We start from the raw sequence: 57,671 nt of genomic DNA, 5'->3' as shown, positions 1-57,671 counted from the left end.
TTGCTTCTTTTAACACCTGATCTCCACCCGCAGCCATAAATTCCTTTACAAAGGTATCAAAATAATCTACCGGCTTGTCCCCGGTTATGATGGAAATATAGGCCTTGTTTTTGAGCTTTATCAGCTCTGCGCTGTTCCTTATTAATGAAGGTGTAGAAACCTCCAGCCTGTTGTATATCCCGTTTTTATCGAGTCCCAGGGTCGATGCCCATTGCTCCCTGCGGCCTAGTGGCTTGCGTGGAACGGTCATTCCGATTCTGGCGCCGATTTGGTTTTCATAATTCGTTATTTTATCAAATGGGGGCAGGATCACTATATCGTCAGTCGCCTTATCAGCCCATTCCCAATGCTTGCCTTCAACTCCGTACAACATTGACGTATACTCATCCTGGTTCGGACTTGCGCTGACATAGTCAAGAATCTGCAGGATTTTCTCCAGCTTCCCCGGCTCTTTTACGGCATTCGCACCAATTGCTGTAAAACTCATCAGCATATCATAAGCTTTAGACCCGCTTTTCCCCTGAGGTCCGGTTACAGGCTGTCCGAAAACAATCCTTGCCTGTTTGTTCTTGTTTACAAGCTCCATCGCATTGAATGTGGCTTCCACAGGGACTTCTTCACCTTTTAGATTCGGAACCTCGTAATCTCCGGCCTGAATCCAGTGATAGTAGTTGCCCATCGAGGTCATCCCTATTCTCCCGTTGATAAAAGCATGCGACAGATGCTTATAGCCCCCTTTATTCTCCCCTGTGATGAACTCGGGATCAATAATCCCATCCCTATACCACTTCTGCAGCAGCTTGAGGGCCCCCTTCATCTCAGGCTCCAAAGCACCAATAACCAGACGGTGATCCTTCTCTCCGAAGTATAGCTGGTCGGCAAAAACAATCTGTCCAAACGCTCCGAAAACAACATTCAGCCCTTCGCTGGAAAGCCCGTAGGTATCTTTCTTGCCGTTCCCATCCGGATCATTATTCGCAAAAGCGTACATTACCTTCTCGAACTCAGCTAAAGTCTTCGGAACCTCAAGGCCAAGCTTATTAAGCCAGTCCTGCCGGTATACCACAGGTACTCTATAAATGTTCGTCGGATTGACCACAGGAATCCCATAGAACTTCCCATCAATTTTCCCATAGTCCAAATATCCGGGCGCGTTCGCATTGATGGTCTTGATAATGTTCGGGGCGTACTTAAGCAGAACATCCTCCGGGATTTCGGCAAGCACACCCTGTGTCTGGTATTTCAGAAGATCCTGCGGCTGCCTGACCCGAAAGAGGTCGGGAATTTCACCCTGTGCAAGCCTCAGATCCAGAAGCGCTTCATATTTATTATTTTCGAGATTCCATACATCCAGGTTCACACCAAACTTATCTTCAACAGCTTTAAGCATTTCGGCATTCTCAGGAACAGGCTCATTCTGATGCATGGTCCAGGAAATGTTATAGCTTTTCTCTTCCGATGGAGCTGTAGCTGCTGAATTGTGCTTTGGAGCTTCACATGCGCTTAATAGCATCATCGCTGCTGTAAGCATGGAGAGTGACCGTAAACTATTTCTTCTCATTACATCGACCGCCCACTAGATATTGTTCAGCAAAGTTTATTCCGGGTTGCCATCCTTTTTACTGGGCCTGCTTCAGTACGTCCCGCATATAGGACTTAGGCGTACAGCCATTCATCTCTTTGAATTTCTTGATAAAATATGCCGCTGTGCCATATCCGACGGAACCAGCAATCTGTTCGATGGTCATGTTGCCTTTTGCCATTAGCTCCAGCGCTCTTTCCATTCTTTTCTGGGTTACATATTCGATGTAGTTCATTCCGGTTTCCTCTTTGAATATCTTGCTCAGATATTTCGGGCTGATAAAGACCTTGCCGGCAACCGTATCGAGCGAAAGCTCCTCTGAAAGATGCTTGCTGATGTACACCTTAACTGCTTCAATGCTATCAACATTTCTCTGATCACTCCGTTTCTCCATATCACCGATGAATTCCGTAACAGAATGAACCAGCCACTGCCTGTAGCTGCCCAGGTTATAAATGGAGGTGTACTGCTTATATAAATCCATTTTGACGTTATCCGCCGGGTTGTACCGCACACTTATCAGATAATCCGAGTACACGGATACTGTATTCAACAATATAAAATGGCAGTAATCTGCTGAATACCCACCATCCTGCATATTTTCAATCAGATGGTCTACGGCTGCGGCAACCCCCTCGGCATTTCTGGCCTGAAGCTTCTCTTTAAACTTCAAAAGAAGGGATTGTGGTATTTCATGTTTGCTATTCTCCCTGTTCAGCAGGTTGTGGTCCTTAATAATAGAAATTCCGGGCAGGAAATAACCGTATTTAATGAGCGTCTGCGCCGCTGCAAAGCTTGTGTGCACATTCATGAATTGCTGCACCCAATGGCCCCAGGCTATTTTGAATTCCAGATCAAAGCTAATCTTCACTTCTGAAAGGATAAAGCCGGAGAGCTTGTCTAGCAGCCCTTCCTCCGCATGGTTCGTACATACGATCACCGCTATTTTCTGATCTGGAAGCTCTTCAGCAATAACCTGGCTATCATGAAAATCTACGCTTTCCAATTGATTGATCAGGCGGTAGATCACATAGTGCATCGTTTTGGAATTCAGCGCTTTAAACTCACTGCTTACCGGATCAACCACCATACAGCAGAAATTCGCATATTCCATAGATATATTGACGGATTGCAATTGTTCGGCCAATTCTTCACGGCTGTAGCTGTTTCTCAGGATGTTAAGCACAACATTGTGCTTGATCACCGGGCTGTTGGCCTGCAAAGTTTCTTCAAGACTGCTTACCTTGCTGGTCAGCTTATGGATCGCTGAATCAATTAAAATATACTCATTCTGCCCGGGTGTAGAAGCATTGTCGAACAGCCCTTTGATTTTGCCCATTAAGCGCTTCAGAGGGTTATAACTTCTTATAGTGAAAATACCGGACAAAATAATGCCCACCACAATAGCCAGCAGACAAATTACCAATACCGCTTTCTGCAGCAGGATGGAATTCTTATAGTAGCTATTTGTAGGAGTTACATTATAGATCTTCCACTTATTTGAAGTGAACTGGTGATAGGATACGACGCTGGGAACTTTATCAACGGTGTCCGTGAAGCTATCAGCAACCGCGGCGGAGGATAGAATTTTGCTCATGTATGCGAGAAGTGAAGCGTTCCCGCCAAGCTTGCCTTTATCCGCGGCAGAAATAATATCCCCGTTTTCTCCAACAATAAAAGTGTTTGTATAGTCGGATGGCATAACGTTCTGGATGATTTGACTGACAGAAGTTTCCTTGATATCAATAGCAATCATCAGCTCAGAGTCTTTACCGGCAGAGTTCACAGGATAACTGTGGGCATATGAAATCAGAGGATTCATGCTGTTTTTGCCGGACACACCGGCATATATATCCCCGGGCACCATACGTGTTTCGGTCCATAAAAAGGTTTTGTCATTTCCCCGCATCCCGTCGATCCAGCCCATCTTCCTGAATGCGTCTTTCGTTGAATCATCATAAAATCTCAATCCATAGTCAGATGAAATCATGATTTGCTGCTTGGGATAATACAAATGGACCGCATAAATAAGATCCGAGTTGCTCGTCACCTTATCCTTCAGCAATTCCTGAATATCAATAACACTGCTGTAATTCCCCTTCAGGCTGTCTTTGGCTAATAACAAGGTGCTCCCCGACTCTCCCAGGGAAAGATCCAGATATATTTTCTTCACCCGCTGAAACACAGACGATTCCAGATAATTCGCTGCATTCTCAAGGATGATTTGGTTCTTGTTTCTAATTTCTTCATTGTAATTTCTCGGGAAATACATATAAAAAATCGAGCAGAGCAGAAGCACAATTACAAGCACTATCGTCAAATAGGAGACAGCCAGGTTGGTGAACACAGAATTCGAATTTTTTCTCATCAGCTTTCCTTCTCCGAACTCAAAATATATGAAGTATGCGGACTGCACAGTCCTTTATTAATTTTAAGTGAACTATGTTTACACAAAATTATGAATACGCGTTATTTGTGTAAAGGAGAACAAAATACGAATTTTATATTATACGGAAATTGTTATATTGAAGCCCAAACTGCCCGGATGCTACATTGATTTCGAATCAAAACAGAACCTACAGGAGTGGATACGAGTTGAAATTGAAATTGAGAAAAAGGCATCTTACCAGAGCTTTGAGTCTGTCATTGCTTCTAAGCTCGATGAGTGGAACGTATGCGGGTGCGTCGGGTGCGGCAGCAGCAGCAATCCCCTCAAATGTAGATCTGCCAGCGCCGCCAGCCTGGGGGTACTATGTAGACAACTACAAGAATAATACTTCCTCCAACAAAACGATTGCTTCAAATCCTGCCCTCGGCGTTCTTTCCGGATTCGAGCAGCTTTGGACTCCTGGCGCGACTTGGGACACAGGCGTGAAAGTGAACAGCAGTGTGCTGGATGCCAACATTCAAAAGGTGGTTGATAGGGCCGCCAGCCGGACCGCCAGCGAGGCAGATGCAGCCTATCTCGACGACCGGAGAAAACAGAGCTACAGTGTTATGGATGGCCTGGGTTCGCTTACCGATGTCTATCGGAATAGCGTGGGCGCAACAACAACAATCACCGATATTCCGGCCGATGCCACATCTGTTAAATATGAAGATAAGGGAGACGGTGGTGAATACGGTTCAGGCGATCCGAATTCCAGTCTCGGCAGCATGGTAAATTTGGTCAATACCTTCCGCAACAGCAGTGCTTCAACAAACCCGGCAAAAACCTACTTTAGTTATCCTCGCCCGTTCCGCTGGGAAAGTGACTCAGTTATTGTTCCGTCTCTTGTTCCTGCAAAAAGTAGTGATCCCAGCAAGGATGGCGGCTTTCCAAGCGGTCATACCAATGCTGCTTATCTCAGTGCTATTGCTATGGCATACGCTGTACCGGAGCGTTTTCAGGAGCTGCTTACGCGGGCTTCCGAGCTTGGTAACAACCGGATTGTTGCCGGCATGCACTCCCCGCTGGATGTAATGGGAGCGCGGGTTATGGCAACTGCCATATCGGCTGCCGCTTTGAATGAACCGAACAATACTGCCTTGAAGCAGGCTGCGTATAACGATGCCCATACTAAATTGTTGACGCAAACGGGTACAGCGGCAGACCGGTTCAGCAATTATTCCAAGAACAAGCAGGATTATACGGAGCGTTTGACGTATGGCTTCAGCCAGATTAATCCTACAACTAAACCTATGGTAGTTCCGAAGGGTGCAGAAGTCCTGCTGGAGACACGCCTGCCTTACCTTGACAGTACGCAGCGCCGCTGGGTATTAGCCACTACAGGTCTTCCATCGGGCTATCCGGTGCTCGACGATCCTGAGGGCTGGGGACGATTGAACCTCTTTGCCGCAGCGGATGGGTATGGCGCTTTTGCAAACGACGTTACAGTGACAATGGATACCTACAAAGGCGGCTTCAATGCTCTGGATCGCTGGCGGAACGACATTTCCGGCGCCGGTAAACTGACCAAGAAGGGAACGGGTACTCTAAAGCTGCAGGGCAGCAATACTTACTCCGGGGGCACACAACTGGACGCAGGCACACTTGAGGGGAATTCAGCAACAGCCTTCGGAAGCGGCGATGTAGTGGTCAACGGAGGGACCCTGATTCAAAATGTTCCCGGACAGATGAATATCGGCGGGAATTACAGCCAATCTGCAAACGGCACACTTGAGCTGGATCTTAGCAGCAAAAATGATCTGCTTCATGTCAGCGATGCAGTAAATCCTAACGGGAAATTACGTCTGAACTTCTTGAATAACTATGTGCCTGACGGCACCATCACGCTCATCACCCACGGCAAGGATCAACGGACCGGACAATTCACTTCTGTTGAAACGGTCGGGTTACCGAGCCAGTATAAGATGAAGGTTATCTACAATGTAGACAGCATCCAGCTGGCAGTAGACCCGGCAGCACCAAGCTGGCCGGCAAATGCCAAACTGACAGGCTCGAACATTAGCCAAACAGGACTTACCTTAAACTGGCCTGCTGCGGTAGATAACGAAGGGGTTGTCAGCTACAGCGTATACCAGAACAGCAAGCTGCTTAACACCGTAACAGGCACTACTTATTCCTACAATGTAACCGGATTGACCCAAGGCACTTCCTACTCTTTCTCTGTAGTAGCTTATGACCTTGCGGACAACTCAAGCAATCCATTAACGGTCACCCTGAGCACTGTTTCCGTTACTCCTGGAAATGGTTCAGGTTCGGGTGCAACTGCTGCACCTTCTCCGTCACCTTCGCCTACACCAAGTCCAACTTCCAGTCCAGGTGCAGACAATGGGCAGAAGCCAAGCCTAACGGTAACGGCAACTGCTGACGCCAGCGGAAAAGCCGAGGTTGTCATCAAGGATGCCCAGATCAACGATCTGCTGAGTAAGGTGAATTCGTCTGCAGCAGGGAAAATCGTAGCAGAGCTTAAAGTACAGACCGCAGATAAAACAACTACAGTGGGAGTAACGCTCACCAAAGATGCCATTAGCAAGCTGTACGAGAGCAAAGCTGCTGAGGTGCAGCTTGTGACCCCACTCGGAAGCATGACTATTAACAAAACCGTGTTGGATTCGCTTAAAAAGGCTGCGGGCGACAATGTCAGACTAGTGATCGCTCTAGCCGACACAAACGCGGTATCTTCCGAAGCAAAAACCCTGGTAGGCACAAGACCAGTGCTGGAATTTGCTATCGAGTCGGGAGCTTCAAGTCTGACTAGCTTTGGAGGCGGCAGTATCAAGCTCGCTATTCCATATGCACCGGCCCAAGGCGAGGACACAAACGCAATTGCTGCCTACTACATTGATAAGAACGGTAAGCCAAATGTAATCGCACAATCGGGTTATAGCCAGAATCAAGGAATGGTCACCCTGGTTACCAATCACCTTAGCAAATACGCTGTAGGCTATAACAAAATCAGCTTTAGCGACACCTCCAGCCACTGGGGCAGCAGCTATATCACATACCTGGCTGGACACAACATTATTTCCGGTAAAGGCGGCAACAAGTTCTCACCGGATGCGGGGGTAACCCGGGCAGAATTCGCAAAAATGCTGGCGGGATTGGCAAATGCGGATGTAACAGGGTATAAGACCTCAACGTTTGCGGACATCAAAGCCGGTGACTGGTACTTGCCTTATGTATCATGGGCAGCCGATAACAACATCGTTACCGGGGCAGGGAACAACAAGTTCAACCCGAATGCTCCTGTAAGCCGCGAGGAAATCAGCGTAATGATTGAGCGTTATGCCAAGCTTGCAGGTTACACGCTGCCAACAAATAGCAGTGCTGCAAACTTCACAGACAGCTCCAGCATTAGCCCTTGGGCTGCGGAAGCGGTAACCGCACTTCAAAAAGCAGGGATCATTTCCGGTAAAGGCGCTAACAAATTCGACCCTCAAGGCGGCGCAACAAGAGCAGAAGCCGCTAAAATTCTGACAGTGCTTTTGCAGGGATTAGCTCAGTAATTCAAGCAACAAAATTATTGCCAGAGAATCAGGTGGATGCATTTAACCTGATTCTCTGGCAAGTTTTATTTTCCCGTTTCATTGAGTTCATTGTTCTGAAGAACCTTACGCAAATACTCCAGCCGCTTTTACATTCACTGATCGAAAGTCTCGTCCATATGCCTACCTCTTAAGTTGGAGGTACCTACGAGTTTAAATCCGCCATCTGCCTTTTCATACGTATAATTTACATTCGGTTCATCCATATATATTACATTGGCTTGGTAGTGCTCAGATTTAAAGCTGTAGAGCCCTTCGATTTCTTTAATGTCTTCTTTTTTGTATGACCTTTCGGATGTCAGATATGTCAGTACCTCATTTGCAATTTCGTTCTTTTTTTGAGGTAATCCTGTGAGAAAGAAATAAATACCACCTACTATCACCATAAGCACTAATGAACCGATTATTAACCCTACACGCTTCTTCAAATGTTCCTCCCTCTTTTATATTAAAATAATTTCCATTTAATATTAATATTCCCACTATATCATGTCATTTTTACGGAGTGTGACCCAGAGGGCTGGCAACCGGATCAACTGCCGCAATTTCAATCCACGTACTCTATACGGAGTGCGACTACGTAAAGGAGCCACGGCATGAGCAAACTCGACGGATTTCAATCCACGCACTCACACGAAGTGCGACAATAGTAACAATGCTAATGGATGGTTACACATATCATTTCAATCCACGCACTCATACGGAGTGCGACAAAACAAGCAGGTTGAGGAAGGAGATAACCAATGACAATTTCAATCCACGCACTTCACACGGAGTGCGACATTGAGGAGTGGATCGCATGAAAGCAGCATGGGTATTTCAATCCACACACTCCACACGGAGTGCGACAGCGAAAATACATACCATTGATGCAGCACTTAGATGTATCCGATATATTTGTGAGAAACTAGTTGCATAATAAGTATAAATGGGAGGTTGATTTTTTTGGAATATGCTGAATTCCTCTTAAATCGACAAAATCCGAGGTGCGAAGGACCCGGGGATTTCCTGGGCGCTTGGCATCCGCACCATATCTTCCTTATTCTGGATTGTATCATATCACTCCTTTACGTACACTTCATTCTGATTATCATTTGAAATTAGCAACTAAAGAACCGATACTAATTTTACTACTCCAATTAATCATATACCTAGTAAGCGGGTGATAATTATGTTCTCAGATAACAATAAGATTGCCATCACGCTCAGCCCGTAGAAGTATTTCCCCTTGGAACTCCTGCGGGCCGGGCCTTTTCCCAAGGGAGCATGATGGTTATGAAGCCTTATCGAAAGAATCGAAATCAAGCCCAAATCAGAGCAAGCCAGAATTGATAATTGTGTGCAGCAAATTGAGGATTGGATGAATGACCTTCAACCTCCGTATAAAAGGCAGCTTCCGAAAAAAATGTCTCTTTCTTCGTCTTAATGGTATATAGTAGTTACATCCTATAATTACGAAGGAAGTTATTCGATATGCTTCACTCATTGAACCGGCGGCTGAACCGCATGATGCCCCTGATTACACCGCTCAGCATTCTCATCGGCGTAATCTGCGGCAGCCGCTTGTCTTCTTTTACCTACTTGTCGCCGTGGCTGTTTGCCTTTATGACCTTTGCCGGCAGCATCAGTCTGGGCTTCAGGGACCTATTGAACGTAATCAAAAAACCCGCTCCGCTATTTGTATGTCTATTCATTCTGCATGTGGCTATGCCCATAATTGCATTGGCATTCGGACATTTAACCTTTCCGGGGGACACGTATACGATTACCGGACTTGTTCTGGCTGCGGTTATCCCAACCGGGGTAAGCAGCTTTATCTGGGTCCATATCTATAAAGGCAATATCGCCTTGACTCTGTCGATTATCCTCATTGACACCATCGTGGCCCCTTTCGCCGTGCCCGGCATCCTCTCGCTGTTAATCGGAGCGAATGTGCAGTTGGACGTGACAGCCATGATGAGCAGCCTGTTCTGGATGATTGTCGTCCCTTCGCTGCTGGGCATGGTATTGAATGAATGGAGTAAAGGAGCCATTGTACCAGTCTGGAGTCCGAGAATGAACCCATTCTCCAAGCTGGCTATGGCAGCAGTGATCGCGATTAACGGTTCGGTTGTCGCCCCTTATCTGACAGATTTTAGCTGGCGGCTGGTCGGCCTGGCGGCTTTGATCGTTACGCTCGCCTCCACAGGTTATCTGCTGAGTTTCAGCCTCTCCAAGCTGATGGGCTGGAGCGAAGCGGATCAGACAGCGCTTATTTTCAACGGAGGCATGCGCAATATCAGTGCGGGAGCCGTTTTGGCGGTTACCTATTTTCCCGCTCCGGTCGCTGTTCCTGTTGTACTCGGCATGATATTTCAGCAAATGCTGGCTTCCCTGGTCGGCTTCCTGCTCGGTCGCCGTACCAGGCTAGAGCATTCCGACACTGTCTCCGCCGCCTGACTTGAATTTCCCTTCACAATAGTAGCGCTAATAGAGCAGGCCCATGTCAGTGACATGGGCCTTAAAATGCACAATTGGGAGGGGCTAAAGAAGGCTTAAATGCGTCACTCCGAAGCACAGCAGCTACACTATCAGGGTTCAGCACACATCCAGACCTTAATAAAAGTGATTTTAGCACTATTTGATCTGCATCTGGTATATTTACTACATGAATACAATCTTGTAAGGGAGAGAACGTCAATGAGTGCAGAATTTATTATTAACGGTATTGGGCAAGTATCCATTCGTGTGCATGACATGGAGATTGCCACACGATTCTACCAAGAAACTCTAGGTCTTAACATGCTGTTTCAGATTCCAAACATGACGTTTTTCGAATGCAACGGTATTCAAATTATGCTGAGCATTCCCGAAAATCCTAAGTTCGATCATCCCAGTTCTGTATTCTATTTCAAGGTTGACAACATTAACTCTGCGTACGAAGCATTAGTCAATCGTAATGTAGATTTCTTAGGCAAGCCACATAAAATTTCTGAGATGGGTCAAACCGAAACTTGGATGGCGTTCTTCCATGACCCAGACCAAAACGTACATGCCCTGATGAGCGAAGTAACTGTCAGCAAATAACTGGTTCCACTTTTCGAGCATTACTCCCAGCCACCCACCGTATTTGATACGGATGCATTAGCTGAAATTGACATTCACATTGACTTTATTAATGGAAGAGCCAAACGAATGTATGGAGTAGGAGGAACAAGTGAAATTTGCTACGAACAGCGGATTCCTGGCCTTCAAATTGAACACATTACTTTGAACGATTTTCCGATTCAGCTCGCCTCTATACAAGAGCCTTATGGCTTTGATGGGATGCTCGGCATTGATTTTATGCTGAGAACCGGATGCAAAGCGGATTTCGAAACATTGGAAATTAAAGTTACTAAATAAGCCAAGTGACAAGCCTTGGACGGCTATCGCTTGGCTTATATTTGCTTTAGTCGATCTGTCGTTGATTTCTAGTCACTGCGTTCAAGCTCCTGTAGCGATAATCTAAAGGTTGTCACAACCTGTATTTCGCCGAGTAGTCTCCCCCCCTTACAAACGGCCTTTTACGTTTAATTTTTGTATGACGTTAGAGATGTGGTTGCGGACAGTGTTTTCACTGATAATTAACAATCCGGTAATATCCTGTGTTGTTAAGTCATTTGTTATCTGAGTTACTTCCATCATTATATTTCTTCATCTGAATTATTCTTTTTAAAAGTAAACCATCACTAGGATATGCCTTTCCATCCTGAGTAAAGATCCTTGGGTACAGGTTAGTTACTATTGTTTTTAGATTCAAAATCATAAATACTAGGGGAAGAAAATAATTTTCCTCATTACCAATACCAAGCAATATGTAGACAATACTAATGACAAAAACTTGAAACATTACTCCTCCTAAAGCAAAAGCGGCAAAACGCAGCCTGCTGTTCTCAACACTGCTTCCTATAACAGTTAACCCGCCAAATCCATAGCAGAATATAAATGATGTTCCAAATATTTTTACACTTAAAAGTTGTTTCCGCCCTCCTATTTCTACGCTTTCTATGTCATACCCAACTAACTTTCCTGCCAAAAAATGTCCAAGCTCATGCAAGAACGTATCCAGATATTTGAACAAGGTGATCATAATTGAAATGAACAATCCCACCTTGATTGACGGTTCAATAATAGATAACAATATAAGTATTACAATAAAAAAGATTATATAAAAGGTGGTTCGGTTCAACATCAATGTCCTACCTTCATATAATTTTCTACCCAGCAGTTCCGAATGTCTCATTTATAACTATTTCGTATTCTTCCCACTTAAAATAAAAAGGCCCAATATTAATAGCTTTATTACCAGGTTCTAGCTTGAAATCTCTCCATATAATAAGATCCGCTTCTCTCTCAATAAATACTGATATAAAGCCACATTCTTCATCTCCACACCAAGGACAGACTAGGATTGGGTATCTGTAGTATAAATATTCGTGAGGCTGCTTCAATAAGAAATAATTAATTATCTGTCTTTGATGCTCTTCACTGCCCCAACCGAAGGACGGAACCATATCATGCTTTTTTAGCATTTGGTATAGTGACTTGCCATCAATGATCATATCAGCAAATTTAGTGTTTTTATTTCCTTCTTGTTCCGGATCACAGCTATCGTATCGGCTTGAAGGTTTAGTTTGTAATTGATTTATGGTTCTCATATTCCCTCCTCTAGTGGTTGACGTCTTCTTGATATTACTTAGAAATCGAATTCAATGTTTGACAGTACTAATATTTTTTTGAAGCAATTCAACATCTATATCTTTGGTCAATGGTCCATCTTTTGATGATCTAATAGAGGTGCGTGTATCCTCATCTTCTCGATATTTGTAAGAAAAGGTGATTTCATAGACAGGATAATCAAATAAAAAATGCTTACCCACAGCCTCACTTTTAGCTACAAATTCAGCCTGTGATAACTCCCTTTTTTCTACCCAATCAATAAAGACAGAATAAGTATAACTATCTCTTGAACGATCATTATGAACGTAGCGGATATTTTGGGTCCCAAACTTTTTAAAGTAGCTTTTTTCATCGAGTGGGAATAAATTAATAGAAGACACTGTAGCGCTAGGAATGATTTCCTGCACATTTTTAGTAAATTGCCTTTCAGCATCTGCTTTTATAGCCCAACTCAACAAGTCATCATCTCTTATGCCATCAAACATATTTAAATTCACATAGAATTTAATGTTCATTCCATTGTTGACGGTATAAACAGGAACACTATACCAACCGTCAAAGATAGTATTAAAAATACTTTGGCTTGGCCAACCGACTTTCATATTCATTTTATAATATTTATTATCTATATAATGTACGGCTTGTTGACGGGCTATCAAATAGAAAACTAAGTGAACAATTATTATTATTAATATAATTATCGAGAATAAGCTTATAGTTTTTGTTGTTCTTTTTTTCATATAGCTCCCTGCCATTTCATAATATTTGAACAAAAGCCGTTAGGTATCAGGTTGCTTCCTGATATATTTGCGTATTTTTACTCCTTCAGTATATCAACCATTCTAAATACTGGAAATCAAAAAATGGAACCTTTTTTTACAACAAAAAACCTCCCCTCACCCCTAGGGATGAAAGAAGGCTTAAACGCGTCCCGTTAATTCACTAACAAGGTCTGTATACTAACAACAAAAATGAACAATGAGACAACAATACTCATATACCAAAATCTCTTTTTACCTTTTTGAAGCTCTTCTAGACCCATCAACAACATAAGAACTCCTAAGAAGAACATCATATACGGCATAAACTCAAAGTTCTTAGTAATTAGAGCATAACTTGATGAAATAATTATAATTATTACTACAACAAATTTACTGATTTTAAGCAAATTAGCTCCCCCCCAGCAATATTGTTTTTACCCGGAAGCGCCTCCGCATCAAAAAATCGCACCACAACATCCTACTCGTATTTTTGAAGGGTACCACTCCAACAACACCATATTCCGTGACGATCTGGATTTGTACCCTAGTGTACTCCACTAATCATCCAGAATCCATTAACATAGGTTAATCCTGATCGGTATGGAGCAATCTGCTCATTGAAACGGATATGCTTCTTTGAAAGTGCTACCCCGCGGGCCCAAAGGCCTCATGGTTCGATGCTTGAATGCTGTGTTATTTGAAGTTACCGGTATACTTTGAATAATCTAACATTAAATATTTAGTGCCTTTAAATACCACCACATGACCTTATGATATCCGATCAACTTTGAACCGATTTCATTTACATCATCTATACTGTAATCATAAAAATATTCATTATCTTGCTGATAAAGCTGATATGTGCCATCATCGAGTATTTCATCTCTATATTTATACAAGGCTACTACATATCTTGGATTATTAACGTTTCCGTTAACATTTAGATCTTCTTTCGTAATGTTATCAATTTCTTGAATAGCATGAATTGCGTTCTTGCTCTGTACTAATACGGGTGGGTTAAACTCTTGCGGATAACAAGCAATTGTTATCCATATCGTTATTAAAATCGTTATTAAAATCTTTGAGATTTTAATCCATAGTACTTTCTTAGTAATAACTAAACAGAGTAAAATGACTAATGAATTCATAATTATTGTAATTGGAATTGATGCAATTCTTCCTAATCCTGTATAGGGAAAAAGGTAGATTAGTAACACTAACAACAATACAGTTGGTATCATCAACAAGATAAAATTGAGAATGTATGACCATATATTCTTCACAGACACCCTACTCTCGAGGTTTTTATTTTTCACCAGAATTTTCATGCAACATTGTTGTATTCACTAACCCGTAAGGTTGCAAGTCTGCCATTCCTCGTTCTAGTGTCTGATAGAACAAGGAGCGTTAGCGAAGTAGCATGAATCCGGTGTTTTGTGATTCCCTTGCCCTCTCGATTCAACTTTCAAGTAGAGGTATAGTTATGTCAATCAGTTCATTTTGGTTGTCCAAGTACTTTAGTGTTTGCTCAACCACTTCTCTATTCAGGGTCTTCATAATGATTAAATGCTTCATATGTATTCCATGCGGGTCCATAAATTCATTATTGAAGTGTTCAACTAGTTTTTCCGGAGTCGTTAAGTTACACCATCGCCTAGAACCATCACTAAAGCTTAGGGTCACTTCTACAAAACGATTGGATTCAATATCATCATCAAAATACCAATTCTGCATAATCAATACCGATTCATTACTCGTTGAAAAATAATCCTTTGAAATCCAGACTCTTCTTCCGTGATCTCCAACAATCCTGTATTTACACTCATCCGTATCCACTACTTCATAGTCTTTTCCGCGAGTTAATATATGCTCGTATACACCAATAGCAGTACACCTAATGATTTGATCAACCATGAGTTTACTTCCATCTCCTTGAATTACAGGCAAGATTTCTGTGGCCACTCGTTTATCTTTTGGATTTGACTGTTATTGTCTACATCCTTTGTTTCCAAACCGAATATTTGGGAGTTAATTCCTTGCATGAGTGGATTAAAAAATGAGATCACCTCTACTTCTTCACCACCTAGATTCAGTCCTTTTCCAATAATAAATCTCTCTTTCGTCTCACCTTCATACTTTTCCATTGTAATTTCTTCCTTGTCTGTTGTTTCATCAAAAATGAGATTTCCTTTTAAGTTTAAGTACAGCACATCTTTCTCGACTCTCCAATGAAATAAAGTTATATCCTCCATGAAGGGATTCATAAATAGATAGCAACCTTTTCCATCACTTTGAAAAATCAAACGAGTATCCTCAAAAGAGGTATAGTAAAATACTTCTGATGACCATACACCAACTAAATCTTCATTCTTTATAAATTCTTTTTGTATATTCATAGTTATTCGCTCTTTTCTATGTTTTTTGGGCTATTTCCTCTGAAGACCAAGGAGTGTCGATCCTTATATTCTCTTCAGTTTTATCTCTCCAATTTTCCTCCTCCAGTATATCAACCATTCTAAATATTGGGAATTAAAAAGAACCCTTAAGGTTGTTCAACCTCAAAGGTTCCAATGCTTTTGGAGTCATTTATTAAGCTGTCACTGTATTCAGAAATGCGAGCAGCTACTCTCGTTTCTTCCCAACTGCGCCAAGGTAGATAACAAATTCTTCATCACCGTCTAATTCTAAAATCTCATCAATCAACTTTTGATCATAGATTCCAATTGCGCAAGCACCCGCACCGATAGATTCACTGGCTAAATAAAGGTTTTGGCATACATGTCCAACGTCGATAAGGATTTTTTTGTGAGCTGAAATATCATACTTCCATTCGGAGCGATAGGGTGTTGTACTCCATGCAAACAGTACAGAAGCTTTTTTTGCAAAGTTAGGGACAAATGGCTGATCTAAAGTAATCGCATCAATCTTCTGTTCAAGTTCATCTAATTCAAACATAAATAATAGCTTATGTTCTAGAGGAAGGTATCTGTAGATTCCTTGCTCAATGCCTTCTACCCGCATAATAATTAAATAGGTTTCAAAAGTGTGTGTCGCCCCACTGCATGGTACAGTTCGCAGCGTAAGTCCGTTCTTATTAATACCAGTAATCCCTTGGGTAGCCCATAATAAATAGGATAACTCATCCAGACTTAAAGTTTCCGGAGAATAAAACCTTGTACTTCTTCTTTGATTTATACAATCAAAAATGTTGTCATTACACACAACGTCTTTACTGACCTTTGGCAAATCAATAATCGGTGATTTCGGTTCAAAAGGCTTAACAATTGGCGGTTGTGCAAGCCCTTTGATCTTATCTGTCTTTATATGTTTAAATTCATGAAAATTAGATTTTAGAAAACGCCTTTGCTGTTCGTATCTTGTCATAACAGATCCCCCTAGATTACCTTATTAGCTTTAATTTATCATTTCATAAAAATTAGATTGTGATCTAACTCACTAATTCAGTTGTTTGGGTGAGCAACAAAAAACCTCCCCTCGCCCCTAGGGGCAAAAGAAGGCTTAAACATTAAGAGAACTACTATCTTCGAAAAAAGAAAATCCAATTCAATAAACTATGTACTCAAGTCACTTGATCACCCTGAAAAAGCCTTTAATAATTCTCCACTTCAACTTCTTTAGTATTCGGGTTAACTAGATACCATGCATAAATAACAGTGTCTCTACAATATCTCACTCCTATTCTGTATCTTCCATCATTTGTTTTCCCTTCATAACCAAAATATAAAGATTCATCTTCATACTTGGGGATATAGAATCCTTTACTATTATCTACAAAACCATATTTAGTTATTAAAATCTTCATAGATTTCTGAACATTCAAGTAATCAGCCTCTTTTACAAACCTCCCAAAGCCAACCGTAAATATATTCTTTTTCCCCTTATAACCATCACTTGAGAGGTAAGTAAAAGAAACATCCCCATCATAAAGGGAGATTTTTGCTTTAATGGTATTGCCAAATGAATCTACCCCTGTTAACTTAGCTTCCTGGTTATAGTCAAAGTAAACATTGTTAACTATTTGTGATGTGCCTGTTTGATCCGTTGAACTTTCAAGTACTACATGGGCGTGGTTATTCCCCAAAAATTTAATATTCATTTTACTGTAATATCCTGTTTGATTAGCAAAAGAAACATCAAGCCAAACCCCGTTATATTCAGAAAAAATTATATCAGCAATATCCATCGTTTTTTCGTTAGATTCTGCTTTAGTTATTATTTTTTTTGTTTTGTCACAGTAAACATTAATAAATCTTGTTCCATCCATGATTCTGAAATCCCAATATCCATTTTTCTCAGAGAGACTGTATAGAAAATCCGAGCTTTCTGCTGAGATTCCCTCAAGGGATTTCACAATGAATGTTGGGTAAGTTCTATTATTTGTTAATTCCACTCTTACTAGCGTTAATTTATTTTTCTTGAAAACCTCTTTTACCGGATGTTGCCATTTCCCTAAATCTGTAATGATGACTTTCGGATCTGTATTATTTATTTTCTTTATGGAAGCCACAGTTTCAGTGTCGATCTTTCCTACACTATGCACAACTGCCGTGTTTGTTTTATTCTTTGCATAATTCGACTCACTCTTGTCAAAAGTACATCCCGTAATATCGTTAATAACCAGTGCTAACATTCCCACAGCTATAATCTTCTTCATCTGCTCCCCCAAAATATCATCTTCTACATTACCCTTTTTTCCCTAAATTATAAATTCGACGTTTTTCAAACTTTCACCTCCAATTTTCCCTTTCAGGGAAAAGAATACAGTTTAATTGAAGAAATCCCTATATAACAAAAAACCTCCCCTCGCCCCTAGGGGCAAAAGAAGGCTTAAACGCGTCACTCCGAAGCACGGCAGCTAAATTTTTAGCTCCCCAAGCTTAATCAGCTCGACAACCGCTTGCGAACGGCCTTTTACGTTTAATTTTTGCATGACGTTAGAGATGTGGTTGCGGACGGTTTTTTCACTGATGAATAACAATCCGGCAATATCCCGTGTTGTTTTGTCCTGTACAAGAAGCTCGAATACTTCGCGCTCGCGATGCGTCAACAGGAATTTGCTGTGATGTTCGTTCCCCTTCAATGGTGTCACCCCTCCTTGCCCTGGGTTTGTTTGGTATAACAAGGTAAAGGGATACAGTCAAATCATACTATGTAGAGGGAATGTCAATGGTGCGGTCACAGCATGAAAATGGGCGGAGTCCTGGAGGCGGATCACAGACAGTACGGGGATTAATCATTTTATCAGCATATACAGTTAAAAAACCGCCTTCCGGCGGTATTCAAGCGCAGCTTACCGGTCCGTCACGCCCTTTTCGGTTACGCCGGTTTAGTCCGGTAATGCTGCTGCACATTCAGTGTATTTTATGAAATGGATTCCATAGCAAGCTTTTTATTGTGAGAGTTTCCCAAAGGGCATTATGATAAAATAGAGCCATATCATTAGTGCACCAGGAGGCGCCGCCGCCGATGGCCAATATTAAAGAAATCGCCCGCATTGCCGGGGTTTCCGTAACCACCGTATCACGCGTGCTGAATAACCATCCTTATGTCAGCAAGGACAAAAGAGCCGTTGTCCTCGAAACAATAGAACAATTGAAGTATACACGCAACATGAACGCCGTTCATCTGATCACTGGCCGCACCGGAGCGGTTGCGGTGATTCTTCCATATATCAATTCTTTTTACTTCTCGATTGTGATGGACGGGCTTGCCCATGAGGCGCTGATTGCCCAATACCGGCTGATTGTGTGCCAGACCAACTATTCCCGCGAAGAGGAGCTTAAGGTGCTGGACATGCTGCGCAATAAGGAGATTGACGGTGTGGTCATCGTCTCAACAGCGCTAACGCCTGAGATCATCGCAGAATATACCGCTTACGGGCCGATTGTGACCTGCCAAAATAGCGGGAAGCACTGCTACTCTTCTGTATATATTGAGCATTATGCCGCTTTCCGTCATGGCCTGCAGTATTTGTACGACAAGGGACACCGCAAAATTGGCTACTGTGAAGGCAGACAGAACGGCAGCAGCTCCTCTTTCCGCCAGTCCGCGTATCATGAGTTCCTTGCTGAAAAACGTCTGCCCTTCCATGACGAGTGGATGATCTTTGACTGTATGAATGAGGAGAGTGGAGCGGCAATAGCACAGCAGTTACTAACAATGCCTGAACGGCCGGAGGCGATGATAATTGCCGGCGATCATATCGCCGCAGGTCTTATCATTGAAGCCCGTAAGCACGGCATGAGCATCCCGGGGGATCTGGCGGTGATGGGTATCGACAACCAGCCCATCGGGCGGCTGCTGGAAATCACTACGATTGACAATCAGCTCTACGAGATGGGAGCGGCCGCCTTCCGCATCTTCCATGAGCAGATTAACGGCGGCAGCCATTGCCCGGTATACCGGAAGCTCGAGTACCGGATCATTGAGCGTTCTACAGTCTAAGCAGATGAATTACATCGTTGCATAAACGCCGAAAACACCTGCGAGTAATGGCCGCTCAAGCCAATAGGCGCCAGCGTAAGATCAATTTCAGCTATTTTTCAGCTAAGCAGCGGTTTCAGGTGTGATGCAGCCTCCCGATTATGGGAGGTTTTTTTGCGTTGACATGGCTATGATGTAAATCACATTTTTGTGTTGACAGCCTATGTACGGGCATTTATGATAAATCCTATAATTGATAACGATTATCATTTGCATACACAAAAAGGGGTGTTTTTATTGAAGTTTAGTTATGCTGTTCCCGCCAGTCTGCTTGCGGCTTCTATTTTGTTCACCGGATGTGCGAGCAATGCCAACAATAACGTTGGCAGCTCAGAAAGTGGCAGTGCTGTGACCAGTGCTCCAGTTGCTACCGCTGACAGTGCCAATACCGCGCCCGCCGCTGATTTCACAGCCGCAATCGAACAATACCGCACCTATGCCACTCAGCAAAGCGATGAGTTCGTCAAACAAACCGAAGCCTTCACCAATGCTGTAAAAGCAGGCAAGCTTGATGAAGCCAAGGCACTATATGCCCCGGCCCGCATGCACTATGAACGGATTGAGCCTATTGCCGAAGCGCTTGGAGATCTGGACCCTAATATTGATGCCCGCGAAAATGATGTAGATCCGGCCGAATGGCGCGGCTTCCATAAGATTGAACAGTCACTGTGGCAAAAAAATACTACTGAGGGTATGTCGGATGTGGCGGATGGGCTGCTGAAGGATGCACAGCTGCTGCGGGCCAAGGTGGAAACTGTGGAGATTGACGCCAGCCTGCTTGTTACCGGTGCAGTAGAGCTGCTGAACGAGGTCTCCTCCTCTAAAGTAACCGGTGAGGAAGAACGTTACTCTCATACGGACCTTTATGATTTTGTGGCCAATGTGGAAGGGGCGCAAAAAATTTATGAGCTGCTGAAACCGGAGCTGGCTAAAAAAGATCCCGAACTGGAGAAGACAATTGGCGAACGGTTCGATGCGCTGCTGACTGAACTGGCCCCATTTAAATCCGGGGATGGTTATGTGTCCTATGAAACGCTGAAGGAAGACCAGGTGCGTACATTAAGCCAGAATTTGGATGCTTTGGCTGAGCCGTTATCCAATATGGGAACTATTCTAGGAGTGTAAACGGGATGAAAAAGAAGAATCTTCTTAAGGACGACAACAAGAGCACTGGAATCTTTGATCAGAAGCTAAGCCGCCGCGAAATGCTGCGGCTTACCGGCGCCTCGGGCCTTGGCCTGCTGCTGGGCGGCGGAAGCGTGGGCGGCATTATGGCCGCCGGACAGGCAGCAGCACCTCCGCAAGCTTCCGGTGCTGACAGTATCCCTTTCTACGGTACTCATCAGGCGGGTATTCTGACACCTGCCCAAAATTTTCTCTGCTTCGCGGCGTTTGATCTCACCACAACGAAGCTGGCTGACGTGAAAAAGCTGCTGCAAGCATGGACTACAGCCGCCGCAGCCTTAACCTCCGGCAGCCTGATCGGCAGCGTCAACGATAACCCTAATCTTCCTCCTTCGGACACAGGGGAAGCAGATGGACTTACACCATCCAAGTGTACGCTGACCTTTGGGGTGGGACCTGCTTTTTTTGACGGACGGTTCGGGCTGTCCTCGCAGCGTCCGTCCACGCTCGCCGATCTCCCGGCATTCGCGGGAGACAGCCTGGAGCCGCAGTGGTCCGGCGGCGATCTCTGTGTGCAGGCCTGCGCCGATGATCTGCAGGTGGCATTCCATGCCATCCGCAATCTCGCCCGCATCGCCCGCGGCACAGCCGTGCTGCGCTGGACGCAGGAAGGCTTCCAGCGCACAGGCGCCGCTGACCCTAAAGGAGCTACACCGCGCAATCTGCTTGGCTTCAAGGACGGAACGGGTAACCCGGATGTCAAAGACGATGCCGAGATGCGCAAGGTCGTCTGGAGCGGGAGCGAAGGCCCCGCCTGGATGAACGGCGGCACCTACATGGCCGTGCGCCGCGTGCGGCTGCGGATTGAGGTGTGGGACCGGTCCACATTGAGCGATCAGGAGGCCACCTTCGGGCGGCACCGGCAGAGCGGCGCTCCCATTGGAGCTACCGACGAATTCGCCAAGCTGAATCTGGAAGCGGCAGACGCTACAGGCAAACCGGTCATTCCTCCCGACTCCCATTCCGCTCTCGCGCATGGTGACGGTACGGTAAAAATACTCCGCCGCTCCTACTCCTATTCCAGCGGAATAGATCTGACCACAGGGCAACTGGATGCAGGGCTCTTGTTCATCAGCTTTCAGAAGGATCTGGTGAAGCAGTTCGTAAGCATCCAGCAGCGGCTCGCTAAGAACGACCGCCTGAACGAATATATGGTCCACACCGGCAGCGCGGTATTTGCCTGCCTCCCCGGCGTCCGTGAAGGCGGCTATATCGGGGAGGCGCTGCTGGGCTAGGAGCTGACGGATGAACGGTAAAGAATAAACAGAGCACCGGGCTTCAACAACGGCATTTCTGCCTCGGGCAATCGCTTACGAAATGAACCACGAGATTGGATGAAGTGGAAAAAGGAAACCTAATTTGCGAATTTCACCGATTTTTTGGAGATTAGATGGAAAAAGTAGACTTAATTCTCTCCATTTCCATCCATTCAGTGATTTTATAAGGAAATAAGTGGACTTTTTCCCACTAACCATCCGGGGGTGAGGTCACTTAGCGGAATGAAGTGGAGAAATTCCACGCCAGTTATTTATTCCTGAAAATTACCTCAAAAATGAAAAAGCGGGCAGGTTAAGTAACTATAGGATTACAAGGAACAAGCCTTAATCTGACTGCCTGGTTATAGTTGAAAGGGAGGGCCCGATGTTATTACTTTTGCAGGTTAAGGAGCATAGGTCGCAAGCTCGCGGCGAACAGCTAATGCTTATGGGGCCGGAAGAGCGGTCTGGGATAAGAGCGGCGGATTGCGGCGAGCATCCAGCATCTACAAGGCTGGAGGAGCGGCCAGGGATGAGCGCAGCGGCTCGCGGCGAGCAACTAGCACGTATGGGGCCGGAAGAGCGCTCAGAGATGAGAGCGGCGGATTGCAGTGAGCAACCAGCATCTACAAGGCTGGAGGAGCGGCCAGGGATGAGCGCAGCGGCTCGCGGCGAGCAGCTAGCACGTACGGGGCCGGAAGAGTGCTCAGAGATCAGAGCGGCGGATTGCAGTGAGCAACCAGCATCTCCAAGGCTGGAGGAGCGGCCAGGGATGAGCGCAGCGGCTCGCGGCGAGCAACTAGCACGTACGGGGCCGGAAGAGTGCTCAGAGATAAGAGCGGCGGATTGCAGTGAGCATCCAGCATCTACAAGGCTGGAGGAGCGGTCAGGGATGAGCGCAGCGGCTCGCGGCGAGCAACTAGCACGTACGGGGCCGGAAGAGCGCTCAGAGATGAGAGCGGCGGATTGCAGTGAGCATCCAGCATCTACAAGGCTGGAGGAGCGGCCAGGGATGAGCGCAGCGGCTCGCGGCGAGCAAGCTAAGCGCTCGCAGTCGGCCGCAGCGCTGTTGCTCCGGCTGGCGAAGCGCCGGGGACTGCAGGCAGCCGTACTCTTCGGCTGCCTGTTCCTGCTGCTGCTCTACAAGCCAGCAGCGGTCTCGGCGGCGGAAGGGCCGCATGACGAGCTGCTGCCGCCGGTCGGCAGCGCGCTCGTCGAAGCCGGCCAGGGCCGCTGGGACGCGGCCGCCGCCGATGTGGAATCGTTCGCGGCGCTGTGGCGCACCGCGAACGAAGGCACGCCGGACCCGGCACTCGCCGGTCCGGCTGCCAAAGTTGACGCCGCGCTCGCAGACGCGGCGAAGACCCTTGCGGCGGGCGGCGGCACGCCCGCCAAAGCCGCACTGTCCACGCTCGCTAGAAGCGTGGACGCGTATGTGAACGCCGCCTCCGGCACAGGCGGCGTGGACACAGCCGCCGCCGGGCGGAACGCGGCGGCGAAGCTGCTGCCCGCTGCGCAGCGCGTGCGGGATGCGGCGCGCAGCGCCGATTGGACTGCGGCGGCGGAAGCGTACCGCGCCGTAGTCAGCGGATGGACGCCGGTGGAGCGTGGCATCCGCAAGGACAATCCGGCAGTGTACGGACTGCTGGAGACGAAGATGAGCCTGCTGCGGATTGCGCTGCAGGCCGAGCCGAGGCGCGAGGATGCGGCGAAGACGGAGGCGGAAGCGCTGTATACACTGCTGGCTGATTACAGCGCAGGCAAAGCGGTCGATACCGCGAATGTATCAACCGAACCTGCAACTATTGAGGGACTCATCAGCTACCTGAACAAAGCCTTGGCAGCCGCAAAGGCCGGTGACAGCGCCGGGGCGGCCGGAATCATGGAGCAGTTCATCTCCGTCTGGCCTTCGGCCGAAGGGCAGGTGCAGATTGCTTCCCCCAAGGTCTATGCCAATATCGAGAATGAAAGCGCGGCTGTAACCGGAGACCTTCTCTCCAATCCGCCTAAGCTTGAACAGGCGCTCTCGGCAATGGACAATATGCTGGCTGAGCTGACGCCGCTGGCCGGTGATACAAGCTATACAGCCTGGGATGCTGCATTGATTCTGCTCCGCGAGGGCCTGGAGGCTATCCTTGTGCTCGCTGCCCTCCTCGCCTATCTCAAAAGAGACGGCACACCCAAAACACAGCGCTGGGTCTGGTCCGGTGCAGCAGCCGGTCTTGCCGGCAGCATTGGGCTAGCTATCCTGCTGAGCCTTACGCTCTCCAAAGCGGCTTCCGGTGGAGCACGCGAGCTGATTGAGGGCATTGCCGGACTTGTTGCCGTGGTGATGATGCTGACCATCGGCCGCTGGCTTCATGGCAAGTCGAGTACTGCCGCATGGAATAACTATGTGGGCAGGCAGGTCGATGGCGCTCTGGCTAAAGGCAATCTGTGGTCGCTGTTTTTCATAGCCCTGCTTGCGATTCTGCGTGAAGGGGCGGAAACGACGATTTTCTATGTAGGAATGGCTCCTTCGATTGCCGTCTCGCAGCTCCTGCTAGGAATCGGAGGCGCGCTTGTGGTGCTCATTATCCTGGGTTACGCCATTATCGCCCTAAGTGCAAAATTGCCGATTGCCGCCTTCTTCCGTACAGCAACCGTGCTGATTTATTACTTAGTGTTCCGCTTCCTAGGCGAGAGTATCCACGCGCTCCAGGTGGCGGACAAGCTGCCTGCACATTCCGAGAGAGGTCTGCCTTCCATCGGCTGGCTCGGCTTGTACCCGACCTGGGAAACGCTGGTGCCTCAGCTTCTTATCCTGGTCTTCATTTTCTGGGAGCTGCTGCGCGGCAGAGCATCCGGCAAATCGCGTACAACCGGATAAGCCTGCATTTCAGGCGGAGTTCCCGAAAGGGATACATTTAGCCGAGCTAACGGACCGGAAAGCGCTTATCGCCTCTTCGGCAGGTATATTTGGTGTGAATGTCCGCCCCTAAAGGCTCTGGAGTCCGTTCACATGCGGAAAAATGACTTCCAGTAGAAATAAGAGCGGCTCGTTCCGTTACAAACGGGCAGACGTTTCCGATCAGGAGACGGTTCTATTCGTGGCTCTAAGTCTGACGACCTACCAGTAAAGCTTACCAGCCTCCTTCAGGCTTGCGGACCGCAGTTCCGCTGCCGCCTGAAGGAGGCTTTTTCTTGCTGTACGGGAAAAGTCCCTCTTGCAAGCTCCAGTGTTTTGTTTTATTCTGATTATGAAAATAATTTTCTTGTATATTGCATTATTTGTAAAAATAATTTTACATTATATTTGGAGAAAAGAAGGTGGAGCTTTTGTCTCCTATCCTGCATGCTCTTGAGCATGGGAAGTCCAAGCTCTCCCAAATGGAACGCAAGCTCGCGGAGCGTATTCTGGCCTCTCCCGGGGAAATCGTCCATATGGGCATTACCGAGCTGGCGGAGCAGTGCGGAGTCAGCCCTGCTACGATCACACGTTTTTGCAAGGTTCTGCATTTCAAAGGGTTCCCGGATTTCAAGGTCAAGCTGGCGGCGGAACTCGCCCATAGCGATGTTTTCCCGCAGGATGGCGGCTCATCTTACCAGGATATTGTTGCGGGCAATCCGCTGTCAGTAATTACCCAGGCCATGCAGGCCAACCATCTGGCTTCGATCCGTGACACAACCTCGCTGCTTGACCTTGACCGGATGCAGAGCGCCATTGATGTATTGTGCCAAGCGCGGCGGGTCGATCTGTACGGGATGGCGACCTCTTCCATCGTAGCCCAGGATTTCTACCAGAAGCTGGTCCGCATCGGTGTAAACTGCACGGCCTTTGCCGATTCCCACATGCAGATTACCTCCGCTTCTTCGCTCACTAAAGGCGACGTGGCGTTCGCTGTCTCTTATTCCGGGGAAACCCCGGAAACGATTGATGCCCTGAGCTGTGCTGCAGCCAGCGGCGCGGCCACCATCTCGCTGACCTCTTATGGCAGCAGCACGCTGTCCACGCTGGCGGACATTCCGCTGTTCTCTTCCTCACTGGAGCAGGGCATGCGGCGGGGCGATATGGCTTCGCGGATTGCGCAGCTCCACATTATTGATATTTTGTTCACCGGAATGGTCAGCACGCGGTTTGGAGATTTTATCCCTAAGCTGGAGCAGTCTTATTTGAATGTCCAACATTATCGGCATAAACGGGGAGGTCAATCTTAATGAATATTTTAAAGTTTAAAAATGATGAGGATTTCGCACAGACAGGAGCAAACCTGATTGTCAGTCTGCTGCAGAGCAATCCGAAGGCTGTTCTCGGCCTGGCTACAGGAAGCTCGCCAATCGGTGTATATGCCAAGCTGGTGGAGATGCACCGCAAGGGCATCGTCAGCTTTGCCAAAGCCTCTTCCTTTAATCTCGACGAATATGTGGGCCTGCCCGTGGATCACCCGCAGAGCTACCGCAGCTTCATGAATGAGCAGCTATTTAATCATATTGATATTGACCTGGCGAAGACGCATGTCCCTAACGGCAATGCAGCAGATCTGGATGCCGAGTGCCTTGCATATGATAAGCTGCTGGAGGAAGGCGGTCCGGTGGACCTGCAGCTCCTTGGCATTGGCAGCAACGGCCATATCGGCTTCAATGAGCCGGATGCCAGCCTTAGCAGCGGCACACATGTCGTTGACCTGCTGCAAGAAACGCTGGATGCAAATGCCCGTTTCTTCGACAGTCAGGAGGATGTGCCCCGCAAGGCGGTAACGATGGGCATCGGCGGTATTCTTAAAGCACGGCAAATTGTACTATTAGTGCGCGGCGAGGAGAAGGCTGAAGCAGTAAAGAACGCGCTGGAGGGACCGATCACGACACAATGTCCCGCCTCACTGCTGCAGAGCCATCCGAATGTCGTTGTGCTCCTGGATGAAGGTGCTGCAAAATGGCTGAAGTAAACAACACGAAGAGCACCACTGGTGAGCTGCTGTTCGGAAAGGTCCTGACCCCCTCCGGCTGGATTGAACAAGGGGTTGTCGCTCTGTCGGAAGAGGCCATTCATTATGTCGGAGAAGCCGCCTGGCTCCCCGAAGCCTATGCCTGCTGGCCTGTCGGCGAAGCAGAAAACAACGGCGGCCTGCTGATCCCGGGATTTATTGACGTCCATGTGCATGGCGGAGCCGGCCATGACTTCATGTACGCAGATGCAGGAGCCCTGGAGAGCATTACACGGTTTCATGCATCGCAGGGGACAACAACAATGCTGGCTACCACAATGACTGCGGACAAAAAGTCTATTGACCGCGTTATCGCTGAAGTGGATGCCTTCCGTACCGCCGGGATGCCTTATGCCCAGCTCGCAGGGTTGCATCTTGAAGGTCCGTTCATTAGCCCGAAATGGTCGGGTGCGCAGAATCCGGAGCATATTGTTCCCGCCAATATCGCTTGGCTGGAGCAATGGGAGGCGCAGTACCCGGGAATCATCCGGCAGGTTACACTGGCCCCGGAATGCGAAGGTGCACTGGAAGCTGTTCTATGGCTGCGCAAGCATGGAATTACGGCGGCTCTCGGACATACGAATGCTACTTTTGAAGAGGTTATTGCCGCAGCCGATGCCGGACTGAATCAGGCCGTTCATATGTTCAACGCCATGACCCCGCTTCATCACCGCAAACCGGGCGCAGCAGGCGCCATTATGTTCGATCCGCGTATCCGTGCAGAGATTATTGCCGACGGCATTCATGTGCATCCGGCAGCAATTACTGTGCTGTCCCGGCTCAAGAACGCCAATAATCTCATACTGATTACAGACGCTATGTCAGCAACCGGACTAAGCGATGGTGAATATACCATCGGTGATCTTCCGGTACTGGTCCGTGACGGCGTTGCCAGGCTGAAGGAGAACCCGGAAGCTCTGGCAGGAAGCACCCTTACGATGATTCGCGGGTTCCGTTATCTGGTGCAGGAGATTGGCCTCAGTCTGGAGGAAGCCTCCCGTGCCGCCAGCCTGACGCCGGCAATTTCGCTCGGCTTGGAGCGGACCACCGGTTCGCTGGAAGCCGGAAAACGCGGAGATGTCCTGCTGCTTGATGACGCGCTTGAATTGCGCGGAGTCTGGATAGGCGGGCGTAAAATGGCTGAATCATCGTAATTCTCAGACTATATGCCAAAATTCAAAAACGCAGCCATCCCCTGTCGGTTAAGCCGGAAGGGTGGCTGCGTTTTTTTTGAATAAAACCAAACTTCCTCAGGAATACTATCCCAGGTCAAGGTCAGCGATTAATACCCGCTGCGCGTAGGGAAAATACGCTCAACCATGATGCGGAATTCATTGGCAAAGCCCTTCAGCGGATGTCCCGCACGGACTTGATCAGCATAGAAGTTGGCCCGCTGCACGAAATCGGGATTCGCCGACACGTAGACATTGTCGATGCCCTTGTGGTGTTTTTTCACCTCATCAGCTATCTTGTTCTTCAATTCCGTGGTAACCCTATCGTTGTGAGTCACGTTATTGGTGCTGTATGGGGCAATATTACTATTAGGTGTAATGGTACGAGTTCCGGCCGCTGTCCCCATGTTTACATCAAGATCATGCTTCAAACGGCGGCCATCGACGGTATTATTCCCCACATAGGTTCCAGGGGTTGGGGTAACTAGTCCTGTTCCGCCAACAGTTCCTCTACCGGTATAATGTCCCGGAACTCCCGTCATTGAACCTCCCATACCGGTCATTCCTGGTGTTCCTGTCACTGTCCCTCTTGTGCCTGGCAGGATTCCAGAAGGGTTGCCGATACCCGTTACTCCCGGTGTTGTCACCGTCCCTCTTGTGCCCGGCAGGATTCCGGAAGGTCTCCCCATTCCGGTATAGTTGTTCAAGTGCGAAGGGCGGCCGGTGATGCTTGTCGCATGCGTCCCAGCTGAGGCTTCATTGAGGGTTACAGCTACATAGGCGCTTTTTCCGGCCAGCATTACATGCGCAGAACGGATCTCCGGCAATGCGGCAATCCGGTTAGCCAGATCCTGGCTCATTTCCATATTATCAAAGTTGTTTACGTGCATTCTCCCCGGTACAGCGTTTACGTTCAGACGCCCGTCATGCATCCCCCGTACACTTTTGGTCTGAACATTCCCCGTTGCTGTGTTATTGGCTCCGCAGCCTGTAATAGTTACCATACCCAGAAGCAGCGCGGCGGATACCGACAGGCTGATCTTCGATCGCAACATGTTTCATCCTCCATCTCTAAAGTTGTAATGTGTGCAACGTAACAGTCATTAGGATGGCCTCCATCCCATTAGGCTATGCTGAAAGGATTTGGTACTAGCGCCTGTTATCGTCACCGGTAAGAGGAATTCAGCGTAACATATTAACATCAGGCCGTATTCTGCAAAGAGCGCCGGTGCTTCTCCGAAAGGTGAAATCAGGAGGGATAAGCATGAAGGTTTTATTTACGTTTTATGTACCGAGCGGCGGGGTGGAGACGCTGAACAAGCTGCGGTGCGAGAATCTTCAGCGCAGCGGTATTGAATGTCATGTTCTATATATCATGCCGGGTTCAGGTACACAGAATGTACCGACTTTCCCGGTGTTTATTGCTCCCGAGGATGCCGATATCAAGGCAGTTCTCGATACGCACAGGTATGATGCCATTATTGTTACCTCGGATTTCCTGATGCTTGAACGTCTGCGCCGGCTGGGGTTTAGCGGCCCCCTGATCTACGAAGCCCAGGGCCTCGGAACCCGCAGTGCGGCAAAAGAGCTGGTACTGCAAGCCTTACCCTTTTTAAGCAACTATAGCAACGCAGTACTGATTCCGCCCACAAATCATTTGCTGGAGCTGTTTACGTCGCTCTGTCCTTGGCTGCAGCTTTTTGTCATTCCCAATATTGTAGATGTTCAGTCATTCCAGCTAACTCCCGGAGATTCTCCTTCTGATCCGGTTATTGCCTGGATAGGACGCCTGGAGCCTAATAAGAATTGGAGCGAGTACTTGAAAATTGCCTATCATCTCCGCCTCAAGAAGCCAAACCTTCACCTGTGGATGTTCCATGATCCGAAACTTGCCTCAAAGGGGCAAAAGCAGCTATTCGACGCCGAGCTTATGTACCTGGGGCTGAACGACCGATTGAATGTTATTACCAATCTTCCTAATCATCTGATGCCCATGTATTACTCCGCAATTACGAGGTCGGGCGGGTTCTTGCTGTCCTCTTCGATCACAGAAGGATTTGGGTATGCGGTTGCAGAAGCTGTCTGCTGTACTTGTCCTGTGCTCAGCACCGATTCCGACGGTGTAAGGTCCTTTATTATCCATAATGTTACCGGCAAGTTCTACCCGCTAGGTAATGTTGAGGCTGCTGTGGGTGAAGCTCTGGAGCTGATGGATAATTTGCCGCTGCGCACTGCCATCCGTGAGCAGGGCCGAAGCCATATGGTCACCCATTTCGGTTCCGGGCAGTATGCCGTATCCTTTCGCCAAATGCTGAATTCTTTTTCCATATACTAGATGCGGCAAAAATAAAGAACCTTCAAGCCCACCGGATAACGTTGAGCTGAAGGTTCTTTTTATTGTGATAGGGTTATGCTCAGCCTCCCATTGATGTAATCATGGACTTAAGCATAGGTCTGTAGCGGGCATTGGTTGCGGCTGCTTCAGCCTGAATGGCGTCATAATGCTTAATCGTTCCCATACCGTCATGCCGCCGGTACGCGGTTAAGGACTGGTTCAACAGAATTGGCGGATACCCGTTCAGAACGGCACGGAACCACAGGTCATAGTCATGAGTGTAGGGCAGCCTTTCGTCAAACAGCCCGATAGCGCCGAACAATTCCCGTTTGATCATCACCGTACAGCCGTTAATCGGATTGCCATACAAAAAACTGCGCATGTATTCAAGATGACTAGGAAATGCCGAAGCCGCATTCATCTCGGTCAATTGCGAATTTCCGTTAACATAATTGAAATTGGTATGAGTGATCAGCAGCCGGTTCTGCTCCATAAACAGCACTTGGTTGTTGATCTTGTCGTGATAGAACATATCATCTGAGCTCAGCCACGCCACATAATCACCCGTTGAATGCATGATGCCGTGGTTTAGTGCTGAGGCGGTACCACCGTTGCTTTTGCCCAGATAGTTGATTCGCTCCAGATATGGCGTAATCCGCTCTGTATGCATGGTGGAGCCGTCATCAACCACGACGATTTCACAAGGCTGCCAGGATTGGGCCAAGGCGCTTTGCAGCGCCTGTTCAATATATGGACAATTGTAAAAAGGAATAATTATCGACACTTTCGGCTTCATAAAAAACCTCCTTTGCTGCTAGCCCGGTAATACTCCATGATATCCGCAAGCGAGCGGGGAAGCCCGATTTGCGGACCCCAGCCGAGGCTTCCGGCATTGTCTTCACAGGATGAACAGGATGAGGATAATCCTTCATTAGTAGCAGATGATGCCGGCTGTGTTCCTGGAACGGCAGCTGTCTGTTGTGCTGCGCTCTCTGGTCCCCAGTCTATCTCCACCGGAACCGCTGCATGAACCAGCAGTTGTTCCGCAATCTCTCCTAACCCCCGCTGTGTTCCGGAATCAATCCGGTACACCCTTCCTGTCTCTCCTGTACGCAGAATGCAGTCATACGCTCTAACCGCATCGCGCACATCCAGGAAATCCCGCAGGGCGTAACGCGAGGAGAGCTTGAAGGGCGGCGGAGCCCCAGAAGCGCCTGCCGCAGCTTCAGTCCGTACAATATGCTGCGCAAGCAAGGAGCAAAACCCGGTGGATGGGCCGGGGCCGATCAGATTGCAGGGCTCCGCCAGCAGCACGGGCTGCTTGAACAATGTGCCCCAGGCCAGTGATACCAGTTCCTCAAGGGTTTTGCTTAGACTGTAGGGGTGAGGCGGCCCTGCTGAAAAGCCCGGACGGAACTTGAGCCGGGAGCCGGCCACCAGAATACGGCGGGCCGGCCGGCTGCGCAGCGCATCAAGCAAATACAGTGTAGCCATAACATTTGTCTCCATATAGAGCAGAGGGTCCCGCCAGGATTCCGGCACCGAATTTTTGCCGGCCAGGTGCAGCACTTCATCCGGCTGGACCTCTTCAATCATCGACCTGACCGCCTCGCGGTCGCTCAAATCGCATACCTGCTGCCTCACACCATCTGGAAAAACGGCTGAGTCCGCCACCGGATGGCGAACCACGGCAGTTACCTCAGCTCCTGCCTCCCTGAAGTAAGCCACGGCATGCCTTCCGGTAAATCCGGCGGCCCCGGTAATGAGCACTCTCCGAGCCGTCATGTGGGCATTCCCGGCTGGTTCATCCAGGCCGCAAGCTCCGTCAGCATGACAGGATATGAAGGAAGCTGCACATGTACGTCTGTTCTAGTGCTGATCAGCGTGCGATCCTGAATATGCGTTGCCTCGGGAATGATTTTCACATCCCTTTTTTCAAACGCAGCCTGCATGTGAAGAAGCAGCTCATATTTACTGAGCGGCTCCGGATGAGCCAGATGAATCAGACCGGAGACCTCCGAATTCAAAAGGGAATCCACGGCTTTGGCCAGCTCCAGAGTGGTAACACCATTCCACATGACCCGCTGATAGCCGGATACCGGACCCTTTTGCGAGAGAAACCATTCCATCAAGCCGATGCCGCCGGAGCGGATTTCCGGCCCGATAATGGAGGTGCGGATGGTCAAATGTCCAGGCTCCCGCACCTCTCCAAGACTTTTGGTTATGGCATAAACGGAGGTGCCGTCAGGCGTATCGTTTTCGGTGTAGCCGCCGCGCGTTCCTTCGAACACGCAGTCGGTGCTGATGTGGATAAGCCGGGCGTGAACACTGTCCGCGGCGCGCCGCAGGCGATGAGGCAGAAACCCGTTAACATGGTATGCGCCTATTTTATCGCGTTCGGCAAATTGATTAAGCACGCCAAGCGCATTGATGATGCAATGGGGAGAGACGATTTCGACCAGTTTTTCTACTCCGGTGATATCGTCAGCATCGATATACAGCCCGCCAAGATCCCTCTTATCCCGGGTTGTATGGAAGACGTGATGCTTGCCCTGGCGGCGGAAATAATCCGCCAGCATATGACCCGCCATACCGTTTCCGCCGAGGATAAGCAGCTTCATTGTAGGAACCCTCCCCGGATCAGGATGTTCTTGATCTCCTCCTGGTCCATCAGGTTATTCTCCGAGCTGAAGCTGCTGAAGGATACATGCGGATACACGCTGTAATGGGCTTTCAGCTCCGGCATATCCAGCGTAGGGAGAATGACCAGGTACTGCTCATCGTAGACAACCGTTGTCTGGCTCTCGAAATCGCTCATCAGGATTTCATGGATTTTTTCCCCCGGACGGATGCCTGCTTCGATGATGCTTACATCCGGTTTGCCGGAAGCCTTAATCAGTACCTCTGCCAGATCCACAATCCGGCAGGTCGGCATGGTCATCACAAAAATTTCCCCGCCAATGCTCACCTCAGTAGCTTTGAACAGCAAGGTAATCGCATCGCGCAGGGTAAAGAAGAAGCGGGTCATTTTCATATCGGTAATGCGCACCTGTCCCTTGTCCTTGATCTGCTTCATGAACAGATGGACCACACTGCCGTTTGTACCCAGCACATTGCCGCCGCGTACAGTTACGAACTGAGTCTGCGAGCCAAGCAGGTTGGCATAGACGAACAGCTTCTCGCCTATTGCCTTAGTCATACCGTAGAAGTTGGACGGGTTAGCGGCTTTATCCGTGGAGATGTAAATCGCTTTTTCCACATTGTTCGCAATAGCGGCTTCAATGACATTCTGTGTGCCAACTACATTCGTCTTAAGCGCTTCATATGGCTGGTCTTCGCAGACTGGAACATGCTTGAGCGCCGCCAGATGAAAGATATAATCAACACCCCGGCAGGCTGCCGTGAGAGCGTCTTTGTCCCGGATGTCGCCGATGATGAAGCTGAGGCGGGAATCTTCATATTCGCGACTCATCGCCACTTGTGCAGACTCGCTGCGGGAGAAAATCACAATTTCTTTCGGATTCTGAGGCAAAAGCTGCCGGATGAGTTCATGCCCCCAGGAACCGGTTCCGCCTGTGACAAAAATCCTTTTATTATTGAACATGCAGGTTCCCTCCAAGCAGAAATTTGACTACCTTAACTGAGACATCCGGGGTCAAATAACCCTCCGGCGCCTCCCATTTCGGGCTCAGTGACGTCATAAGACGGGTGCAGCGCAAAATGCTGTCCCGCTCCACTCCTGACACTACATTGCTGCCGCAATCAACGGTTTCCGGCCGTTCTGTGGTTCTGCGGATCGTTACAGTCGGCACACCCATCAGGCAGCATTCCTCCTGAACGGTTCCGCTATCGGTGATCGCGCACAGGGCATACCGCTCCAAATGGACAAAATCGAAAAATCCGAAGGGCTCATGAAATTCCACCAGCGGATTCATTACCAGCTCATCTTGACCGGTAAGCTTCGAGCGGGTACGCGGATGGATGCTGCAGATCAGGCGGAGGCCAAAGTGCTCAGCCACCAGGTTCAGTCCTGACATAATCTGCAGCAAGGACCCGGGATCATCCACATTCTCCGCCCGGTGGGCGGTGACCAGAAAATATTCGCCTGCCGTCAGATTCAGCCGGGTCATAATTTCGCTGCTTCCTATCTGCTGTTCATAATGTGTGATGACCTCATGGATCGGATTGCCGGTTAATACAATACGCTGGCTGGGAAAACCTTCGCTGAGCAGATGTCTTTTACTCTGCTGCGTATAGGGCATATTAATGGTGGAGACGGCATCTATGACACGGCGGTTTTTCTCCTCAGGCACTTTCAAATCATAGCAGCGGTTGCCCGCTTCCATATGCACTACAGGAATGCCCATCCGCTCAGCGAGAATCGCGCAGAGTGCGCTGTTCGTATCGCCGAGGAGCAAAATCCGGTCCGGCTGCTCCTTCACCAGGATGCTCTCCAGGCTGCCGAACATCGCGGCGAGCTGCCCACCCAGTCCCGCCTGCTTATCCTGCAGCACATAATCCGGTGCCCGCAGACCCATCTCCGCGAAGAAGATTCCGCTGAGACTGGCGGTGAAGTTCTGTCCTGTATGCACCAATACATGCTGCTCGGCATGCTCATCGAGCAGCTGGATAATAACACTAAGCCGGATGATCTCGGGCCGTGTGCCCAAAATCGTCATGATCTTCATGGGTTCACTCCCTTTTGATTAGCAGTAATTCTGCCGCTGGGTGACATGTGAAGCCGCATTTTGCGGCGATATTAACGGCAGAATTGCCGTTGTTGGCTGCACTTAGCACGGGTGCGGCGGATTTAACGGCTGATTTGCCGTTATTGGCTGCGATCGGCTCGGGTGCGGCGATATTAACGGCAGATTTGCCGTTATTGGCTGCGCGTGGAGCAGATGCGGCGGTTATAACGGCAGATTTGCCGTTATTAGCTGCGCTTAGCGCGGGTGCGGCGGATTTAAGGGCAGAATTGCCGTTGTTAGCTGCGATCGGCTCGGGTGCGGCGGATTTAACGGCAGATTTGCCGTTATTGGCTGCGTGTGGAGCAGGTGCGGCGGTTATAACGGCAGAATTGCCGTTGTTAGCTGCGATCGGCTCGGGTGCGGCGGTACACAGCCGCACCTGTCCCGGCCAGCGGTTTCCCCGCTGGCCTCAGGCCGCTTTGCGCCGCCGCTTCGCCGGGCGGCGCGCGCGGTGACCTGCGCGGCGCTGTTTCGCGCCGCGGCTCTTCCGGCGCGCGGCTGGCGCTGCGCGCCGTTTGCGTTCCGGGCGCGAGCGCCTACGCGCCCGGGATTTGGCGCGGCGCAGCCTGCCGCGCCGGAGCTTGCCGCGACGCAGCCGGACGGTGCTGCGCGCAAGGCCCTTGCGCCGCGGCGGCGATTGCGCCGCGGCGGGTATGCCGCTGTCCGAAGCTTCGGCAGCGGGCAGTTCTGGTACGCCGACAGCTTCCGGCGGCGGCGCAAGGCAATAGCGGAGATGCCACCTCTCCGCGAGCCCCAGCAGGCGGGCACGGTAGGCTGCCGGCCCATAGACGGCCTCGACGCGTTCCCGCGCCTGACTGCCGATCGCTGCCGCCAGCCCAGGCGCAGCCAGCAGGCTGTTCACCCGTTCGGCCAAGCCTTTGAAGTCCGCCACAGAAACAAGCTGCTCGCTGCAGCCTACAGCCAACAGAATTTCCTGCAGCCCGCCGGAATCATAAGCGACCACCGGCTTTCCGAATACCATTCCTTCCAGCGCAGTCATGCCGAAGCCCTCGCGGATCAGGCTGGGGACAACCAGCACATCCAGCGCGCAATAAACCTCGGAGAGACGTTCCTCATAACCGACAAACTTGAAGTGGGAGGTCAATCCTTCCAGCTTCACCTTGCGTACACAACGGTCATAGTAGCTTTTATCTCCGGGTGTACCGACAACAATATATTTGGCTTTCGGATGCTGCGCAGATACAAGGACGGCCATCTTGACGAAATGCTCCAAGCCCTTTTCCTTATTAATGAAGGAAGACACATAACCGACCAGCGGCTCCTCCGGTGCCACCTTCAATTCACGCCGCCGCTCGCCCCGTAGCTTGCTCCAGGCCTCAAACATGATCTCTGTGTCATTCCAGGACGGCGGAAGCTGAGTCACCTTGCCCTCTCGGATATCCTCGGGAAAACATGCCGCCGCCGTATGTGAAATAGCCAGGATTTCATCACTGTTCTTATGAATCAGCTCCACACTGATCGAAGTGTAATCATTATCCGTTATCGTCTCTGAAATCTTCCATACCACCGGAATACCCAGCGATTTCGCCGCGAGCGCCGGCAAAACATGAACACAAGTACTGGTAATGACAAAAGCCGGATGCAGTGCAGCAAGCCAGTCTCTCAGCTCGTGATACTCCCGGCTGTCCTGGAGTTTGCGGATATCCGCTTCCAGTCCGGCATATGGTGTGTAAATTCCATAGACCAGAGGAATTGGCAGCAGCTGCACATTCAGACCGTAATTACGTGCCTGACGTGTCAGCTTGCCTTCTTGGGGCGCTACTAGAATGCAGTTAAAATAGAGGGAGAGCTCCCGGCTGAAGAACAGCAGCAGCTTCTCGGCACCCGTAATACTGCGTGTATTGGATACATGGGAAAAGAGTACGATTGTCGCTTTGTCGGCCATGGTGTTTCGGCGCTCCCTGGCAGGTATGGAGCCGCCATTCACCTCCTAAAAGTTTTACGGAGCAACGCTTCCTGACTCTCTTCATAGTAAAACTCACTTCGTAAGCATCCGCTTAGTTTTACGGAGCAAATCTTCCTGAATTCTCTTCACAGTAGAACTCGCTTCGTAAGCATTCGCTTTACTGCTTGCAGGCGAGTGCCGGAGCCCGGTACTCCAGTATATTGAGGGGGAACAGATGCAGGCACGACACCTGTCCCCTGATATGCGCACATTTTCACTTTGTCTTCGCCCCGCTCCGTTACAATCAGCCATAAATGACAGTTAACAACTGATGCAGGCGTTTGGTGTACGTGTGATCGCTCAGCGTACGCTCAAAGGCACGCAGTGCCATTTCCCGGCGTTCTTCTTCATGGGTCAGGTAATAACGGATTTTTTCCATCATTTCCTGTGGGGTTGTGAAGGTGTCGATTTCTTCTCCTACCTTGTAAAATGAGCCCAGATCATCTCTGGCATCGCTAAGCTGCAGCGTTCCGCTGGCTGCGATCTCAAAGGTGCGGGGATTCGGCGAAGCTGCAGGAATGAACAGCTTATTATTATTGTCCACCTCGTCAACGTGGGAACGGTGGAGGTTAATGACGATTTTGGAGCCGCTATAGGTCAGCGCCGTTTCCTGCGGCGACATCCATTTGCCAATCTCAATGCGCTCCCCATAAAGCGGCGCCTCAGGCAGACGGTCCCACCAAATGCCGTTGATAATCGTGTTGTAGCTCATCAGCTCAGGCATGATGTCACGGAAGAAGCTGATCCGGTTCCAATAAGCGGAGCCGATGAAGCTGATGTCCCGGCTCACCGGCGAACGTCCTGTCGTCGGACGATAGTGCTCCCTGTGGGCGGCGAAGGGCAGATAGTGCACCTCTTTGCAGCCAAGGCTACGGTAGACTTCCACACAATTAAGCTCCAGTGTGAATACATAGTCGTAATGCGCTACAATTCTCATCGTGAAATCCGTGTAATAGGGATCATCCGTCAGCCAGATCGCCGTCTTGATGCCCTTGCCGCGCAGCGAAGCAATTTGCTCCAGCGGCAAATCCATCCCATCCAGCACCAGCACCAGATCGGGTCGCTGCGCTTCGGCAAGCTCCACCAGATTCTTCCGCACATCGGTGATCGTGACCTGAGCAGTTAATCTCTGCAGCGAATTGAGAACCGCATCGTCCAGGGGAGAATACGGGTACCCTTTTCCAGAAGCCACATACATCACATGGAGGTTGCGGACAGGAACCGGCTCCTCCGGCCGGCCGTCCAGAATAGCGAGTCTTCCACGCAGATAGCCTTCATCGTAGCCAATCTTAAAGCCGGTCAGGCGTCCACGCAGCTTCTCTTCTTCGGCAGGCGTCTGTAGAAAGGGCGGTGCAGGCATAATAAAATCATTGTTCATGAGTATTCGCTCCTTTGATCCAAATTGGATTTCACGCTTGTGCAGTAAGAACATCCAGCAAATGAGGCAGACGCGCTGTAAACGTATGATGGCGAAGTGTCGTCTGCAGCCCTTGAAGGGCAAGCTGCCGGCGCTCCTTCTCATGCTTCAGATAGTGATCAATCTTGAGCTTCAGCTCATCAGCATTGGAGAAAATATCCAAATCCTTACCCGGACGATAGTGGTTGCCCAGATCGTCACGGACATCTGTCAGCTGCAGCGTCCCGCAGGCGCTGATTTCATAGGTCCGGGGATTAATCGAACGTGAGGGGAGCTGATAGCTGTTCCGGTTGTCCTGCCCGCCCTCCCACGGACGGTGAATGTTAATGACCAGCTTTGCCCCGCTGTAATAATTCGCCGTTTCCTCCGGAGGGATAAAGCCGTCTTTGATAAACGGCGACAGCTCTTCAAAAGTCGTAAGCCGCTCCCAAAAGCCTCCGGCAATCAGCACTCTCTTGCCGCGAAGAAACGGGGCCAGCTCGTCAAACAGCTCTGTCCGGTTGCGGAAAGCATTGCCGATAAAGACAAGATCGTATTGATATTGCGGACCGGTGCGGCGCGGATAGAACATTTGCGGATTGACACACAGCGGAAGGTAATGAACAGAGTTCACTCCCAGCGACCGGTAGAACTCCACACAGCCCAGTTCATGCGTAAATACATGGTCGTAATGGTGGCAAATAACCGAAGTATCCTTTGTAAAATAAGGATCATCCACAAACCAGATAGCCGTAGGAATACCCAATTTTCGTATTTCCGCAATCTGCTCCAGATGATTCTCGGGAAACACATGCAGCCCGTTCATTACAAGCACAGCCCCCGGCATCTCATGAGCCGCCATCTCCAGCATGGTCTCCGGCGAGCCGATCAGAAGCTCGCTTACAAGCTGCCGCAAGGCTTCTGTTACTCCTGTATCAATTGCTTGAAAGCCCTGGGGGATATACATCAGCTTGAGCGGCCGGCATGCTCCCGCCACCGGCGGATTCAGGCGCATCACAGCTTCACACAAGCCGAGGCGGTAACCTTCCTCGTAACCGTCGAGATAATCCTGCGGACGCGGTTTTCTCTTTTTTGCTTTCACGGCTTTCACCCTGCCCTGTCATATTCTCAAGACAATATAACTATATGCGGAGTCAGCATCCGCCTCATGGACATATGTCTGTATCCTGCCGAAATTGGCAGATGCCCCCTGTCTATCACCCGACTCGCCCGAACCTTTGCAGATTTTTTCCACGCAGGATAAACTTATAGAAGCTGCCCGGGAGTCTATTAGAAGATTGGGAGAGTGAGATAATGTACGCGATGGACAACGCCATGCTGTATATCCGCCAAGCGGAGCTGCTCCGCGAACGGGTTCCTTCCTTTCAGAGCTATCCGTTTGATCTGCCGGTAGTCCGCAGCTTTGAACGGCTTGCTTTTCAGAACCGGGTTACCTTTCTTGTCGGTGAGAACGGGACGGGGAAATCTACGCTGCTGGAGGGCATTGCTGCAGCCTGGGGGTTCAACCCGGAAGGGGGGACGCTGAATTTCTCCTTCAATACCCGTTCCTCGCACTCCAGCCTGCATGATTATCTGCGGCTTGTTAAAGGGGTGAGACGTCCGAGGGACGGCTTCTTTCTGCGCGCGGAGAGCTACTATAATGTAGCTTCCTATATTGACCAGTTGGATGAGGAACCGGGTAGTGGAGGCATGATCAAAAATTCCTACGGGGGCAAGTCACTGCATGAGCAGTCACACGGGGAATCCTTCTTCGCCGCCTTTGTCCACCGCTTTGGCGGACAAGGCCTCTATATTCTCGACGAGCCGGAAGCGGCGCTCTCTCCGCTGCGGCAAATGTCGCTGCTGGTACGGATGCACGAGCTGGTGGAGCAGCATTCGCAGTTCATCATCGCCACCCACTCGCCGATTCTGATGTCCTACCCGGGTTCTGACATTTACCTGCTGGAAAGCGGAGGCATCCGGCCCGCCTTGCTGGAAGAAACGGAACACTACACAGTCACCAAAGCTTTTATGAATGACCGCCAGGGGATGCTGCGTGAGCTGCTGGGGGATGACTGAAAGGAACAAAAAAAGACACTTGCACGGATACATACAGCTTCCGTATAAGTGTCTTTGAGTGTATTTTTATTTCGCAAAGAATTTTATAACCTTAATGATCCTGTGCACAAGCCAGCCGAACATCGTCACAGCCATCATATCAAAGCAGACATTGAACAGAAACAAATGCTTCCCGATATCAGCCCGGCCATCCCCGAGAATCGGGACCAGGAAGGAGAAGAGGCCAATCAGGCCGAGCAGCATCAGCAGCTCTGCGGCAATCCGTTCGCTCCGCTTCCGGCTGTGGAAATGCTCATGCAGCACCCCTGCGTAATAGACGAGATAGAAGATTAAGAGGAAGCCGAGCGTATGAGGCAAATAATCTTTTTTCAGCTGGCTCCAGAGATTGTAGGTATAGGATAACGCCCCTTCGGGCTTGCCCTCCGATTTCTCATAGTTCCCCAGATAATAGGGACGGATGTCCATACTGTTACTGGCGGCATATTTCATGCCCTCCAGAAGACGCGAGGGATGCTTGATATAGAAGAAAAGCACATCCTTATGGGATACCCGGTCATAGAAATCCGCCTGGAGCGAAGGATCATCCTGCTTAATGGCGGTGTCCGTCTGAAAATAGTTCGTTCCCGCCAGCACCTCCAGCCTCTGCGGAAGCCCCAGCTCACGCAAATCCCCCTGTACATCCGGCGACTCGTTCAATATCCCGTAGAATACTGTCTGATAGAGATTGATATGCTTCAGCTCTTTGGGGGCAGCGACGTACATAATGACAGATACAAGAGATACCGCCACTGCGAACCGCAGAGCCAGCTTCCGCCAGTTCCCCATCCCATCCAGGGTCATCAGCCGCAGGAAGATCAGCGAGAAGGCGAGGCCCACAGGCGCATTCTGAATTTTGGAGCAGATTAGAAACAGCACGGCGATGAAGAACAGCGTCAAACCTTTGGTGGTCGGCCGTTCCTGCAAGGCCAGTCTTAGCCCTAGCGCAAAGGTTAGCAGCATGGCCACCATCGACACCGGCTCACCAAACAGTGAATTGAAGTAGGCCAAATAGCCGATGTCATAAAATACGACTAGCATTGCCGCGCCCAGCAGCAGTCCCGCAATCCAGGAGCCCCGCGCGCCCGTCTTGACGATCAGCCAGGAAGCCACCAGCAGCAGCAGGGCATACACCGCCGCCAGCAGACGGATATCGAAATAGCTGCCATGCACTAGCCCCGCCAGCAGCCTCGGCACCAGCACCAGCAAAATTTGTGAGGATGGATAAAAGCCCTTGAACAAACTCTCATAGGAGAATCTTGCATGGCTGAAGCTGAAGAAGCGGTCGGCATAGCTTTCAGCGGCATCATAGTAATTCAGTCCGACCGTATTCATCATCCGCAAGAAATCGCCGTTGTCGGCAACGCCGACAAACGGCTGCAGAAACAGCAGATAAATGATCAGCCCGCAGCCGCCCAGCACAGCGAGATTTTCCGCCTTGAATAATCGTTTCATAGTACCTCCCTACCGCTGCGGAAGCAGCTTTACATATTCATCCGACAAACTCATCAGCTTCAGCACATAGTCATAGTCACTCTGGTATTTGCTGAAATCAGCGACCGGCTGGAGCGTGTCCAGCGACAACGCTTCACCATCCGTGAAGCCTTTCCCCGGCACAAACATAATCTCATCATTAAAAAAGGTTCCTGTCGGCGAATAATACCGCATGCCGACCACGTTGCGGTCAATGTTCAGCAGATCATGGCCAAAGGCCGTGAACCCTTCCTGCTTCAGCGACACACCCAGCAGATTGGCAAGGGTCGGCAGGATATCGAGCTGCCCCCCGGTCCGGTTCACAACCTGCCCGGCTGCCATCCCTGGCGCATGCACAATCAGCGGAATATTGAAGCGGCTGACCCGAGAATCATAAGGGATTCCAAGCGCATCCTGCACCTGCTCCGGCGGCACATCCTGCGGCTGGAGGCCGAAGTGGTCGCCGTACAGCACCAGCACAGTGTTGTCCCAGAGCCCGTTCTGCTTCAGCCCTTCAATCAGCGTGCCGATGGCATAATCCGTGTAATTGATGGCTGTCAGATAATCACCAAGCATTGTATTCTTCAGCTTCTCCGGCAATGTGATTCTTTTGAAGGCATCCGGGATTTTGAACGGATGATGGCTCGAAGCCGTTACCAGTTGCGCATAGAAGGGGGTTCCTTTCTTCTTCAGCTCCGTCAGCTTCTCTACAGCAGTGATGTAGAGCTGCTCGTCAGAAGCGCCAAAGGAATTGAAGTGGTCATTATGGAAATAGCTCTTGTCATAATAACCTGTGAAGCCCAGTGCCGGATACAGCTCATTGCGGTTCCAGAAGCCGACCTTGTTCACATGAAAGGTGTAGGCTTCATACCCTTTAGTCTCCAGCAGACGCGGCAGGCTCGGCAGCACCCGGTCCCCGAAGCCCGTTGACATCGCGAGCGAGGCAATCGGATAAATGGAGGTATTGCTCATAAACTCGGCATCCGAGGTATTGCCCGCACCGATCTGCTGATAGACATGCGGGAAATAAAAGCCTTCCCCGGCCAAGCCGTTCAGCACCGGCGTCAGCTCCTGCCCCTCCAGCGACTGATGCAGCGGAAAGTTCTGAAAGGCTTCCATCTGAATCACAATTACATTTTTGCCCTTTTGCGAACCAAAGTAACCCGGCACGGTCCCCGCAGGCTTGCTGCTGTAAGAAAAAGAAGCCTCGAGAGTGTCGATCTTGGCAATGGTTTCTTTGATGTCTCCGGTGCCGATGAGGCCGTTATCCTCCTGCGCTTTAATAGCCGCGAACACCTCGTAGTTCAGGAACCCGGCACTCTCGGCCTGCACCAGCTCATTCGTAATGCCGCGTGCTGCGTGAATAGAGTAAGCGGACAGCGAGCCGCCGCCGACAATCGCCGCCAGAATGACGATCCACTGGACGCTCCGCGCTCCCGTTGAGACATGACGCCGCAAGGGCAGCGCCGGTCCTCTTTTCCATCTGCGAAATAGACTGTAAGCAATCATGATCACCAGATCCGCAAAAAACAGATAATCAATGCTCTGAATAGTCGATTTTACACTCTCTTTCACCTGAAACACCTGATGAAGCTCATAGAAAGCCAGATACGTCGGCACCGAGCCAAAATGATTGAAATAGACACTGGACGCAAACAGAATCAGCGATAATAAGCCGTTGAAGCTCCAGTAGACCGCAGTCTTCATCCTCGCAGGAATCACAAATGCTAGAATCCCCATCAGCAGCAGCACAGGAGCCAGATCCGCCGCGATCCATTCCCAGGCAATCCGTTCAAAAAACAGCCCTCTCAGCAGCAGCAGCTTCAGCCAGATCAGCCCTGCAACGATATAGAAATGTGCCCCCACCCGCACATGCTTACGCTCATTCATTGCTTCCCCTCTTAACTTGTATATTAATTTTGTAAAGCTAGTTCTCTTTTTCTGTAAAATATCACATTTAACTAGTATAGCAAATGAATCCTGAAGCACAAGTTTTAACTGCTTCGGCTTGAATTTAATATTGGGTCTGGTCGTAACTACGGGGAATGTTTGGACTTCCGGCCGCTGCCCATCTGCAGATTTCTGGATTCTTACCGCTCATCTTTAGTTCAACTTATATCAGCAAAAAAAGACGCGGCCGATAGCCGGCCGCATCTCTGATTCTCTTATTCATGGCAGGATCAGGGGGCTTCGATAAGCCCTACACTGTACACCTCTCCTTCAAGGTTATAGGATACCTTGATTGCGGGAGCTGTCCCCTTACTCATGTAAGTAACAATTCCTGGCGTTTTTTTATTTTTAACAAGCGTATACTCCTGAAGACGGACTCCGAACACATCATTGACCACAGCCGCAGCAGCGCTTAACAACCGGGCATTATCCATATCCAGCAGTTTCCGGTCCTGGTCGGCACGCTGTGCGGCATCGTCTGACTTCGGGATGAACAGGGCCATATCGGACATCTCTTTTACCGAATGTGTGGCATAATCCAGCGTAACAGAGCCCATCGTATAAAAAGAAGAAGTCAGATTTCCCTGTGTATAAGCTATTATGAGCTCATCATGGCCTTCGGCAATTTGGCGGGTGATCTTTTTCAATCTATCCGAGCCTTTGGATCTGAGCTGTTTCAGCGCGGTTATTCCAATCTGGTTCACTTCTTCGCTGATCTCATCCTGACCCACATTATAGACAGCCCGGTTAAACTCCCCGTTCAAAAAATCAATTTGCCCCTCATCTCCGCTCAAGCTGTCCTGCACCTGGACCTCAGTGTCAGGCGTTAATCCGTACTGTACAAAACGTTGAACCCTTGTAATCTTGAAATCTCCCTGATAGCCGATGTCCTGCATTTTCTTTTTGGCTGCCCGGATGACAGCTTCGTCCACTTCTCCCGGGAGAAGTGAAGCGCTCATGTTCATCTGCAGCACTTTTCCTGTCCTGGTGCTGATCCCAATCATGGCGGAGTCTTCACCAGCCCTGAACATGACAGAGGCCTGTTCCGCTTCCTTCAGCCGCTCCAGACTCTCGAATGGCAGCTTCTTCCCCAGCCGCTCCTGCATCGTACGCTCAGCGGTCCTGCGGATTCCGGCATCCGTCAGGTCAAGTTTCTTCACCTCCTGTTTGAAGGAGCCAGCCTGTCTGCTCTTCCCCAGATGACCCTCCTGCAGCAGGAAAGCTCCTGCTCCGGCCAAGAGCAGAACAACCGCAACTGCAAGGAACCTTAATCGCAGCTTCGAGCCGGCCTGCTTTCGGACCGGCGGGCCGGTCCGCACACGCATAATGACTTTTTCGGCAGCCCTGTCCGTAAATCCCGCTTCCCGGAATGACCCTTTCCGCGCGTCTTCATACCACTGCGGTTCCCGCTCCTTCATGACTCCATCCCCCTTAATTTCTCCTGGACTTTATGACGTGCACGGTGCAGCCTGGATTTGACGGTTCCGGGGGACAGCCGGGTCAGCTCGGCGATTTCTTTTATGGACAGCTCTGCTTTCAGGTCCAGCACCAGCACTTCACGGAATTTATCCGGCAGCTTCATGATGACGCCCCAGATTTCATCAACCCGGCGGTTTCCCAGATACTCCATCTCGGCTGAGCGGGCAGTACCTGCCAGTTCAGCAGATACACTTTGGTTGAGCGGGTTAAGACCCGACCGGAAGAACCGCGATTTGCGATAGGAGAATACTGTATTTCTCGCTATGGTGAACAGCCAGGCCTTGAAGGAAGAGGCTCCCCGGTAGGTCCCGATCCGGTAAAAGCATTTAATAAACACCTCTTGCGTCAAATCATCCGCCATGTCGGCGCTTTTAGTAAGGTAATAGATATAATTCCACACATCATCCCCGTGCAGATCCATAATCCGCCTCAGCTGCTCTTCGCTCATCGCCTGGGCATGCTTCAGGCCATCCAGCTCCAGTTCCACTCCTAGTTCCACTGTCTTCACCTCACTACAAATGACCTCAAAACCAGCAAATAAGTTCCCCGCTATCTCATAATAATCAAAAAAAAGCAGAGGGGCTCTCCCCTCCGCCGACACCTACGACCACACTTGTTCCTCACTTATATGATTTCTCTCCGTTTGGATAAATAGAAATATAAAAACAAACCGCTAACCGCACTTAACGCCGCACATAAGCCTATAATTCCGTATCCTGCCTGAAGCCCGCGAAGCAGCCCTACCTGTGTATCTGCACCGAACAGCCTTTTGACCGCTTCGATAACCCCGCCGACTACATAATTGCCAATCACACTGCCTAGTCCCATCAACGTAACTGTAACAGTAATTGCTGTATCGCTTTCCTTGGGATATCTTCGGGCAATAAGCGCCATAACCGTCGGATAGATCATGGCAATACCTGCGCCGGAAGCGGCAAACAGGAAGGCCAAGCCTTCTCCGCCCAAGATGGCCACAAACGTGCAGACAGCCGAAAAGCCTGAAAATATAATCAACGATAACGTAAAACCAATTTTATCCGTTAACGGACCCAGCAGCAGCCGTGCAAGCGCGAAGCATAAGAAAAAGGCGGACAGCATCCCCGAAGCCGTAATCGTGTCCCAACTGTATGCTTTTTCCAGAAAGTTCACAAGCCATCCGCCCACAGCCAGCTCCGATGTAACGCCAAAGGAGAGAATAAGCACCATTAGCCATAGAACCGGGTCCTTCAGCAAGCTTTTAAAAGAAATCCGCTCCTCATGCTGAACGTTATCCCCCGGAAAGGTACTGAACATCGCAAAAAGAATTGGGATCACGGACAATAACAGCACAACCAGATACATTCCGCGCCAGTCCAGTGTATGTCCGTTGATCGTGACCTTCATCAGACCTGTCGCAATCAGCGGGGCAACCGTGGAGCTAAGCCCGTAGAAGCCGTGGGATAAATTCATCATCGTTCCCGTGTTTTTTACAAATATACGTGCGCCCAGCACGGCCAGGCCGATCTCCAGCATCCCGTTCCCAATGTACATCAGGAAATAAGAGGCTGAGAACAAGGGATAACTTTGCGAAAAGAAAATGAATACGCCCGAAACAGCCATCGCCCCAAGAGCCGTGACCGTTACGATTTTGATTCCCCATATTCTAGTTAAATACGCTGTAAAAGAACAAGCGATCAAATAACCAAGGGCGTTCAGGGACAATAGTGTCCCAAGCTGCGATTCGTTCAGCATAAAATCAAATTGAATGCGCGGGATCGCGGGCCCTTTGATATTTTCCGAAAATCCAAAAATAACGAACCCTAAAAAAATTGTAGCCAACTGCATGGCATAAGTTTTGTTGAACTTGCTATCACGCTTGCCCACTGTATTCCTTCTTCCTGATTATTGTCATTGTTCAATGAATTGCGATGGGGAGCTGAGGGCTTCCAGAGTCGTCATCACCAGCCCTTTCATGTATTCACGATTTGTATCGTTCTGAACGTACAGGAATGGCATATGCTCCTCCGGGATGTTCTTCAGGCAGCCCTTATGAAGTTCGTCAAGCTGATCTACCTGCGGCAGTTCCCCTGTAATCGCAATGGTGACCGGATTAATGACGGCAATGACAGAGGTTAGCACATGAACAGCCAGCCGGACAAAACCTTCAGCGGTATGAAGCTGCCGCAGCTGCTCCTCACGGGTAATGCCGAAAGGCAAAAAGGATACTTCCCCGCCGAATTTCGTATTCCCTGATAATATTCGTCCATCCACGATAAAACCGGCACCTGGAAACTGGTTCTTCGGAAAGGTGACGACAGCAAATGTTTTTTCTTCTTCAAAATGCTGCAAATGATAAAAGCCGTAGACGGTCATGTTCATATCATTTTCTACCGTGACAGGCATTTCATATTTTTCTTCCAAATAAGGTCCTAACGCCTTGCCAACAAGATCAGGCACATCGCAAACTCCAATTACACCGCCGGAGACGACACCGGGTATTCCAATGCCTAGAGCCATAACATGATTGCTCTCGCCTGCGAGCTGTCCGATGAGCTGATCAATGACCTCCATATCTACATACTTCAGTTCCTCAAGCGTCTCCTCTTTAACGATGTCTCCAACCAGATTTACGATGCTGTAGTCAATGGAGTAAAGGTCTCCACTCGTCTTCACAAGCAAACAAATGGCACAACCAAAGTCGGCGTTGTACTTGTATTTTTTGGCGGGCCTTCCTCCGCTGGATTCATTCGCTCCCAGCTCAATCACTTCGCCGGTAGCAACAAGCTCATTCAATATTGTGTTACAAGTGGCTATGCTCAGGCTGGTTTGACTGGCAATCTCCGCTTTCGTTCCCGACTCCTGTGTCTTTAAAGCCTGCTTCACCAAACCAATATTCATTTGTTTAATTTGTAACGTACTGTATGTCACAGGATATATGCCCACATCCTTTTAAATTACTTTTTATAAGATTAATAATAAATGTACAACAGTGTGCCATTATCTTCAAGACAATGTTTTGGGGCATTGGAACAATGCCCCCACTGCCGAATCAGGAGAATTAACCAAGCGGGGTGTATGATAGCAGTCTTTTTATGGAACGGTTGGCTTCATGCAGTACAGTGTCCTTGTCCACCGTCTTCAGCAGCCCTTTGTCCATCAGGATTTCTCCATCGACGATTGTTGTCTCCACATCAGCCCGGGTAGCGGAATAAACAATACGGGAGATCGGGTCTACATCGAAGGAAGGGAAGGTGTGGAAATTGTAGAGATTCAGAATGGCCAGGTCGGCTTTTTTGCCTGTTTCGATGCTGCCGATCTGGTCCTCCATACCTACCGCTCTGGCCCCGCCAATGGTTGCCATGCGGAAGACGCTTCTCGCATCCATCGTAGTCGGCCCATGCTGCGGCTTCTGGATAATGGCGGCCAGGCGCATTTCATTGAACATATCCAGGTTGTTGTTGCAGGGCGCACCGTCTGCCCCAAGGCTTAAGTGAATATGATCCTGCAGCATGCCCGGCGTGTCGGCAATACCCGAGGCCAGCTTCAGATTAGAGCCGGGGCAGTGGCTGACATGGACCCTGCGGTCGCGCAGAATCCGCCGCTCCTCCTCATCCAGCCATACACAGTGCGCCAGAATCAGGCGTTCATTCGCCAGCCCCAGATGATCCAGATAGACCACATTGCGCATACCGGTCATCGCCTGAACAATCTCGATCTCCCCCAGGTTCTCCGAGGCATGAGTGTGTACCTTGACCCCGTACCGCTCCGACAGGTCGCGCACCTCTCTTAGTAGCGGCTCGGTGCAGGAAATTACAAAACGCGGCGAGAACGCGTACTGAATCCGGCCATTCCCGTAGCCGTTCCACTTCTCCAGCAGATCGACGCTCTCCTGCAGCGAAGCGGCCGTCTCCTCCTGCAGCGCCGCAGGCGCATCCGCATTCTTCTGATCCATCATCACCTTGCCGGACAAAGCCCGGATACCGCTCTTCGCAATGGCCTGAAAAGCAAAATCCGTATGGTTCACTGTCTCCATATCGACAATCGTTGTCGTGCCGCTGGAGATCAGCTCTCCAATCCCCAGCATGGCGGAATAGTAGAGCGATTCCTCATCGTGCGCCGCTTCCAGCGGCCAGATCCGCTTGCGCAGCCAGTCCATCAGCTCAAGATCATCGCCTTTGCCCCGGAAGAGCGTCTGACAAAGATGGATATGGGTCTGCACGAAACCGGGGATGACGGTGCGTCCCGTTGCGTCAATCACTGTCTCATCCCCTTGAGGGACAAGGCCGCTGCCGATCTCGGCAATCATGTTGCCCTTAATGCGAATGTCTCCATTGATGATGTCCTCCTGCTTGTTCATCGTGATGATTTCTGCGTTCTTGATCAGAATGTCCGCCATTTTCATCTTCCCCCTTGTCTTCTGCAGCCCTAGCCGCTTTTGTAACACAAAAAGGCCACAAAAATATGCCTTAAGCATATTTTCGTAGCCAGAAATTTACGGTTCCCGGTAGAGACCCTTAAACCAATTATTAAGGATATACGAAAAAAAGGATTATTCAATTGCTTGCTGAATAATCCCATCATAGAATAAAGACAACTTTGTTGTCAACATAGGTTAGTAATAATGACATGAATATAATATTTCATCCATTTTGATAATATTATCGCAAAATCCTTCGTTTCGCGTTATGTTTACTGACAAAAAAATAATAAACAAACGTGCATGTTGCTTGCCGATAGAATGCTTGTCCATTTTTACAATTCGGTTGTCAGGACTTTCTCAAATACAGGGAAGTTCGCTGTCCGCCCCGGAAAATCCACTTCGCCTCTGCGTTCATACCCAAGCGAAGGATACAGCGCCAGCGCTCTTGTATTCTTGGCATAGGTATCCAGCCGGATGCTGCTGTAGCCGCCGCTGCGGGCAAATTCCTCGGCAAAAGCAACCAGCTTGCGGGCGATGCCTTTGCCTTGCACCCCCGGATGAACGGCCAGCCGGTGCATAATCAGATGCGGCCCTTGCTCCTGTGACCAGCGGATAGCTTTGTACTGCTCCGCCTGGTCCTCGTCCAGCACAATGATGGCGGATATGGCTGCCTGCTCTTCATAGACAAATAATGTGCCCTTGTCCACATCCTGCGTGATGATTTCTCTGTTCGGGTATTTGTCATCCCATTGGTCGCTTCCGCCGTCCTGCATAACCTGCACACATCTGGCAATCAGCTCCATGATCTCCCCGATATCCGCTCTTCGCGCCTTGCGAATCTCATTCCCACTCATATCCATCCCTGCTTTCCTCTCGGCATTTGAACCAGTATAGACTCTGTAAAAAAGTCTACCATATCCGGCAAGCAGAAACGATCCTTCATTGTCCTGCTTACAGAGGCGGCTTGTTTCATCCGCCTCCATAGAGCGCCTCTTCCTGTGACTCTGGACGCATCAGCCCAGCTCCAGCTTATGCCCGTCCTCGAAGCCCTTGGCGAAACCTGCGTCGAATCCCACGTTGTATGCTTCGGTGTAGCCCTGCTGAAAGGCGTCTCCCGGGGGCGTTTCCGGAGAGACGCCCAAGTCCGGGGGGAGCGGAACCACCTGCGGCGCGGGCGGCGCATCGACGGTTGTCACAGCCGGCACGACCTGCACCGGCGGCTGAACCACCTGAATTTTCTGGACAACAATCCGGCGGCGGATTCTTCTTTTTCTGCGTTGCAAAGGACTTCTCTTGGTCTTGCCTATCCGGGGTATAAGTCTTCTGCGTGATTTACGTCCAATACCTTTGCGGACCCTCGCCTTCCGGGACAGCAGCAGTGTACGTCTGCGGATTCTGCCGCCTGAACGCGGCTTCCCAAGTTGTTTTCTCTTCATCGTTCTACTCCTCCTGTACTCCATGTACTCTGGAGGTTCCCGACTGCGCCGGCCTTGTTCAGCCAAGGCGCAGCAGGAATTCCCAGTTTGGGCTGATGCAGTGAAATACCGGATATCATCCGGCACATCGAGCTTTGATATTGGCTTAAGATTCGGATATTGTCGCTAAGCTTGCGGGCTGTCAGCTCCGATTGCCCTGTAATTTCCGCGATACTCTCCAAAATGTCCGCAAGTGCGGCTTGACTTCGGGCGATGGAGCGGATCAACTCCAGCTTGACGGCGTGTTCGGAGAGAAGCCCGCCGCTCATTTGCTGTCTTCTCCGAAGTCGAAGCCTTCGCTGGACAAAGCGCCTAAACCTCCGCTCTCTTCTTCACCGCTGCCCAGCACTGCTTTTAGATTGCTGTACAACCCGTTTTCCAATTTGGTCAAACCCTCCACCAGTTCTACAACCACTTCGTGAATAGAGATGGACTGCTTCAACTGATCTTCATGGGAGTCGAACGCTCTAGGGTGGATATGGTGCTGGGTCCACTGCTTTACTTTTTCCGCTTCCACTGCTTTGGCTTCGAGAATCATCGCAATGTTCCACTGGATAGTAGCGGTCGACTCCAGCATTTGCAGATAAGCTTTTTCTCTGCTCATCTTTCGCCTCCTGCTCTTTTTAACGCTACTCCTCTTCCGGACCGTTTAATTCCTTGATGACTCTTCCTACCCCTTCAGCCATCGCCTCTTCCAGATCGGCAAGTGCGTTCAAGTATGCAATAATGTTCTTGTTCACCTGACCTGTGCTTTCCACCAGCTCGCTGAATCCGCCAAAATCCGGCTCTGCATCCGGCAGATCATGGACAATTTGCGACATACGGACGGCCACGTGGCGTTCGGCATCGAGAATCCGCGCCATCTGTTCGTGCGTATGCGCCATGTGCTGCAGGACCTTTGTTATTTTACTCTGCACCTTCATGTCTCCTTTGCTCAAACGCCCTGCTACAGCATATGCGGCTATAGCCTTGGCGGTGCGGAGCTTTCCTGTAAGTTGCAGAGGTGCTGGCTTGGAATTTGTGATGCATAAATTTGGCGGTAATCAGGGAGCGGGCGGAGGATTTGACAGAGGGCAGAGCCCGGGATTATGCTGGGGATGGATTAGGATTTTTTTCCACAAAAAGCTGTAAACGGCGCTATTGGAACTGGAGGTATTCTATTGAAACTGGTAAGCAATCGCTTGGAGCTAAGGCCTTTAACACTCGCGGAGCTATCCTTGGCGGGCGTAAATTTCGCCGGACTGGAGCAGGGGTTCGGCCTGAAGCCCAGCGGAACTGTGCTGGATGATGAAATGCAATACGCCATGCAGGTTAGACACTCCAAGGTACTGCAGGACCCCTTGAACTATCCCTGGCTGACCAACTGGGCGATTATTCAGCGGGAGGAGCAGCGTCTGATCGGCTTCGTCATTCTTAAGGGCCGCCCGAATGCGCAAGGCGAAGTCATCGTTGGATATGTGATAGACGAGAGCCACCGGAAGCTGGGCTACGCCACCGAGGCAGTGCGGCGCATTAGCGAATGGATCTTCAGCGATCCCCAGGCCTTGTGGACCATCGCCGATACCGAAAAGGACAATACCGCCTCACACAAAGTCCTTGAGCACCTGGGAGCACAAAAGTACCGCGAGACTGAAGACCTTATCTGGTGGCGGATTGCCCGGCCGGAGCTGTAGGCGGCAAGGGGTGAGGAAGGACGCGGCAGCGGAGTTCACAACAAAAAAACACGCGCCTTAAGGCAACGTGTCTTTCAGCTTTTCCCCCGCTTCGTGCAGCGACTGGAACGTTCCGGCATCACTCCACCATTCCTGAAGCACATCGTAGCTGAGCTTGCGGTCAGCGGCGTAAAGGTTGTTCACATCGGTGATTTCCAGCTCTCCCCTCTTGGAAGGGGATACCCGCTGGATAATATCGAACACGGCTTCGTCATACATATAAATTCCGGTCACGCAATATCCCGTCTTCGGATGCTCCGGCTTCTCCTCAATATAGGAGATCCATGCGGAATCCTGAGTGTCGAATACTGGAACTCCGTATCTCCGCGGATCATCCACCGGCTTCAGCAGCACCTTTGCCGTTCCTCGGGGCTGACGCAGATACTTCTCCACATAAGGCGTCAGATCATCCATAAAAAGATTGTCACCAAGCAGCACAACAAACCGTTCACCTGGAAGAATGAAGCCCTTCGCCAGATCCAGCGCTTCCGCAATGCCTCCGGCAGCTTCCTGGATTTTGTAAGTCAGCGAGACGCCGAACTCCACGCCGCTGCCCAAAAAATCCGTATACTGCCCTGCAGACTGCTTGCTGATGACCAGGAGAATATCGGTTATTCCTCCGCGGCGCAGTCGCTCTATACCGTAGCACACCATAGGATATTTGCCGACCGGAAGCAAATGTTTGTTCATAAGCCGGGTCAGCGGATAAAGTCTTGATCCTGTTCCGCCCGCCAGTATGACTCCTTTCACTTACTTTCCTCCTTCTTATCTGTGTCTTTGGCCTTCAGGTCAACATTTCAGATGAACTGTGCCGGGTCCACATGCCATTTATCCATAAAAATCTTGCGGTTGCGCAGCACCAGCTCCTGAATCTCGGAGGAGTATACCTCCTTGAAGCTGGCGCTTCCTTCATGATGCACCAGGCAATTCCCGGCAATCAGCAGCCTGTAGCCCCGCATCCGGGCGCGATAGCAGTAATCATCGTCCTCAAAATGACCGGGAGAATACCGCTCATCCAGGAGGCCGATAGCATCCATCAGCTCTCTTTTGAACAAAAAACACAGGCCCACCAGACGCCGGCTCTCCATCCATCCTGCAGAACCCTGTGCATGTACCGCCATCGCTTCGGCATGATAGCCCGAAATATCTGTATAAGCAGTCTCCACCCGCTGCCGGCCGCTGGCATAGTTCGTCACGGGACCCACGATGCCAATATCCGGAGCACTGTACAAGGCATTCTTCAGGTTATCGAGCCAGTTTTGCGAGACAATGACATCATTGTTCAGCAGCAGCAGCTCATCGCCCGAGGCGAGCTGGAGCCCCAGATTACAGGCAACCGGGAACCCCCGGTTCTCGGGAAGCGAAATAAAAGTCAGCTTATTGTCGCGGCAGTACTCGTCCGTGCCGTCCTGTGAACCGTTGTCGACCACAATAATTTCATACGGCGTCCCGGTGTACACCCTGATTGATTCGATGCAGGGCCGCAGCAGTCTGAGCCCATTGAAGGTCGGGATAATAATACTGGTCAGCGTCATATTCTGTTCCTCCACGCAGCCATTTGCCTCCGCTGCTCCAGCAGACTCTCTTCGGTCACAACCCCGCCTGCCTCCCGCTGCATAAGAACCTTGCGCAGCGCTTCTGCATGATCGCCGGCAATCAGTTGTTCCATGGCGTTGCCGGCGCCTGTGTTCCCCTGACGAATCCGGTTATTTCGGATGACATTTACTGTTCCCGCCTTTTCCACCCGCAGCTTCTCCATAATCGAGATGGCCTGCGCTTTGGGCGGAACCATCAATTCACGATATCCGATCCTCTCCAGCGCATGGCGGGACAGCGCATGGGGAACAGCAGTCATAGAGCTGACGCCGAGATCACTCCGGCCCAGCACGGCATTGAGGTACATTTTGCAGCGGGTAACATCATCGCTTAATTCGAACGAAGGCAGCAATTCATCCAAATCATTTAATGCCACATCGACACCACCATCTACTGCTGCGGCAAAAGCGGCCAACTGCGATGCGGGAATGGTCATATCTCCGTCCAGAAACAGCAGGATATCCCCCCGGCTAAGCTTGGCTCCAAGCGCCCGCCCCACATCATGCCCGGCAGATTCCGGGCAATGTATGACCGTGGCCGTCTTGCACAGCCTGGAGTGCTGAAAGCTGTTGTCGGTGCAGCCGTTCAGCACTACAATGATCTCGGCCGGATTCAGGCGCATCACCTGCTTCAGCAGGGGCGGCAGCGTTTGTTCCTCGTTGCGCGCCGAGATAATCACCGACAGTGTCCCGCGCAGACTCGGCAGGCTTTTCTCCTCCCGGCGGCGAACGTGAGCATTGCCGGCGGCTGTTGCTCCGGCGGCTGCCTTGCGCCGTACGGCAGATTTGAGGGCGGCGGCTCCCGCGTTGGCCCGGCTGGCAGGACGGACAGCCGCAGCTTGCGCCGCCTTTCGCCGGCCGGCAGCCTTGCCGCCGGTACGGCTCCGGCGGGAGGGTGCCGCTCCAGCGGCCTTGTGCAGGACGGCCGCTCCGCCTCCGCTGCTTCGGCGGGCGGACAGCACATCTGCGGTTCTCAGCGGATTGGCTCCGCCACGGCGGACAGGAGATTTGGCCGTCACAGATGCCTTCGGCTGTGGGCCGGATGTTGCCTTGAGCGCAGCTGCCATCATCTCACCATCTCCCTCCGCCGGCTTCCGTCACTGAAGCCAGCTCTGTCTCCTTTGCGCTCAAGCAGCAGGCCGACAGCATCCGTATGGTCCCTGAGAATCACCTCCCGCAAGGGGTCGGTGCCTCCCCGCTTGCGGCGAACGGCGTTCAGTTTCCCGACAGGAACGTTGTGCACTGCCTTTACAAGCAGCCCATCAAGCACGGCCTGGGCATAGGCCAGCGGCGGACGGGATAACAGAGAAGTTCCTAGTGTGTTAAGCGCCCTGCGGCTAAGCGCATGGGGGACCGCCGTCAGCGAATAACCTTTTAAATCCGGACGGCCAAGCATGATGTTCAGCGCATATTTGGAGAGTACGACCGGATGGGGGAACTTGCTGCGCACCGGTCCGGAATAATCATTTAGTGCCACGTCTACTCCCCGTTTGACTGCAGCCACGAACGGGCGCAACTGTGAAGCGGAAATGGGAAGATCTCCGTCCGTGAAGAGCAGGACTTCACCCTTAGCTTCCTCCGCCCCGAGACTGCGGCCGACATCGTGTCCAAGCGGCTGCTCGAAGCTGATGACGCGTGCTCCCAGGGACAATGCAATCTCTGCCGTATTATCAGCAGAGCCGTTAACAATCACAATAACCTCACAGCGGGGATGGACTCCCCTCGCCCCGGCAATCACCTTGGCAATCGTTCCCGCTTCATTCATTGCCGGAATAATTACCGACACATAAGGCTCGGGATGATTCCCCGCAGGGAGCGGCGCGGCTGGCCGCATCGGCCGGGAAGTCCGCCGTGTTGTTTGCGAAACCCGCCGCCCCATGCGGCGGGCAGATGTTCGTTTGTTCTTCAAGCTCATCCACCTTCCTTGCAGGGCATAGCCTCCGGGCTGAGGGTTACATCACAGTCTATGTAATCGGCTGGTCCGGGTAACGGCCAATGTCTCACTCCGTACAGAAATTTGGACAATTGCCTGTTCTTTGGCGAAACCGCAAAAGGCCAGACTTTGGCGGAAACAAAAGGCAGATTTATAGCGGGTATTTATCAGGTACTTTATGTGTACAGCATGTAAAGTTTGTTGTGACAACAAAAAAAGCGCAGCCAATGGCTGCGCCGATATCAAGTAGAAACGACTGCGTGGTCCTTAAAACAAGGCTTCTTCCAGCTTGTTCTCTGCTTCAGACGCTTAATCGAACGCCCGGTGATTCACGGCTGGCTTCACTAATGGAGAACCAAGAGCAATCCAGGATAATACGCCATAGAAATGCACGGTCTCACGCAGCCGAACTACCTGAATTACCGCCTCTCCGGCCGATCTGCTCTTCAGTGAAGCATGAAAGAACGGCTGATTGGTCATGGCGACGAGCACATAGCCGGTATGGCCATAGCTCTCGTCAAAAGTAACCGCCACCTCTACACTCTCCTCATCGCCGTTGAACATGAACGCCGTCATACCGAACTGCTGCAGCACCTCCCGGTTTCCTGCACTCTGCACCGGGCTGAAGGAGAGATGCTCCGCATTCACCGAACCTTGAGCCAGATGATCCCCGGTCACCGCACCGGGAGCAATATGGTAGCTTTGCACGCTCTCTTCTTCCAGATGGCGGGATTGAACGGCGAATGAAGCTATTTTGGAGGCTTCCACCGCTTCATCCTGAAGCTCTGCGCTTCCGACCGCTCCTTCCGCAAGCTTGCCGGTTCCGATACTGCCAATGGCCAGCTTATCACCGGTAATGCTGCCATCCGGCAGCTCAGAGGTCAACGTACCCTCGGCCAGATGCTCCAGCTTGATTATGCCGGGGCTCAAATGGCGTTCCTCCAGCACTCCGTCCGTGAGATGTTCTCCGTATATACTC

The 57,671-nt window shown here is 50.1% G+C and carries 54 protein-coding genes, 1 pseudogene and 1 riboswitch (1 of these 56 running past the window's edge); of the genes and pseudogenes, 15 read left to right on the top strand and 40 right to left on the bottom strand.

Translation table 11 applies throughout. From position 1 onward, the window contains the following. On the bottom strand, nucleotides 1-1,561 hold the 5' portion of the coding sequence (locus AC0LWN_RS18930) for an extracellular solute-binding protein (RefSeq protein WP_474667997.1). Its footprint begins 32 nt before the window's first position; only the first 1,561 of its 1,593 coding nucleotides appear in the window; it begins with the start codon at nucleotides 1,559-1,561; its stop codon lies off the left edge, out of view. 58 nt (nucleotides 1,562-1,619) lie between these two features. After that, nucleotides 1,620-3,950: an AraC family transcriptional regulator gene (locus tag AC0LWN_RS18925; protein ID WP_474667995.1), complete on the bottom strand. Its 2,331-nt coding sequence runs from the start codon at nucleotides 3,948-3,950 to the stop codon at nucleotides 1,620-1,622. Between the two features lie 233 nt (nucleotides 3,951-4,183). Between AC0LWN_RS18925 and AC0LWN_RS18920 the strand changes: the two genes are divergently transcribed. Further along, the gene (locus AC0LWN_RS18920; RefSeq protein ID WP_474668245.1) at nucleotides 4,184-7,534 is read left to right on the top strand and encodes an S-layer homology domain-containing protein; all 3,351 of its coding nucleotides are present in this window, start codon (nucleotides 4,184-4,186) and stop codon (nucleotides 7,532-7,534) included. Between the two features lie 134 nt (nucleotides 7,535-7,668). Here AC0LWN_RS18920 and AC0LWN_RS18915 read toward each other — a convergent pair whose 3' ends face one another. Then, on the bottom strand, nucleotides 7,669-8,001 hold the full coding sequence (locus AC0LWN_RS18915) for a DUF3139 domain-containing protein (protein WP_474667993.1): 333 nt from the start codon (nucleotides 7,999-8,001) through the stop codon (nucleotides 7,669-7,671). 1,045 nt (nucleotides 8,002-9,046) lie between these two features. Here AC0LWN_RS18915 and AC0LWN_RS18910 point away from each other — a divergent pair. From AC0LWN_RS18910 to AC0LWN_RS18900, 3 genes are all read left to right on the top strand, one after another. Next, nucleotides 9,047-10,012: a bile acid:sodium symporter family protein gene (locus AC0LWN_RS18910; RefSeq protein WP_474667991.1), complete on the top strand. Its 966-nt coding sequence runs from the start codon at nucleotides 9,047-9,049 to the stop codon at nucleotides 10,010-10,012. 240 nt (nucleotides 10,013-10,252) lie between these two features. Further along, on the top strand, nucleotides 10,253-10,639 hold the full coding sequence (locus tag AC0LWN_RS18905; RefSeq protein WP_474667989.1) for a VOC family protein: 387 nt from the start codon (nucleotides 10,253-10,255) through the stop codon (nucleotides 10,637-10,639). A gap of 108 nt (nucleotides 10,640-10,747) precedes the next feature. Continuing rightward, on the top strand, nucleotides 10,748-10,957 hold the full coding sequence (locus tag AC0LWN_RS18900; protein ID WP_474667987.1) for a hypothetical protein: 210 nt from the start codon (nucleotides 10,748-10,750) through the stop codon (nucleotides 10,955-10,957). A gap of 147 nt (nucleotides 10,958-11,104) precedes the next feature. On the opposite strand, the pseudogene AC0LWN_RS18895 reads toward AC0LWN_RS18900, so the two are convergent. From AC0LWN_RS18895 to AC0LWN_RS18845, 11 genes and pseudogenes are all read right to left on the bottom strand, one after another. Beyond that, nucleotides 11,105-11,221: pseudogene (locus tag AC0LWN_RS18895) on the bottom strand (LuxR C-terminal-related transcriptional regulator); the annotation flags it as partial. Next, nucleotides 11,211-11,684 (bottom strand): M50 family metallopeptidase, encoded by a 474-nt coding sequence (locus AC0LWN_RS18890; protein ID WP_474668243.1) that lies wholly within the window; start codon nucleotides 11,682-11,684, stop codon nucleotides 11,211-11,213. The gene AC0LWN_RS18890 and the pseudogene AC0LWN_RS18895, both read right to left, overlap by 11 nt. A gap of 127 nt (nucleotides 11,685-11,811) precedes the next feature. Beyond that, nucleotides 11,812-12,252 carry an oxidoreductase gene (locus AC0LWN_RS18885; protein WP_474667985.1) on the bottom strand — a complete coding sequence of 147 codons (441 nt, stop codon included), beginning with the start codon at nucleotides 12,250-12,252 and terminating at the stop codon, nucleotides 11,812-11,814. 51 nt (nucleotides 12,253-12,303) lie between these two features. Then, on the bottom strand, nucleotides 12,304-13,014 hold the full coding sequence (locus AC0LWN_RS18880; protein WP_474667983.1) for a hypothetical protein: 711 nt from the start codon (nucleotides 13,012-13,014) through the stop codon (nucleotides 12,304-12,306). A gap of 194 nt (nucleotides 13,015-13,208) precedes the next feature. Further along, a complete protein-coding gene (locus AC0LWN_RS18875; RefSeq protein WP_474668241.1) occupies nucleotides 13,209-13,346 on the bottom strand; it encodes a DUF3953 domain-containing protein in 138 nt (45 codons plus the stop codon). 420 nt (nucleotides 13,347-13,766) lie between these two features. After that, nucleotides 13,767-14,318, bottom strand: coding sequence for a hypothetical protein (locus tag AC0LWN_RS18870; protein WP_474667981.1), 552 nt, complete (start codon nucleotides 14,316-14,318; stop codon nucleotides 13,767-13,769). A gap of 175 nt (nucleotides 14,319-14,493) precedes the next feature. After that, nucleotides 14,494-14,949: a hypothetical protein gene (locus AC0LWN_RS18865; RefSeq protein ID WP_474667979.1), complete on the bottom strand. Its 456-nt coding sequence runs from the start codon at nucleotides 14,947-14,949 to the stop codon at nucleotides 14,494-14,496. Nucleotides 14,950-14,972: 23 nt separating this feature from the next. After that, nucleotides 14,973-15,431 carry a hypothetical protein gene (locus tag AC0LWN_RS18860; protein WP_474667977.1) on the bottom strand — a complete coding sequence of 153 codons (459 nt, stop codon included), beginning with the start codon at nucleotides 15,429-15,431 and terminating at the stop codon, nucleotides 14,973-14,975. A 226-nt stretch (nucleotides 15,432-15,657) separates the two neighbouring features. Continuing rightward, on the bottom strand, nucleotides 15,658-16,419 hold the full coding sequence (locus AC0LWN_RS18855) for a SagB/ThcOx family dehydrogenase (RefSeq protein WP_474667976.1): 762 nt from the start codon (nucleotides 16,417-16,419) through the stop codon (nucleotides 15,658-15,660). Between the two features lie 226 nt (nucleotides 16,420-16,645). After that, a complete protein-coding gene (locus tag AC0LWN_RS18850) occupies nucleotides 16,646-17,710 on the bottom strand; it encodes a hypothetical protein (RefSeq protein ID WP_474667974.1) in 1,065 nt (354 codons plus the stop codon). Nucleotides 17,711-17,911: 201 nt separating this feature from the next. Continuing rightward, nucleotides 17,912-18,136 (bottom strand): helix-turn-helix domain-containing protein, encoded by a 225-nt coding sequence (locus AC0LWN_RS18845; protein ID WP_019908812.1) that lies wholly within the window; start codon nucleotides 18,134-18,136, stop codon nucleotides 17,912-17,914. Nucleotides 18,137-18,522: 386 nt separating this feature from the next. Between AC0LWN_RS18845 and AC0LWN_RS18840 the strand changes: the two genes are divergently transcribed. The 7 genes from AC0LWN_RS18840 to nagA all read left to right on the top strand — a co-directional run bounded on the left by AC0LWN_RS18840 (nucleotide 18,523) and on the right by nagA (nucleotide 28,098). After that, nucleotides 18,523-19,500, top strand: coding sequence for a LacI family DNA-binding transcriptional regulator (locus tag AC0LWN_RS18840; RefSeq protein WP_474667970.1), 978 nt, complete (start codon nucleotides 18,523-18,525; stop codon nucleotides 19,498-19,500). A gap of 276 nt (nucleotides 19,501-19,776) precedes the next feature. Next, on the top strand, nucleotides 19,777-20,664 hold the full coding sequence (gene efeO / locus AC0LWN_RS18835; RefSeq protein ID WP_474667968.1) for an iron uptake system protein EfeO: 888 nt from the start codon (nucleotides 19,777-19,779) through the stop codon (nucleotides 20,662-20,664). A gap of 5 nt (nucleotides 20,665-20,669) precedes the next feature. Continuing rightward, nucleotides 20,670-21,959 carry an iron uptake transporter deferrochelatase/peroxidase subunit gene (efeB, locus tag AC0LWN_RS18830; RefSeq protein ID WP_474667966.1) on the top strand — a complete coding sequence of 430 codons (1,290 nt, stop codon included), beginning with the start codon at nucleotides 20,670-20,672 and terminating at the stop codon, nucleotides 21,957-21,959. Between the two features lie 406 nt (nucleotides 21,960-22,365). Then, complete coding sequence (locus tag AC0LWN_RS18825) at nucleotides 22,366-24,849, top strand: FTR1 family iron permease (protein WP_474667964.1); 2,484 nt, start codon at nucleotides 22,366-22,368, stop codon at nucleotides 24,847-24,849. Nucleotides 24,850-25,298: 449 nt separating this feature from the next. Further along, a complete protein-coding gene (locus tag AC0LWN_RS18820) occupies nucleotides 25,299-26,177 on the top strand; it encodes a MurR/RpiR family transcriptional regulator (protein WP_474668239.1) in 879 nt (292 codons plus the stop codon). Continuing rightward, nucleotides 26,177-26,905 (top strand): glucosamine-6-phosphate deaminase, encoded by a 729-nt coding sequence (nagB, locus tag AC0LWN_RS18815; RefSeq protein ID WP_474667962.1) that lies wholly within the window; start codon nucleotides 26,177-26,179, stop codon nucleotides 26,903-26,905. The genes AC0LWN_RS18820 and nagB overlap by 1 nt, the downstream gene beginning before the upstream one ends. Then, entirely contained in the window at nucleotides 26,893-28,098 is a 1,206-nt protein-coding gene (gene nagA, locus AC0LWN_RS18810; RefSeq protein ID WP_474667960.1) for an N-acetylglucosamine-6-phosphate deacetylase, read from the top strand. Before nagB ends, nagA begins: the two co-directional genes overlap by 13 nt. A 128-nt stretch (nucleotides 28,099-28,226) precedes the next feature. On the opposite strand, the gene AC0LWN_RS18805 is transcribed toward nagA, so the two are convergent. Continuing rightward, nucleotides 28,227-29,171, bottom strand: a complete 945-nt coding sequence (locus tag AC0LWN_RS18805; RefSeq protein WP_474667958.1) for a YhcN/YlaJ family sporulation lipoprotein — start codon at nucleotides 29,169-29,171, stop codon at nucleotides 28,227-28,229. Nucleotides 29,172-29,380: 209 nt separating this feature from the next. Between AC0LWN_RS18805 and AC0LWN_RS18800 the strand changes: the two genes are divergently transcribed. After that, a complete protein-coding gene (locus AC0LWN_RS18800; protein WP_474667956.1) occupies nucleotides 29,381-30,451 on the top strand; it encodes a glycosyltransferase family 4 protein in 1,071 nt (356 codons plus the stop codon). A gap of 79 nt (nucleotides 30,452-30,530) precedes the next feature. On the opposite strand, the gene AC0LWN_RS18795 is transcribed toward AC0LWN_RS18800, so the two are convergent. From AC0LWN_RS18795 to wecB, 5 genes are read right to left on the bottom strand one after another with little or no spacing between them, the layout of a single operon-like run. Next, a complete protein-coding gene (locus AC0LWN_RS18795; protein WP_474667954.1) occupies nucleotides 30,531-31,247 on the bottom strand; it encodes a glycosyltransferase in 717 nt (238 codons plus the stop codon). Continuing rightward, on the bottom strand, nucleotides 31,244-32,236 hold the full coding sequence (locus AC0LWN_RS18790) for an NAD-dependent epimerase/dehydratase family protein (protein WP_474667952.1): 993 nt from the start codon (nucleotides 32,234-32,236) through the stop codon (nucleotides 31,244-31,246). Before AC0LWN_RS18790 ends, AC0LWN_RS18795 begins: the two co-directional genes overlap by 4 nt. Next, nucleotides 32,233-33,072 carry a dTDP-4-dehydrorhamnose reductase family protein gene (locus tag AC0LWN_RS18785; RefSeq protein WP_474667950.1) on the bottom strand — a complete coding sequence of 280 codons (840 nt, stop codon included), beginning with the start codon at nucleotides 33,070-33,072 and terminating at the stop codon, nucleotides 32,233-32,235. Before AC0LWN_RS18785 ends, AC0LWN_RS18790 begins: the two co-directional genes overlap by 4 nt. Next, on the bottom strand, nucleotides 33,069-34,055 hold the full coding sequence (locus AC0LWN_RS18780) for a polysaccharide biosynthesis protein (RefSeq protein WP_474667948.1): 987 nt from the start codon (nucleotides 34,053-34,055) through the stop codon (nucleotides 33,069-33,071). Before AC0LWN_RS18780 ends, AC0LWN_RS18785 begins: the two co-directional genes overlap by 4 nt. Beyond that, a complete protein-coding gene (wecB, locus tag AC0LWN_RS18775; protein ID WP_458967853.1) occupies nucleotides 34,045-35,139 on the bottom strand; it encodes a non-hydrolyzing UDP-N-acetylglucosamine 2-epimerase in 1,095 nt (364 codons plus the stop codon). The genes AC0LWN_RS18780 and wecB overlap by 11 nt, the downstream gene beginning before the upstream one ends. Nucleotides 35,140-35,186: 47 nt before the next feature. On the opposite strand from wecB, the gene AC0LWN_RS18770 reads away from it, so the two are divergent. Then, nucleotides 35,187-35,654, top strand: coding sequence for a hypothetical protein (locus AC0LWN_RS18770; protein WP_474667946.1), 468 nt, complete (start codon nucleotides 35,187-35,189; stop codon nucleotides 35,652-35,654). Here the strand turns inward: AC0LWN_RS18770 and AC0LWN_RS18765 are convergent. The 3 genes from AC0LWN_RS18765 to AC0LWN_RS18755 all read right to left on the bottom strand — a co-directional run bounded on the left by AC0LWN_RS18765 (nucleotide 35,609) and on the right by AC0LWN_RS18755 (nucleotide 39,672). After that, nucleotides 35,609-37,105 carry a glycosyltransferase family 4 protein gene (locus AC0LWN_RS18765; RefSeq protein ID WP_474667944.1) on the bottom strand — a complete coding sequence of 499 codons (1,497 nt, stop codon included), beginning with the start codon at nucleotides 37,103-37,105 and terminating at the stop codon, nucleotides 35,609-35,611. The genes AC0LWN_RS18770 and AC0LWN_RS18765 overlap by 46 nt on opposite strands. Nucleotides 37,106-37,409: 304 nt before the next feature. After that, entirely contained in the window at nucleotides 37,410-38,543 is a 1,134-nt protein-coding gene (locus tag AC0LWN_RS18760) for a CgeB family protein (protein ID WP_474667942.1), read from the bottom strand. A gap of 31 nt (nucleotides 38,544-38,574) precedes the next feature. Beyond that, nucleotides 38,575-39,672, bottom strand: a complete 1,098-nt coding sequence (locus AC0LWN_RS18755) for a CgeB family protein (protein WP_474667940.1) — start codon at nucleotides 39,670-39,672, stop codon at nucleotides 38,575-38,577. A gap of 203 nt (nucleotides 39,673-39,875) precedes the next feature. On the opposite strand from AC0LWN_RS18755, the gene AC0LWN_RS18750 reads away from it, so the two are divergent. Then, on the top strand, nucleotides 39,876-40,640 hold the full coding sequence (locus tag AC0LWN_RS18750; RefSeq protein WP_474667938.1) for an AAA family ATPase: 765 nt from the start codon (nucleotides 39,876-39,878) through the stop codon (nucleotides 40,638-40,640). Between the two features lie 66 nt (nucleotides 40,641-40,706). Here AC0LWN_RS18750 and wsfD read toward each other — a convergent pair whose 3' ends face one another. The 12 genes from wsfD to AC0LWN_RS18690 form a co-directional block, all read right to left on the bottom strand. Next, entirely contained in the window at nucleotides 40,707-42,131 is a 1,425-nt protein-coding gene (wsfD, locus tag AC0LWN_RS18745) for a glycan biosynthesis hexose transferase WsfD (protein WP_474667936.1), read from the bottom strand. 9 nt (nucleotides 42,132-42,140) lie between these two features. Next, entirely contained in the window at nucleotides 42,141-44,039 is a 1,899-nt protein-coding gene (locus AC0LWN_RS18740) for an LTA synthase family protein (protein ID WP_474667934.1), read from the bottom strand. 290 nt (nucleotides 44,040-44,329) lie between these two features. Beyond that, the gene (locus AC0LWN_RS18735; protein WP_474667932.1) at nucleotides 44,330-45,517 is read right to left on the bottom strand and encodes a hypothetical protein; all 1,188 of its coding nucleotides are present in this window, start codon (nucleotides 45,515-45,517) and stop codon (nucleotides 44,330-44,332) included. Then, nucleotides 45,514-46,077 carry an RNA polymerase sigma factor gene (locus tag AC0LWN_RS18730; RefSeq protein ID WP_474667930.1) on the bottom strand — a complete coding sequence of 188 codons (564 nt, stop codon included), beginning with the start codon at nucleotides 46,075-46,077 and terminating at the stop codon, nucleotides 45,514-45,516. The genes AC0LWN_RS18735 and AC0LWN_RS18730 overlap by 4 nt, the downstream gene beginning before the upstream one ends. Nucleotides 46,078-46,202: 125 nt before the next feature. Next, complete coding sequence (locus tag AC0LWN_RS18725; protein ID WP_474668237.1) at nucleotides 46,203-47,402, bottom strand: MFS transporter; 1,200 nt, start codon at nucleotides 47,400-47,402, stop codon at nucleotides 46,203-46,205. A 63-nt stretch (nucleotides 47,403-47,465) separates the two neighbouring features. After that, nucleotides 47,466-48,494 carry an ROK family protein gene (locus AC0LWN_RS18720; protein WP_474668235.1) on the bottom strand — a complete coding sequence of 343 codons (1,029 nt, stop codon included), beginning with the start codon at nucleotides 48,492-48,494 and terminating at the stop codon, nucleotides 47,466-47,468. A gap of 121 nt (nucleotides 48,495-48,615) precedes the next feature. Beyond that, a complete protein-coding gene (locus AC0LWN_RS18715) occupies nucleotides 48,616-49,953 on the bottom strand; it encodes a 5'-deoxyadenosine deaminase (RefSeq protein ID WP_474667928.1) in 1,338 nt (445 codons plus the stop codon). A gap of 65 nt (nucleotides 49,954-50,018) precedes the next feature. Further along, nucleotides 50,019-50,117, bottom strand: a riboswitch (purine riboswitch). Nucleotides 50,118-50,309: 192 nt separating this feature from the next. Continuing rightward, entirely contained in the window at nucleotides 50,310-50,831 is a 522-nt protein-coding gene (locus AC0LWN_RS18710) for a GNAT family N-acetyltransferase (RefSeq protein WP_474667926.1), read from the bottom strand. Nucleotides 50,832-50,990: 159 nt separating this feature from the next. After that, the gene (locus AC0LWN_RS18705; protein ID WP_474667924.1) at nucleotides 50,991-51,413 is read right to left on the bottom strand and encodes a FliH/SctL family protein; all 423 of its coding nucleotides are present in this window, start codon (nucleotides 51,411-51,413) and stop codon (nucleotides 50,991-50,993) included. After that, nucleotides 51,410-51,721 carry a hypothetical protein gene (locus AC0LWN_RS18700; protein ID WP_458967867.1) on the bottom strand — a complete coding sequence of 104 codons (312 nt, stop codon included), beginning with the start codon at nucleotides 51,719-51,721 and terminating at the stop codon, nucleotides 51,410-51,412. Before AC0LWN_RS18700 ends, AC0LWN_RS18705 begins: the two co-directional genes overlap by 4 nt. Continuing rightward, a complete protein-coding gene (locus AC0LWN_RS18695; protein ID WP_474667922.1) occupies nucleotides 51,718-52,056 on the bottom strand; it encodes an alpha-helical endospore appendage domain-containing protein in 339 nt (112 codons plus the stop codon). Before AC0LWN_RS18695 ends, AC0LWN_RS18700 begins: the two co-directional genes overlap by 4 nt. A 25-nt stretch (nucleotides 52,057-52,081) precedes the next feature. Next, nucleotides 52,082-52,369, bottom strand: coding sequence for a hypothetical protein (locus AC0LWN_RS18690; RefSeq protein ID WP_028530565.1), 288 nt, complete (start codon nucleotides 52,367-52,369; stop codon nucleotides 52,082-52,084). A 243-nt stretch (nucleotides 52,370-52,612) separates the two neighbouring features. Here AC0LWN_RS18690 and AC0LWN_RS18685 point away from each other — a divergent pair, with 243 nt between their 5' ends. After that, nucleotides 52,613-53,125, top strand: coding sequence for a GNAT family N-acetyltransferase (locus AC0LWN_RS18685; protein WP_474667920.1), 513 nt, complete (start codon nucleotides 52,613-52,615; stop codon nucleotides 53,123-53,125). A 57-nt stretch (nucleotides 53,126-53,182) separates the two neighbouring features. Here the strand turns inward: AC0LWN_RS18685 and AC0LWN_RS18680 are convergent, their stop codons facing one another. From AC0LWN_RS18680 to AC0LWN_RS18660, 5 genes are all read right to left on the bottom strand, one after another. Then, a complete protein-coding gene (locus AC0LWN_RS18680) occupies nucleotides 53,183-53,914 on the bottom strand; it encodes a sugar phosphate nucleotidyltransferase (RefSeq protein WP_474667918.1) in 732 nt (243 codons plus the stop codon). A 47-nt stretch (nucleotides 53,915-53,961) separates the two neighbouring features. After that, nucleotides 53,962-54,699 carry a glycosyltransferase family 2 protein gene (locus AC0LWN_RS18675; RefSeq protein ID WP_474667916.1) on the bottom strand — a complete coding sequence of 246 codons (738 nt, stop codon included), beginning with the start codon at nucleotides 54,697-54,699 and terminating at the stop codon, nucleotides 53,962-53,964. Next, nucleotides 54,696-55,829, bottom strand: a complete 1,134-nt coding sequence (locus AC0LWN_RS18670) for a glycosyltransferase family 2 protein (RefSeq protein ID WP_474667914.1) — start codon at nucleotides 55,827-55,829, stop codon at nucleotides 54,696-54,698. Before AC0LWN_RS18670 ends, AC0LWN_RS18675 begins: the two co-directional genes overlap by 4 nt. Continuing rightward, complete coding sequence (locus tag AC0LWN_RS18665) at nucleotides 55,826-56,674, bottom strand: glycosyltransferase family 2 protein (RefSeq protein WP_474667912.1); 849 nt, start codon at nucleotides 56,672-56,674, stop codon at nucleotides 55,826-55,828. Before AC0LWN_RS18665 ends, AC0LWN_RS18670 begins: the two co-directional genes overlap by 4 nt. 327 nt (nucleotides 56,675-57,001) lie before the next feature. Then, nucleotides 57,002-57,671: WIAG-tail domain (locus AC0LWN_RS18660; RefSeq protein WP_474667910.1), on the bottom strand; the 670-nt coding region annotated here is incomplete at its 5' end.

The organism is Paenibacillus sp. sgz302115 (assembly GCF_056120445.1).
This window is presented reverse-complemented; position numbering and strand designations above follow the sequence as displayed.

Bases quoted from the DNA above. Each gene is read 5' to 3' on its own strand.
- AC0LWN_RS18925 (WP_474667995.1), bottom strand. From the start codon at position 3,950: ATGAGAAAAAATTCGAATTCTGTGTTCACCAACCTGGCTGTCTCCTAT.
- AC0LWN_RS18910 (WP_474667991.1), top strand. From the start codon at position 9,047: ATGCTTCACTCATTGAACCGGCGGCTGAACCGCATGATGCCCCTGATT.
- AC0LWN_RS18905 (WP_474667989.1), top strand. From the start codon at position 10,253: ATGAGTGCAGAATTTATTATTAACGGTATTGGGCAAGTATCCATTCGT.
- AC0LWN_RS18900 (WP_474667987.1), top strand. From the start codon at position 10,748: ATGTATGGAGTAGGAGGAACAAGTGAAATTTGCTACGAACAGCGGATT.
- AC0LWN_RS18890 (WP_474668243.1), bottom strand. From the start codon at position 11,684: ATGATCACCTTGTTCAAATATCTGGATACGTTCTTGCATGAGCTTGGA.
- AC0LWN_RS18885 (WP_474667985.1), bottom strand. From the start codon at position 12,252: ATGAGAACCATAAATCAATTACAAACTAAACCTTCAAGCCGATACGAT.
- AC0LWN_RS18880 (WP_474667983.1), bottom strand. From the start codon at position 13,014: ATGAAAAAAAGAACAACAAAAACTATAAGCTTATTCTCGATAATTATA.
- AC0LWN_RS18875 (WP_474668241.1), bottom strand. From the start codon at position 13,346: ATGTTCTTCTTAGGAGTTCTTATGTTGTTGATGGGTCTAGAAGAGCTT.
- AC0LWN_RS18865 (WP_474667979.1), bottom strand. From the start codon at position 14,949: ATGGTTGATCAAATCATTAGGTGTACTGCTATTGGTGTATACGAGCAT.
- AC0LWN_RS18860 (WP_474667977.1), bottom strand. From the start codon at position 15,431: ATGAATATACAAAAAGAATTTATAAAGAATGAAGATTTAGTTGGTGTA.
- AC0LWN_RS18855 (WP_474667976.1), bottom strand. From the start codon at position 16,419: ATGACAAGATACGAACAGCAAAGGCGTTTTCTAAAATCTAATTTTCAT.
- AC0LWN_RS18850 (WP_474667974.1), bottom strand. From the start codon at position 17,710: ATGAAGAAGATTATAGCTGTGGGAATGTTAGCACTGGTTATTAACGAT.
- AC0LWN_RS18840 (WP_474667970.1), top strand. From the start codon at position 18,523: ATGGCCAATATTAAAGAAATCGCCCGCATTGCCGGGGTTTCCGTAACC.
- efeB (WP_474667966.1), top strand. From the start codon at position 20,670: ATGAAAAAGAAGAATCTTCTTAAGGACGACAACAAGAGCACTGGAATC.
- AC0LWN_RS18825 (WP_474667964.1), top strand. From the start codon at position 22,366: ATGTTATTACTTTTGCAGGTTAAGGAGCATAGGTCGCAAGCTCGCGGC.
- nagB (WP_474667962.1), top strand. From the start codon at position 26,177: ATGAATATTTTAAAGTTTAAAAATGATGAGGATTTCGCACAGACAGGA.
- nagA (WP_474667960.1), top strand. From the start codon at position 26,893: ATGGCTGAAGTAAACAACACGAAGAGCACCACTGGTGAGCTGCTGTTC.
- AC0LWN_RS18805 (WP_474667958.1), bottom strand. From the start codon at position 29,171: ATGTTGCGATCGAAGATCAGCCTGTCGGTATCCGCCGCGCTGCTTCTG.
- AC0LWN_RS18800 (WP_474667956.1), top strand. From the start codon at position 29,381: ATGAAGGTTTTATTTACGTTTTATGTACCGAGCGGCGGGGTGGAGACG.
- AC0LWN_RS18795 (WP_474667954.1), bottom strand. From the start codon at position 31,247: ATGAAGCCGAAAGTGTCGATAATTATTCCTTTTTACAATTGTCCATAT.
- AC0LWN_RS18790 (WP_474667952.1), bottom strand. From the start codon at position 32,236: ATGACGGCTCGGAGAGTGCTCATTACCGGGGCCGCCGGATTTACCGGA.
- AC0LWN_RS18785 (WP_474667950.1), bottom strand. From the start codon at position 33,072: ATGAAGCTGCTTATCCTCGGCGGAAACGGTATGGCGGGTCATATGCTG.
- AC0LWN_RS18780 (WP_474667948.1), bottom strand. From the start codon at position 34,055: ATGTTCAATAATAAAAGGATTTTTGTCACAGGCGGAACCGGTTCCTGG.
- wecB (WP_458967853.1), bottom strand. From the start codon at position 35,139: ATGAAGATCATGACGATTTTGGGCACACGGCCCGAGATCATCCGGCTT.
- AC0LWN_RS18765 (WP_474667944.1), bottom strand. From the start codon at position 37,105: ATGGCCGACAAAGCGACAATCGTACTCTTTTCCCATGTATCCAATACA.
- AC0LWN_RS18760 (WP_474667942.1), bottom strand. From the start codon at position 38,543: ATGAACAATGATTTTATTATGCCTGCACCGCCCTTTCTACAGACGCCT.
- AC0LWN_RS18750 (WP_474667938.1), top strand. From the start codon at position 39,876: ATGTACGCGATGGACAACGCCATGCTGTATATCCGCCAAGCGGAGCTG.
- wsfD (WP_474667936.1), bottom strand. From the start codon at position 42,131: ATGAAACGATTATTCAAGGCGGAAAATCTCGCTGTGCTGGGCGGCTGC.
- AC0LWN_RS18740 (WP_474667934.1), bottom strand. From the start codon at position 44,039: ATGAATGAGCGTAAGCATGTGCGGGTGGGGGCACATTTCTATATCGTT.
- AC0LWN_RS18735 (WP_474667932.1), bottom strand. From the start codon at position 45,517: ATGAAGGAGCGGGAACCGCAGTGGTATGAAGACGCGCGGAAAGGGTCA.
- AC0LWN_RS18725 (WP_474668237.1), bottom strand. From the start codon at position 47,402: ATGCAGTTGGCTACAATTTTTTTAGGGTTCGTTATTTTTGGATTTTCG.
- AC0LWN_RS18715 (WP_474667928.1), bottom strand. From the start codon at position 49,953: ATGGCGGACATTCTGATCAAGAACGCAGAAATCATCACGATGAACAAG.
- AC0LWN_RS18710 (WP_474667926.1), bottom strand. From the start codon at position 50,831: ATGAGTGGGAATGAGATTCGCAAGGCGCGAAGAGCGGATATCGGGGAG.
- AC0LWN_RS18705 (WP_474667924.1), bottom strand. From the start codon at position 51,413: ATGAAGAGAAAACAACTTGGGAAGCCGCGTTCAGGCGGCAGAATCCGC.
- AC0LWN_RS18700 (WP_458967867.1), bottom strand. From the start codon at position 51,721: ATGAGCGGCGGGCTTCTCTCCGAACACGCCGTCAAGCTGGAGTTGATC.
- AC0LWN_RS18695 (WP_474667922.1), bottom strand. From the start codon at position 52,056: ATGAGCAGAGAAAAAGCTTATCTGCAAATGCTGGAGTCGACCGCTACT.
- AC0LWN_RS18675 (WP_474667916.1), bottom strand. From the start codon at position 54,699: ATGACGCTGACCAGTATTATTATCCCGACCTTCAATGGGCTCAGACTG.
- AC0LWN_RS18670 (WP_474667914.1), bottom strand. From the start codon at position 55,829: ATGATGGCAGCTGCGCTCAAGGCAACATCCGGCCCACAGCCGAAGGCA.
- AC0LWN_RS18665 (WP_474667912.1), bottom strand. From the start codon at position 56,674: ATGAGCTTGAAGAACAAACGAACATCTGCCCGCCGCATGGGGCGGCGG.